Annotated in this window: 44 protein-coding genes and 1 pseudogene (1 of these 45 running past the window's edge); 24 read left to right on the top strand and 21 right to left on the bottom strand. The window is 34.7% G+C overall.

Annotation, left to right across the window (positions count from 1 at the left end; genetic code table 11):
- From ACEN2H_RS10825 to ACEN2H_RS10785, 9 genes are all read left to right on the top strand, one after another.
- On the top strand, window positions 1-261 hold the final stretch of the coding sequence (locus ACEN2H_RS10825; RefSeq protein ID WP_441732359.1) for a glycoside hydrolase family 31 protein. Its footprint begins 2,139 nt before the window's first position; only the last 261 of its 2,400 coding nucleotides appear in the window; its start codon lies beyond the left edge, outside the window; the stop codon is at window positions 259-261.
- Window positions 262-352: 91 nt separating this feature from the next.
- Window positions 353-1,171 carry a M48 family metallopeptidase gene (locus ACEN2H_RS10820; RefSeq protein WP_441732358.1) on the top strand — a complete coding sequence of 273 codons (819 nt, stop codon included), beginning with the start codon at window positions 353-355 and terminating at the stop codon, window positions 1,169-1,171.
- A 148-nt stretch (window positions 1,172-1,319) separates the two neighbouring features.
- Entirely contained in the window at window positions 1,320-2,624 is a 1,305-nt protein-coding gene (locus tag ACEN2H_RS10815; protein ID WP_441732356.1) for an MFS transporter, read from the top strand.
- Window positions 2,625-2,988: 364 nt separating this feature from the next.
- Window positions 2,989-5,439: an endopeptidase La gene (lon, locus tag ACEN2H_RS10810; protein ID WP_441732355.1), complete on the top strand. Its 2,451-nt coding sequence runs from the start codon at window positions 2,989-2,991 to the stop codon at window positions 5,437-5,439.
- A 171-nt stretch (window positions 5,440-5,610) separates the two neighbouring features.
- Window positions 5,611-6,630 (top strand): type IX secretion system protein PorQ, encoded by a 1,020-nt coding sequence (porQ, locus tag ACEN2H_RS10805; protein WP_441732354.1) that lies wholly within the window; start codon window positions 5,611-5,613, stop codon window positions 6,628-6,630.
- 216 nt (window positions 6,631-6,846) lie between these two features.
- Complete coding sequence (gene cmk, locus ACEN2H_RS10800; protein ID WP_441732353.1) at window positions 6,847-7,539, top strand: (d)CMP kinase; 693 nt, start codon at window positions 6,847-6,849, stop codon at window positions 7,537-7,539.
- Window positions 7,540-7,609: 70 nt separating this feature from the next.
- Entirely contained in the window at window positions 7,610-8,989 is a 1,380-nt protein-coding gene (locus ACEN2H_RS10795; protein ID WP_441732376.1) for a nucleoside permease, read from the top strand.
- Between the two features lie 401 nt (window positions 8,990-9,390).
- Window positions 9,391-11,166 (top strand): 30S ribosomal protein S1, encoded by a 1,776-nt coding sequence (rpsA, locus tag ACEN2H_RS10790; RefSeq protein ID WP_441732352.1) that lies wholly within the window; start codon window positions 9,391-9,393, stop codon window positions 11,164-11,166.
- 344 nt (window positions 11,167-11,510) lie between these two features.
- Window positions 11,511-12,065, top strand: a complete 555-nt coding sequence (locus ACEN2H_RS10785; protein WP_441732351.1) for a fasciclin domain-containing protein — start codon at window positions 11,511-11,513, stop codon at window positions 12,063-12,065.
- A gap of 121 nt (window positions 12,066-12,186) precedes the next feature.
- Here ACEN2H_RS10785 and pheT read toward each other — a convergent pair whose 3' ends face one another.
- Window positions 12,187-14,607 carry a phenylalanine--tRNA ligase subunit beta gene (pheT, locus tag ACEN2H_RS10780; protein WP_441732350.1) on the bottom strand — a complete coding sequence of 807 codons (2,421 nt, stop codon included), beginning with the start codon at window positions 14,605-14,607 and terminating at the stop codon, window positions 12,187-12,189.
- A gap of 265 nt (window positions 14,608-14,872) precedes the next feature.
- Between pheT and ACEN2H_RS10775 the strand changes: the two genes are divergently transcribed.
- Window positions 14,873-16,378: an aldehyde dehydrogenase family protein gene (locus tag ACEN2H_RS10775; RefSeq protein WP_441732349.1), complete on the top strand. Its 1,506-nt coding sequence runs from the start codon at window positions 14,873-14,875 to the stop codon at window positions 16,376-16,378.
- A 77-nt stretch (window positions 16,379-16,455) separates the two neighbouring features.
- On the top strand, window positions 16,456-16,830 hold the full coding sequence (locus ACEN2H_RS10770) for a DUF779 domain-containing protein (RefSeq protein ID WP_441732348.1): 375 nt from the start codon (window positions 16,456-16,458) through the stop codon (window positions 16,828-16,830).
- Between the two features lies 1 nt (window position 16,831).
- On the opposite strand, the gene ACEN2H_RS10765 is transcribed toward ACEN2H_RS10770, so the two are convergent.
- The 12 genes and pseudogenes from ACEN2H_RS10765 to recG all read right to left on the bottom strand — a co-directional run bounded on the left by ACEN2H_RS10765 (window position 16,832) and on the right by recG (window position 34,490).
- Window positions 16,832-17,749: an AraC family transcriptional regulator gene (locus tag ACEN2H_RS10765; RefSeq protein WP_441732347.1), complete on the bottom strand. Its 918-nt coding sequence runs from the start codon at window positions 17,747-17,749 to the stop codon at window positions 16,832-16,834.
- Between the two features lie 221 nt (window positions 17,750-17,970).
- Window positions 17,971-19,692 carry a glycosidase gene (locus ACEN2H_RS10760; RefSeq protein WP_441732346.1) on the bottom strand — a complete coding sequence of 574 codons (1,722 nt, stop codon included), beginning with the start codon at window positions 19,690-19,692 and terminating at the stop codon, window positions 17,971-17,973.
- Window positions 19,693-20,171: 479 nt separating this feature from the next.
- Complete coding sequence (locus ACEN2H_RS10755) at window positions 20,172-20,672, bottom strand: GreA/GreB family elongation factor (protein ID WP_441732345.1); 501 nt, start codon at window positions 20,670-20,672, stop codon at window positions 20,172-20,174.
- Window positions 20,673-20,908: 236 nt separating this feature from the next.
- Window positions 20,909-21,460: a ferritin gene (locus ACEN2H_RS10750; RefSeq protein ID WP_441732344.1), complete on the bottom strand. Its 552-nt coding sequence runs from the start codon at window positions 21,458-21,460 to the stop codon at window positions 20,909-20,911.
- A 26-nt stretch (window positions 21,461-21,486) separates the two neighbouring features.
- A complete protein-coding gene (locus ACEN2H_RS10745; RefSeq protein WP_441732343.1) occupies window positions 21,487-22,158 on the bottom strand; it encodes a flavodoxin reductase in 672 nt (223 codons plus the stop codon).
- Window positions 22,159-23,339: 1,181 nt separating this feature from the next.
- Entirely contained in the window at window positions 23,340-24,650 is a 1,311-nt protein-coding gene (locus tag ACEN2H_RS10740; protein ID WP_441732342.1) for a TolC family protein, read from the bottom strand.
- A 4-nt stretch (window positions 24,651-24,654) separates the two neighbouring features.
- Complete coding sequence (locus ACEN2H_RS10735) at window positions 24,655-27,750, bottom strand: efflux RND transporter permease subunit (protein ID WP_441732341.1); 3,096 nt, start codon at window positions 27,748-27,750, stop codon at window positions 24,655-24,657.
- Between the two features lie 67 nt (window positions 27,751-27,817).
- Window positions 27,818-28,876 carry an efflux RND transporter periplasmic adaptor subunit gene (locus tag ACEN2H_RS10730; protein ID WP_441732340.1) on the bottom strand — a complete coding sequence of 353 codons (1,059 nt, stop codon included), beginning with the start codon at window positions 28,874-28,876 and terminating at the stop codon, window positions 27,818-27,820.
- 219 nt (window positions 28,877-29,095) lie between these two features.
- Window positions 29,096-29,743 (bottom strand): annotated as a pseudogene (locus tag ACEN2H_RS10725) (helicase-related protein); the annotation flags it as partial.
- A gap of 77 nt (window positions 29,744-29,820) precedes the next feature.
- A complete protein-coding gene (locus ACEN2H_RS10720; RefSeq protein ID WP_441732339.1) occupies window positions 29,821-31,206 on the bottom strand; it encodes a membrane dipeptidase in 1,386 nt (461 codons plus the stop codon).
- Between the two features lie 5 nt (window positions 31,207-31,211).
- Window positions 31,212-32,225: a fatty acid desaturase family protein gene (locus ACEN2H_RS10715; RefSeq protein ID WP_441732338.1), complete on the bottom strand. Its 1,014-nt coding sequence runs from the start codon at window positions 32,223-32,225 to the stop codon at window positions 31,212-31,214.
- Window positions 32,226-32,381: 156 nt separating this feature from the next.
- Window positions 32,382-34,490 (bottom strand): ATP-dependent DNA helicase RecG, encoded by a 2,109-nt coding sequence (recG, locus tag ACEN2H_RS10710; protein WP_441732337.1) that lies wholly within the window; start codon window positions 34,488-34,490, stop codon window positions 32,382-32,384.
- Window positions 34,491-34,780: 290 nt separating this feature from the next.
- Between recG and ACEN2H_RS10705 the strand changes: the two genes are divergently transcribed.
- The 3 genes from ACEN2H_RS10705 to ACEN2H_RS10695 all read left to right on the top strand — a co-directional run bounded on the left by ACEN2H_RS10705 (window position 34,781) and on the right by ACEN2H_RS10695 (window position 36,952).
- Window positions 34,781-35,620, top strand: a complete 840-nt coding sequence (locus tag ACEN2H_RS10705) for an SDR family oxidoreductase (protein ID WP_441732336.1) — start codon at window positions 34,781-34,783, stop codon at window positions 35,618-35,620.
- Window positions 35,621-35,901: 281 nt separating this feature from the next.
- Entirely contained in the window at window positions 35,902-36,447 is a 546-nt protein-coding gene (locus tag ACEN2H_RS10700; protein ID WP_441732335.1) for a DUF1697 domain-containing protein, read from the top strand.
- A 76-nt stretch (window positions 36,448-36,523) separates the two neighbouring features.
- Window positions 36,524-36,952 (top strand): hypothetical protein, encoded by a 429-nt coding sequence (locus ACEN2H_RS10695; RefSeq protein ID WP_441732334.1) that lies wholly within the window; start codon window positions 36,524-36,526, stop codon window positions 36,950-36,952.
- An 85-nt stretch (window positions 36,953-37,037) separates the two neighbouring features.
- On the opposite strand, the gene ACEN2H_RS10690 is transcribed toward ACEN2H_RS10695, so the two are convergent.
- The gene (locus tag ACEN2H_RS10690; protein ID WP_441732333.1) at window positions 37,038-37,775 is read right to left on the bottom strand and encodes a diphthine--ammonia ligase; all 738 of its coding nucleotides are present in this window, start codon (window positions 37,773-37,775) and stop codon (window positions 37,038-37,040) included.
- A 95-nt stretch (window positions 37,776-37,870) separates the two neighbouring features.
- Here ACEN2H_RS10690 and ACEN2H_RS10685 point away from each other — a divergent pair, with 95 nt between their 5' ends.
- On the top strand, window positions 37,871-39,931 hold the full coding sequence (locus ACEN2H_RS10685) for a M1 family metallopeptidase (RefSeq protein WP_441732332.1): 2,061 nt from the start codon (window positions 37,871-37,873) through the stop codon (window positions 39,929-39,931).
- Between the two features lie 50 nt (window positions 39,932-39,981).
- Complete coding sequence (locus ACEN2H_RS10680) at window positions 39,982-40,881, top strand: patatin-like phospholipase family protein (protein ID WP_441732331.1); 900 nt, start codon at window positions 39,982-39,984, stop codon at window positions 40,879-40,881.
- Between the two features lie 3 nt (window positions 40,882-40,884).
- Here the strand turns inward: ACEN2H_RS10680 and ACEN2H_RS10675 are convergent, their stop codons facing one another.
- Window positions 40,885-41,406, bottom strand: coding sequence for a DUF7935 family protein (locus ACEN2H_RS10675; RefSeq protein ID WP_441732330.1), 522 nt, complete (start codon window positions 41,404-41,406; stop codon window positions 40,885-40,887).
- A gap of 157 nt (window positions 41,407-41,563) precedes the next feature.
- Between ACEN2H_RS10675 and ACEN2H_RS10670 the strand changes: the two genes are divergently transcribed.
- The 3 genes from ACEN2H_RS10670 to ACEN2H_RS10660 all read left to right on the top strand — a co-directional run bounded on the left by ACEN2H_RS10670 (window position 41,564) and on the right by ACEN2H_RS10660 (window position 44,170).
- Window positions 41,564-42,331: a sulfite exporter TauE/SafE family protein gene (locus tag ACEN2H_RS10670; RefSeq protein ID WP_441732329.1), complete on the top strand. Its 768-nt coding sequence runs from the start codon at window positions 41,564-41,566 to the stop codon at window positions 42,329-42,331.
- Between the two features lie 539 nt (window positions 42,332-42,870).
- Window positions 42,871-43,881 (top strand): LLM class flavin-dependent oxidoreductase, encoded by a 1,011-nt coding sequence (locus ACEN2H_RS10665; protein WP_441732328.1) that lies wholly within the window; start codon window positions 42,871-42,873, stop codon window positions 43,879-43,881.
- A gap of 160 nt (window positions 43,882-44,041) precedes the next feature.
- Window positions 44,042-44,170: a hypothetical protein gene (locus ACEN2H_RS10660; RefSeq protein ID WP_441732327.1), complete on the top strand. Its 129-nt coding sequence runs from the start codon at window positions 44,042-44,044 to the stop codon at window positions 44,168-44,170.
- A 47-nt stretch (window positions 44,171-44,217) separates the two neighbouring features.
- On the opposite strand, the gene ACEN2H_RS10655 is transcribed toward ACEN2H_RS10660, so the two are convergent.
- A complete protein-coding gene (locus ACEN2H_RS10655) occupies window positions 44,218-44,988 on the bottom strand; it encodes a S1/P1 nuclease (protein ID WP_441732326.1) in 771 nt (256 codons plus the stop codon).
- 879 nt (window positions 44,989-45,867) lie between these two features.
- Here ACEN2H_RS10655 and ACEN2H_RS10650 point away from each other — a divergent pair.
- Complete coding sequence (locus ACEN2H_RS10650) at window positions 45,868-48,195, top strand: ATP-dependent helicase (RefSeq protein ID WP_441732325.1); 2,328 nt, start codon at window positions 45,868-45,870, stop codon at window positions 48,193-48,195.
- Between the two features lie 82 nt (window positions 48,196-48,277).
- Window positions 48,278-48,898 (top strand): L-threonylcarbamoyladenylate synthase, encoded by a 621-nt coding sequence (locus tag ACEN2H_RS10645; RefSeq protein WP_441732324.1) that lies wholly within the window; start codon window positions 48,278-48,280, stop codon window positions 48,896-48,898.
- Between the two features lie 279 nt (window positions 48,899-49,177).
- Here ACEN2H_RS10645 and ACEN2H_RS10640 read toward each other — a convergent pair whose 3' ends face one another.
- From ACEN2H_RS10640 to ACEN2H_RS10630, 3 genes are all read right to left on the bottom strand, one after another.
- Window positions 49,178-50,011, bottom strand: a complete 834-nt coding sequence (locus tag ACEN2H_RS10640) for an OmpA/MotB family protein (protein WP_441732323.1) — start codon at window positions 50,009-50,011, stop codon at window positions 49,178-49,180.
- A 73-nt stretch (window positions 50,012-50,084) separates the two neighbouring features.
- On the bottom strand, window positions 50,085-51,071 hold the full coding sequence (locus ACEN2H_RS10635; RefSeq protein WP_441732322.1) for a glycosyltransferase family 2 protein: 987 nt from the start codon (window positions 51,069-51,071) through the stop codon (window positions 50,085-50,087).
- Between the two features lie 9 nt (window positions 51,072-51,080).
- Window positions 51,081-51,527, bottom strand: coding sequence for a type I restriction enzyme HsdR N-terminal domain-containing protein (locus ACEN2H_RS10630; protein WP_441732321.1), 447 nt, complete (start codon window positions 51,525-51,527; stop codon window positions 51,081-51,083).
- 90 nt (window positions 51,528-51,617) lie between these two features.
- On the opposite strand from ACEN2H_RS10630, the gene holA reads away from it, so the two are divergent.
- Genes holA through ettA form a run of 3 tightly spaced genes read left to right on the top strand, consistent with a single transcriptional unit; the run spans window position 51,618 to window position 54,587 of the window.
- Entirely contained in the window at window positions 51,618-52,622 is a 1,005-nt protein-coding gene (gene holA / locus ACEN2H_RS10625; RefSeq protein WP_441732320.1) for a DNA polymerase III subunit delta, read from the top strand.
- Window positions 52,623-52,668: 46 nt separating this feature from the next.
- Complete coding sequence (locus ACEN2H_RS10620) at window positions 52,669-52,851, top strand: CAL67264 family membrane protein (protein WP_441732319.1); 183 nt, start codon at window positions 52,669-52,671, stop codon at window positions 52,849-52,851.
- A 41-nt stretch (window positions 52,852-52,892) separates the two neighbouring features.
- Window positions 52,893-54,587 carry an energy-dependent translational throttle protein EttA gene (gene ettA / locus ACEN2H_RS10615; RefSeq protein ID WP_441732318.1) on the top strand — a complete coding sequence of 565 codons (1,695 nt, stop codon included), beginning with the start codon at window positions 52,893-52,895 and terminating at the stop codon, window positions 54,585-54,587.
- A gap of 219 nt (window positions 54,588-54,806) precedes the next feature.
- On the opposite strand, the gene ACEN2H_RS10610 is transcribed toward ettA, so the two are convergent.
- Both ACEN2H_RS10610 and ACEN2H_RS10605 read right to left on the bottom strand, forming a co-directional pair.
- Window positions 54,807-55,223 (bottom strand): thiol-disulfide oxidoreductase DCC family protein, encoded by a 417-nt coding sequence (locus ACEN2H_RS10610; protein WP_441732375.1) that lies wholly within the window; start codon window positions 55,221-55,223, stop codon window positions 54,807-54,809.
- A gap of 48 nt (window positions 55,224-55,271) precedes the next feature.
- Complete coding sequence (locus tag ACEN2H_RS10605) at window positions 55,272-57,443, bottom strand: endonuclease MutS2 (RefSeq protein WP_441732317.1); 2,172 nt, start codon at window positions 57,441-57,443, stop codon at window positions 55,272-55,274.
- Between the last annotated feature and the right edge of the window lie 228 nt (window positions 57,444-57,671).

Here is a 57,671-nt window from a genome sequence, read left to right as displayed (position 1 = left end):
GACTACAAAAAAGGGAGGTATAGTTTTCTATCCTTTCAAGTAACAGGAAAGGAAACGGAACTTAATATTCAATTGCACAAAGAAGGTAAATACGATACTCCATATTCTAAGTATAAAATCAACCTGATTGGACTACCTTTCAAGGTTACAAGTATCGAAATTGACAATGAAAAGGTAGCTATCGATGTTGAAGCTCTAGAGAGGAATAACTATCTCGTTGTAGAGAAGGAATTTAATGTTTTGCACATTACAGGAGAATAGTAAAACAAAAAAACAATAAACTTTTAGATTTAATTTTATAAATTTAACTTTGTAGTAATTGTAATTTTGCTAATCTTATAAATTTATAATAATGAAAAAACAGTCGATACTTATAGTAGTTTGCACGATAGGGTTATTACTTTCCTGTGCGACGAATCCAATTACCGGAAAAAAAACATTGAATTTTGTATCCAATAGCGAACTTTTTCCTTCGTCTTTTCAACAGTACGGTACCTTTTTAAAAGAAAACAAAGTTATTTCAGGTACTGCTTATGCCAATAGTGTTGAAAAAGTGGGGGAGAAAATTAAAGTGGCTGCTGAAAAATATTTAGCCTCTTTAGGTCAAACGGAATATTTAAAAGATTACCGTTGGGAATATAAATTAGTAGAAAGCAAAGATGTTAATGCTTGGTGCATGCCAGGAGGGAAAATTGTCGTTTATTCGGGTATTTTACCTATAACCAAAGACGAAGCTGGTTTGGCAACAGTTATTGGTCATGAAGTTTCTCATGCTTTAGCTAATCACGGTGCACAACGAATGAGTGCAGCCCAAGTTCAAAGTATCGGTGCTGTTGGTGTTTCTCTTGCTACTGGTGGTAAAAGCGAAGAAAAACAACAAATGTGGCAACAATATTACGGTTTAGGTTCACAGGTGGGAGTGATGTTACCATTTAGTAGAAGTCATGAAAGTGAAGCTGATAAAATCGGATTAACTTTAATGGCAATAGCGGGGTACAATCCAGAACAAGCAATAGACTTTTGGACCAGAATGGCTGCTAATTCTAGTGGTCAAGGACAGCCCGAATTCCTTAGCACCCATCCTTCTGATGCAACTAGGATAGCCAATTTGAAAGCAATGGTACCAGAAGCGAAAGCTACTGCGGCAAAATTTGGAATAGTCTATAAATAACAAATAATTATTAAACTTTCATAAAAAAGTAAAGCCAGTTCATTTGAATTGGCTTTACTTTTTTAAATTTTGTTTGAGCTTTCAATATTTCCAATATTTATTGTGTTTGTTTCATAAAAATAAATAAATTCGTAAAAAAATACTAGATATGACAGCGTTGCAAAAAGGAGATAAGAAATTAATAAATGCCTGGGCTTTTTATGATTGGGCTAACTCTGTTTATAGTTTAGTTATTGCGACAGCTGTCTTTCCCATTTATTATGAAACTGTGACAAGTGGTAATAATGATATTGTTCATTTTTTAGGGAGTGAGTTTAATAACTCCTCACTACTGTCGTATTCTTTGTCATTTTCTTTCTTGATTGTGGCTTTACTGTCGCCCATTTTATCTGGAATTGCCGATTACAGTGGTAACAAGAAGCGTTTTATGCAGTTTTTTTGTTATTTAGGATCGCTCTCGGTAATGAGCTTGTACTTTTTTACGGGTCAAGATACTTTGTGGATTGGAATTTTAGGCACTGTTCTAGCTAGTATCGGTTTTTGGGGGAGTATCGTTTTTTATAATTCGTATTTGCCTGAAATTGCCCATCCTGAACAGCATGATAGAGTGAGTGCAAAAGGCTTCATGTTTGGTTATACAGGCTCTCTAATATTATTGGTTTTCAATTTGACCATGGTCATGATGCCAGAATGGTTTGGAATAACAGATAGCTCTTTACCGGCTAGGATTTCATTCTTATCAGTTGGGATCTGGTGGATTGGTTTTGCGCAAGTTACTTTTTACTATTTACCTAATAATGTGTTTCATAAGAAAGCTGAAAAGGATTTTATTTTTAATGGCTTAAGAGAACTTAAAGTAGTTGTAAAAAGTATAAATAAACAAACGGACCTTAAGCAATTTCTAACCGCTTTCTTTCTTTACAGCATCGGTGTTCAAACAGTGATATTACTGGCTGGGATTTTTGGAAAAAAAGAGCTGGGAATAGGAACAAGTAAATTGATTATAATAATTTTATTAATAAACGTAGTCGCTATTTTTGGAGCTTTTTTGTTTTCCAGGATTTCAGAAAAGATCGGAAACATAAAAACACTCAAATTAACTATTGTAATTTGGTGTCTTATTTGTTTTGCTGCTTATCTATTAGACGCTAAAAACGAATACATTGACATCCATTTTTATGCTCTTGGAGGTACGATAGGAATGGTTTTAGGTGCTATACAATCTTTGTCGCGATCTACTTATTCAAAACTATTACCGGAGACAGAGGACCATGCAACTTATTTTAGTTTCTTTGATGTAACAGAGAAAATCGCGATAGTTGTTGGGACCTTTATTTTTGGTTTTGTTGCATCCATTACTAACTCTATGCGAGATTCGTTTTTCATCTTAGCCATATTCTTTTTATTAGGGTATATTGTTCTTAGTTTTATGAAGGAGAGCAAAAAAGTATAAATGGATTTTGATTTGGACTTACATAAAAAAAACTAGTCGTAATATAGATAGAAGCGCTTGCAGGGACTAATCTTGCAAATCAGATAATACATTAGTCAATTTGATAAAAAGCTCCAAAACAACTTTCATTTATTTTTATTGCTATTTAAATAATACTCTTTAGTTTCTTTTTTTTATTAAGGCTGTTTTTTCTATTTTTAGTGATATATTAATTAATAGATTTGTTTTGGCATAAAGATTGACTCTTTTATGGACTTAGTGAATAACTAGGGATATTATAATTATGTTGATACTAAAAGTGTCGAAACCCCGTGTTTATTCATAAATTTAAATTTTTTAATGACAAAAAGACTCATATATAATTATGTCAAATCATAAAATAGTTACAATAGACAATCTGTCACTTCAGGAATATGATACAGAAGCTGAATTAATACCATTATTGACTCCTGAGGATGAGGAAGAGATGATTAACGAGGAATTACCGGACTCACTGCCAATTTTGCCTTTACGCAACATGGTTTTGTTTCCAGGTGTCGTAATTCCCATTACGGCAGGCCGTGATAAATCGATTAAACTAATCAATGACGCAAATGCGGCAGGGAAAACGATAGGCGTGGTTACCCAAAAAAATGAACAAGATGAAGATCCGACTACGGACGACATTCATAAAATAGGTACCGTTGCCAGAATATTAAGGGTTTTAAAAATGCCTGATGGGAACACGACTGTTATTCTTCAAGGGAAAAAGCGTTTTGAAATTGAATCTGTAGTTTCAGAAGATCCTTATATTACCGCAAGCATCAAGGAGTTTGAAGAGAGCAGACCTGAAAGTAAAGACACTGAGTTTTTGGCTATTCTTGAGTCTGTAAAGGAATTAGCGATACAAATAATAAAAGAGAGTCCGAACATTCCGAGCGAGGCAACATTTGCTATTAAGAATATTGAAAGCCAATCTTTCTTGATTAATTTTGTTACTTCTAACATGAATTTGTCTGTTAAAGAAAAACAGGATCTGCTGGCAATTAGTGATTTAAAAAACAGAGCGTTAGAAACGCTACGTTACATGAATATCGAGTTACAGAAACTCGAATTAAAAAACGATATTCAATCTAAAGTTCGTTTTGACTTAGATCAACAACAAAGAGAATATTTTCTTCAACAACAAATGAAAACGATTCAAGAGGAATTGGGTGGTTCTTCACAAGAAGAAGAGATGGACGAAATGCTGCTTAAATCCAAGTCTAAGAAATGGGATGAAAAAACCAAAAAACATTTCGAAAAAGAATTGTCAAAAATGCGTCGGATGAATCCGCAAGCTCCGGATTTTGGAATTCAAAGGAATTACTTAGAGCTGTTTTTAGAATTGCCTTGGAATGAATATTCAAAAGACAATTTCGACTTAAAGCGCGCGCAAAAAATACTGGATCGAGATCATTTCGGATTAGAAGATGTTAAGAAGAGAATGATCGAGCATTTGGCAGTTTTGAAATTACGAAATGACATGAAATCGCCTATCATTTGTTTGACAGGGCCTCCGGGAGTAGGAAAAACTTCTATAGGAAAGTCTGTTGCTGAAGCGTTAGGAAGGGAGTATGTCCGCATTTCTCTTGGTGGTTTACGCGATGAGGCAGAAATAAGAGGGCATAGAAAAACCTATATTGGTGCGATGCCCGGAAGAATCATGCAAAGTTTAAAAAAAGCAGGTACATCAAATCCAGTTTTTGTATTGGATGAAATCGATAAATTATCGATAAGTAGTCAAGGTGATCCTTCCTCGGCGTTATTGGAAGTATTGGATCCAGAACAAAACAATTCATTTTACGATAATTTTCTAGAGATGGGATATGATTTGTCTAAAGTCATGTTTATAGCTACTTCCAACACAATGTCTTCTATTCAACCTGCATTGAGAGACCGTATGGAGGTTATAAAAATGTCAGGTTATACTATTGAAGAAAAAGTAGAGATTGCTCGTCAACATTTGTTACCCAGACAATTAAAAGAACACGGTTTAACAGCTAAGGATTTAACCATAGGTAAGAAACAACTTGAAAAAATTGTTGAAGGATATACTCGTGAATCTGGTGTTCGTGGTTTAGAAGCTAAAATTGCGCAAGTAATACGTAATGCAGCCAAGTCTGTCGCAATGGAAGAGGAGTACAATAAAAAAGTGACCGATGCAGATATAGTTAAGATACTTGGTGTGCCTAGATTGGAAAGAGATAAATATGAAAGCAATGATGTGGCAGGCGTTGTCACTGGATTAGCTTGGACTAGTGTAGGCGGGGATATTCTTTTTATAGAATCTTTAATCTCTCCTGGAAAAGGGAATATGACCATCACGGGTAACTTAGGGACCGTAATGAAAGAATCGGCTACAATAGCATTAGAATATATTAAAGCAAACACGCAACTACTGGGGTTGGATCCAGATATGATATCGAAATATAATATCCACTTGCACGTTCCTGAAGGAGCAACGCCAAAAGATGGGCCTAGTGCCGGTATAGCGATGTTGACTTCTCTGGTATCTGTATTCACCCAAAAAAGAGTGAAGAAAAACATGGCCATGACTGGTGAAATTACATTAAGAGGCAAGGTGTTGCCTGTAGGTGGAATAAAGGAAAAAATATTGGCCGCAAAACGTGCAAATATTAAAGAGATTATTCTCTGTCATGAAAATAAAAGCGATATCGACGAAATAAAACCTGAATATATAGAAGGTCTAACATTTCATTACGTTAAAGAAATGAATGACGTTTTGAAAATTGCTATTACCGATCAAAAAGTTAAAAATTCCAAAATATTGTAAGTAATCTTCGTGGTTTCTAAATGTAAATTCCAAAATCTAATCTTAAGATAATTAAGTGATGGTTTTGGAATTTTATTTATGTGGTATTTGAAGATATATAATGAGTATTTTTGGTATTATAATTTTATCTTCGCATTTGAGTTCTATTTTACGAAAACAGAGACAAAAAGCATGTCCAAAAAACTCTTACTATTCTTGTTGCTATTTATTTGTACTGTGTCTTACGGTCAAATAGGAGGAAAGTATACTTATCAGTTTTTGAATTTGGTTACCTCGCCCAGGCAGGCAGCTCTTGGGGGAAAAACTATAACTATTTATGATGATGATGTGAATCAAGTTAATTTTAATCCTGCAACCATAAATTTAGAAATGCACAACCATTTGGCGTTAAATTACGGAAATTATTTTAATGAGGTCACATACGGGACTGCTTCATATGCTTATACCTATGATCGTCATTTGCAAACGTTTCAGGCTGGGGTTAATTATGTAAATTATGGTAAGCTTGAAGGCTATGACGAAAACGGTCAGTTTACAAGTGATTTTTCCGGAAGTGAAATAGCGATTTCCGTAGGCTATGCTTACAACATCCCATATACAACAATTCATTTAGGAGTAAACGCCAAATTGATTTCTTCTGCACTTGAAAGTTACTCTTCATTTGGTGGCGCAATAGATCTTGGCGCCATTTTTATTGATGAAAGGAATGATGTTAATTGGGGCTTGGTAATACGAAATATTGGTACTCAATTTACCACCTATTCCGGAGAAAACGAAAAATTACCAATGGAAATTCTTTTCGGGGTTTCACAGGAATTAGAGCATGTCCCCATTCGGTGGCATCTTACTTTAGAAAATCTACAACAATGGAATATTGCTTTTTCTAATCCAGAAAGGGCTGAATCATCAATTGATGGAAATACAACTGAAGAAAAGGTTTCGCTTATAAATAATGCAGTGCGTCATGTTATTTTCGGAGTGGAGTTGTTTCCTAAAAAATCATTTAATATTCGGTTGGGATATAATTTTAGAAAAGCAGAGGAATTACGTATTCTAGAACAGCGTAATTTTTCGGGAGTTTCACTAGGGTTTGGGTTAAAAATGAATAAACTGAAATTTAATTATTCTTATTCACGTTATACTTTAGCAGGCAACACGAGTCTGTTTGGGTTAACAATCAATCTCCAATAGCGAGTCGTGAAGGAAAGACGGTCTTTTTTGGGCTGCTGATAGTTTGACTTTTAACGATTAATGAGCATTATTTTGAAAATAGCTAACCAAAGTATACGACACCTAGTAGAAGAGCATTTTGAGTATTTACTTCTGAAAACGGCATTAAGTAAAATAAGTTTGCTAAAAAAGAATTAGATATTATAGAATTAGTTTAGTAACATTAAAATTATAAAATTGAAAAAAATTACTATCGCCATTGATGGATTTTCATCGACAGGGAAAAGTACCTTGGCAAAACAACTCGCTAATCATTTAGGATATGTTTATGTTGATACAGGTGCCATGTATCGTGCCATTACATTATTTGCAATGCAGAAAGAATACATAGGAAGCGATTTTTTTGATAAAGAAAAATTAATAAGTAGCCTGTCATCGATACAATTGCAGTTTAAGTTCAATCCGGATTTGGGTTTTGCCGAAATGTTTCTGAACAATGTTAATGTAGAAAAGGAAATCAGAACTATTGAAGTATCCAGTTTCGTGAGCAAAGTGGCCGAAATATCTGAAGTGCGTACCAAATTAGTGGAGCAACAAAAAGAAATGGGAAAGAACAAAGGAATTGTTATGGATGGCAGAGATATTGGGACTGTTGTTTTTCCAGAAGCAGAATTAAAAATATTCATGACTGCAAGCGCAACTACTAGAGCAAAAAGGCGTTATGACGAACTCGTGCAAAAAGGAGATAATGTAAGCTTTGAGGAAGTTTTGAAAAACGTGGAAGAACGTGACTATATTGATACTCATAGAGATAACTCTCCGCTGATAAGAGCAGAGGATGCAATAGAAATTGATAATTCAGATCTTAGCCGAGAAGAGCAATTTAATATTGTTTTGGGATTAGCAAATAAGATTACAGATATAAACTAAATGTTTGCATATCTCAATTTAAGTACTAGATTTACGACTTGTTATTCTGTAAAAACAAATGATTTATAAGATGGGAATTAAAAATAGATTGACGATCATGAGTTTTCTTCAATTCTTTGTTTGGGGAGCGTGGTTGATTACAATTGCAAATTACTGGTTTGGTACGATGCAGTGGGACGGAACGCAGTTTGGCCTTGTTTTTGGGACGATGGGAATCGCTTCTTTATTTATGCCAACATTAACTGGGATTATTGCTGATAGATGGATTAATGCTGAAAAGCTATATGGAGCGTTACATATTTTATATGGAGTAGTTTTATTCTTTATCCCGCAAGTCGTAACACCTGAAACATTTATTTATGTAATGCTTTTGGCAATGTGTTTTTATATGCCAACGATTGCTTTGAGTAACTCGATTTCTTTTACCGCCCTCAAATTAAATAATAAAGATTTAATTAAAGATTTTCCACCAATACGAGTTTGGGGAACAATAGGTTTTATCGCTGCGATGTGGATTACTAACTTAACGGGCAATAAGGCAACAGCAAATCAATTTTATATCGCCGGTTTGTCTGCACTTCTTCTTGGACTTTATGCGTTTACTTTACCAAAATGTAAGCCAGAGCGATTGTCTAAAGAGAATGCCACATTAATGGAAACATTAGGATTAGAATCCTTTAAGTTCTTTGCAGACTATAAAATGGCTTTATTTTTTATTTTCTCTATGTTTTTGGGAGGTGCATTGCAATTGACGAACGCATACGGAGATGTATTCTTGGATGAATTTAAACATTTTCCAAAATATGCTGATTCCTTTGTGGTTGAATATTCAACTATTATAATGTCAATTTCTCAAATTTCAGAGACCTTATTTATTCTTGCTATTCCTTTTTTTCTAAAACGTTTTGGTATAAAGCAAGTAATGTTGATTAGTATGTTAGCGTGGGTACTGCGTTTTGGATTATTTGCTTATGGAAATCCAACAGATGGTTTATGGATGATCATTATGTCTTGTGTGGTTTATGGAATGGCATTTGATTTCTTTAATATTTCAGGATCTTTGTTTGTTGAAACCAATACAGAACCAAAAAACCGTTCGTCAGCACAAGGGTTATTCATGATGATGACTAATGGTTTTGGAGCAGTTTTAGGAAGCTTTACTTCAGGATGGGCTATTGATAAATATTTTACAAAGTCATTTAATAGTGCGAATGATTTGGCTGGTTTTCTTGAAACAGAAACAACGAACCCTAAGATGTTGGAGTTCATTAAAAATCAAGGGAGTTTAATTTCCACTGACGGCCTACTGAGTAAAGAAATTTTCATGAAGGACTGGCATACGATTTGGTTGGCCTTTGCGATTTACGCTTTGATAATCGCCATCGCTTTTGCTATTTTGTTCAAACATAAACACAATCCGGAGGTAGTTGCTGCTGCCGTAAGTCATTAACCTTGTGATAATGTAACTACAGACCTGATACCCATCAAAAAGTATCAGGTCTTTATATTTGTTTTGGCTATGAATTATGCCGAGAATCACGATTGAGGCCATCTAGCCCCGATTGACCAAATATCCTTGAAGTGCTATGGAGAGATAAAGGCGAAAGCGGGTGTGATGCTTGCAAAAATATATATAATTAGTCGATATTGACAATCAGCAACTTACGGTTTACGGGTCGTTTATTTTCAAACTAAAATAAACTTGAAAATTAGAGATAGATGTATTACCTTTGCAGTCCTTTAGGTGAATAAGAGTTTCCTCTAGGGTTAAATTAATTATACAAACAACTTCTGTTGTTTTCTATCACTTCATGAAACTCGAGAAAATACAGAATACAAATTTTTATCAGCATGTCTGAACAAGTAAAATCACAAGAAGAGTTTTTAGCAAATTTTAACTGGCACAACTTTGAAGAAGGTATCGATCCAGTTGATCAAAAAAACTTAAAAGAATTCGAAGAATTAGTTTCAAAAACATTTATTTCTACTGATCAAGAAGAAGTAGTAGACGGAACAGTTGTAAGAATTACAGATAGAGACGTTATCGTTGATATCAACGCAAAATCTGAAGGTGTTATTTCACTGAACGAATTCCGTTACAACCCAAATTTAAAAGTAGGTGATACTGTTGAAGTATTAATCGACATCCGTGAAGACAAAACTGGACAACTAGTTTTATCTCACAGAAAAGCACGTACTATCAAATCATGGGATAGAGTTATTTCGGCTAACGAAACAGGAGAAATCGTTAATGGTTTTGTAAAATGCAGAACTAAAGGTGGTATGATCGTAGATGTTTTCGGAATTGAAGCGTTTTTACCAGGATCTCAAATTGACGTTAAGCCAATTAGAGATTACGATATATACGTAAACAAAACAATGGAATTCAAAGTTGTGAAAATCAACCATGAATTTAAAAACGTTGTTGTATCTCACAAAGCGCTTATTGAAGCGGATATTGAAATACAGAAAAAAGAAATCATCGGTCAATTGCAAAAAGGACAAGTATTAGAAGGTGTTGTTAAAAACATTACTTCTTATGGTGTCTTTATTGACTTAGGTGGAGTTGATGGATTAATTCACATTACTGACCTTTCTTGGAGTCGTATTAACCACCCAAGTGAAGTTCTTGAATTAGACCAAAAACTAAACGTTGTAATCCTTGATTTCGATGATGAGAAAACAAGAATTCAATTAGGATTGAAACAATTAAACGCTCACCCTTGGGATGCTCTTGATGCTAAATTAGCAATTGGAGACAAAGTAAAAGGTAAAGTAGTTGTAATCGCCGATTACGGTGCTTTCATCGAAGTTGCTGAAGGTGTTGAAGGTTTAATCCACGTTTCTGAAATGTCATGGTCTACTCATTTACGTTCTGCTCAAGATTTCGTAAAAGTAGGTGATATTGTTGAAGCTCAAATTTTAACATTAGACAGAGATGACCGTAAAATGTCATTAGGTATCAAACAATTGTCTCAAGACCCTTGGACTGATATTACTTCTAAATATCCTGTAGGTTCTAAACATTCAGGTATCGTTAGAAACTTTACAAACTTTGGTATTTTCGTAGAACTTGAAGAAGGTATCGACGGATTGATTTATATCTCAGACCTTTCTTGGACTAAGAAAATCAAACACCCATCAGAATTTGTTAATGTTGGAGAGAAATTGGATGTAGTTGTATTAGAATTAGATGTTGAAGGACGTAAATTATCTTTAGGTCACAAACAAACTACTCCTAATCCTTGGGATAAATATGAGGAGTCTTTCGCTGTGGGAACTGTACACAACGGTGAGATTTCTGAAATAGTTGACAAAGGAGCTACTGTAGAATTCGGAGAAGATATCGTTGCTTTCATTCCTACTCGTCACCTTGAAAAAGAAGATGGTAAGAAATTGAAAAAAGGAGAATCTGCTGATTTCAAAGTAATCGAATTTAACAAAGAATTCAAAAGAGTTGTTGCCTCTCACACTGCTATCTTCCGTGAAGAAGAAGAGAAAAATGTGAAAGCTGCTACTTCTAATAATTCTTCTTCATCTGCAAACGCAGCTGCCTCTACTTTAGGGGATAGTAATGATATGCTTGCAGCATTGAAAGCTAAAATGGAAAAGGGAGAGAAAAAATAATTCTCAATCTTTCTTATAATAGTAAAGCCCCACAGTAATGTGGGGCTTTTTTTGTTTAGTATTAGATTACTTTTCCAATAAGACTTGAGATAAGCAAAATTTTTAGACCGTTCTTCGCTCCCGCGAGTAGGGTTCTTAAAATTCATTTTGCGTAATTTTTATGTCGTCCTACTGATTGTTCGGAATAGTTGTCAATAGATTGACTGGCCTTCAGTCAAAATTAGCGGTGCGTTTTGCTTTTAGAACATTGATAATTAATTTATTTTAAAAATAATTCTACTTTTTTAAATCCAGATCTGCTTTCTTAGCGTAAATGCTTTAATATAACTTAAATAAATAGATTTATGAAAACTAGAAAATTTTTATCGTTAGCATTATTCGCATTAGTATTTGGTGCAACATCATTCGCTCAAAAAACAGTTATGGTTGGTGGAGCTGCTATGTATCCCGCTAAAAATATTATTGAAAATGCGGTTAATTCTAAAGACCACACAACATTAGTGGCAGCGGTAAAAGCAGCTGATTTGGTTGAAACTCTTCAAGGAAATGGGCCATTCACTGTTTTTGCTCCAACAAATGCTGCATTTGAAAAATTACCAATGGGAACTGTAGAAACATTGTTAAAACCTGAGAATAAAAAAATGTTACAAACTATTCTTACTTACCATGTAATTGCAGGTAAAATGAACTCTAATGATATTGCAAAAGCAATAAAAATGGGGAATGGTAAGGCTATGCTGAAAACAGTAAGTGGGGGAACATTGACCGCTTCGATGAAAGGTAAAAAACTATATATCACGGATGAAAAAGGAGGCATGTCACAAGTAACTATTGCTGACGTTAATCAGTCAAACGGTGTAATTCATGTGATTGATTCGGTTTTATTGCCAAAATCATAATATTAATAAAAGGTTGATTTTGGTCAATTGAGAAGTCCTGTATTTATTACGGGACTTTTTTTATTAAAAAACCCCAATTCTAATTTTAGAATTGGGGTTTTCATTTTTTAGTATGCTGCAATTATCTTAAAATCGCTCCAAGTTCAGTTTCAAAACTCTTTTGTAATTTACCCATAATTTTGTCAATTTGGGTATCAGTCAATGTTTTAGAGGAATCCTGAATAATAAAACTTACGGCATACGATTTTTTACCTTCTGGAAGATTGTCGCCTTGATACACGTCAAATAGATTGACGCTTTTTAGCAGGCTTTTTTCTGTTTGTCTCGCAATTGTATAAATAGTATCATACGTTACATTTTGATCGATTAACAGAGCTAAATCTCTACGTACTTCAGGATATTTAGGAATGTCAGTAAATTTTATTTTGCCCGAGATCGCTTTTATGATAACGTCCCAGTTAAAATCGGCGTAAAATACTTCTTGTTTGATTCCAAAATGTTTTAATATTGATTTCTTAACCACGCCAAACTCTACCAATGCGTTATGACCGGTTCCTATTGCAATCCCCTCTGAAAACACGTCGGATGTTACAGGGCTATTTTGTGTTTTTTGTATGCCAAATCTAGCTAGAACGGCATCTACATAACCTTTAAACAGAAAGAAATCAGATGGTTTTTGACTCGTGGTCCAGCTTTCTTTGTTCCTATTTCCTGAAACTAATAAAGTCAAATGTTTGTGTTCTTCAAATCCAGAAAGAAACTTATGGTATGATTTTCCAAATTCGAATAATTTTAAATCAGCATTTTTTCGATTTATATTATAGGATATCGCTTCTAGTCCTGAAAACAGTAGAGATTGTCTCATAGTCGCTAAATCATTACTCAAAGGATTTAACATCGTAACGTTATGTTCTTCCTTTAGAGCGTCGGAGAGCTTTACATATGTTGCAGTTGTCAATGAGTTTGCCATCATTTCGTGAAAACCTTGTGAGTTCAATTGTGTGGCAACTATGTTTTGCAGTTTATAATCTTCGTTTCTGGGAGAATTTGAAATTGTAGCATTCAGTTTTTTTGAAAAGTTGATGTTGTTATAGCCGTAAACCCTTAAGATTTCTTCAATAACATCAATTTCTCTCTGCACGTCAACACGGTAGGAGGGAATAGTTAATCCCAGTCCATATTCTGAAACGCTATTTACTTTTATTTCTAATGAAACTAAAATCTGCTTAATGGTGTCTTTCGGAATTTCCTGACCGATAATTTTTGCAGCATTCGCAAAATTTAAAAACACTGAAAAATCTTCTATTTTCTTTTGGTAAATGTCGCTCACATCTGATGTGATTTCACCACCAGCAACTTCTTGAATTAATAGAGCAGCGCGTTTTAGCGCATATGCAGTTATTGTTGGGTCAATTCCTCTTTCAAAACGGAAAGAAGCATCTGTATTTAATTGGTGTCTTTTTGCTGTTTTTCTTATGCTGACAGGATTAAAATAAGCACTTTCTAAGAATATGGAAGTGGTATGTTCTGACACTCCTGAATTTTTACCTCCAAAAACTCCAGCGATACATAAGGGCCCTTTTTCATCGCAAATCATTAAGTCTTCTTCATGCAACGTGCGCTCAACATCATCCAAAGTAGTGAATTTTGTATCCGATTCTAATGTTTTTACAATGATTTTTCCGTTTATTTTTGAAGCGTCAAAAGCATGTAAAGGCTGTCCTAAATCATGTAAAACATAATTGGTAACATCAACAATATTATTCTTCGGATTCAAGCCAATTGCTTTTAATCGGTCTTGGAGCCATTTTGGTGACGGTTTAACGGTTATACCTGAAATGGTTACGCCACAATATCTGGGTGCCAATTGTGGCTCCGCTATAATGGTGTCAATTTTAAGTGTCCTCATGTCAATTCTAAAATTGCTCACTGAAGGAGTAATGAATTCTACATTGACGCCGTTTCTTATCAAACCTGCTCTCAAATCACGAGCTGTCCCTAAATGACTCATTGCATCGGCACGGTTTGGAGTTAACCCAATTTCGAATATCTCATCATTCTCAATTTTAAAAACTTCTGCAGCAGCTGTACCGGTAGTCAATGAAGCGTCAAGGACCATGATGCCATCATGACCGTCCCCAAGACCTAGTTCGTCTTCGGCACAAATCATTCCGTGACTTTCTTGTCCTCGGATTTTTCCTTTTTTAATGGTAAAAGCAACACCTTCTTTATCATATAGTACCGTTCCAATTGTAGCAACGGGTACTTTTTGCCCAGCATCAACATTGGTGGCACCACATACAATTTGTATAGTGGTTCCATTGCCTATGTCTACCGTCGTTAATTTCAGTCTATCGGCATCGGGATGAGGAATACAAGTAAGAACATGGCCCACTACGATACCCTCTAATCCACCTTTTACGGATTGGTATTTTTCGACTACCTCTACTTCTAAACCTAAATCTGTAAGTAAAGCTGCCGTTTTTTCTGAATCCCAGTCTATTTTAATGAATTGTTTTAACCAATTGTATGATATTTTCATCTGTAATTTTTAATAAGATTGCAAATATAAGGATTGCAGTTTGTAGTAAGAAACAATTTTTTTGGTTTTTTAGGACATTGTCTTGCAAGTTGATTAACTTAGTAAAGATAGTATTTGTTAAAAAATTTAAACAAAAATTTATGAATAACATAAAAATATCTTTTTAAATAAATTGATATGAAAAATTTATGCTATTAGTTGAACGAATAATGCTATAGCTATCGTTTTGTTAAGGCTATATTTGAGAAAATTAAAACTTGAGAAGATGAGCAACATAGCACAAAGACCTGAATTTAAGGCAACGTATGATAATTATATAGGCGGAAAATTTGTATCACCAATCGGGGGTCAATATTTTGATGTAGTTTCACCTATTGACGGAAAAGTATTCACTAGAGCGGCACATTCAACTAAAGCGGATTTGGATCTGGCTGTGGATAAGGCACATGAAGCATTTCAAAGTTGGGGAAAAACCTCTGTTACTGAACGTAGTAATCTATTAAATAAGATTGCACAGGTTATGGAAGATAATTTGGAGTATATTGCCGCGGTCGAAACTGTCGATAATGGTAAAGCAATCCGTGAAACCTTAGCTGCAGATATTCCTTTAGCAATAGATCATTTTAGATACTTTGCTGGGGTGATACGAGCTGAAGAAAGTTCGATTGCGGAATTGGATTCGCAAACGGTTTCGATAGCGCTAAGCGAACCTTTGGGAGTTATAGCACAAATTATACCTTGGAACTTTCCTATACTAATGGCAGTTTGGAAACTGGCACCCGCACTTGCGGCAGGAAACACAGTAGTTTTAAAACCTGCGGAAAGTACACCAATTTCAATTCTCGTTTTGATGGAATTGATAGGAGATATACTGCCTCCGGGAGTTATAAATATTGTTAATGGTTTTGGAGCTGAGCTTGGAAGAGCTTTGGTAACAAACAAAAAAGTGTCAAAAGCTGCTTTTACAGGTTCTACAACAACAGGACGTTTAGTAATGCAATATGCCACTGAAAATATCATCCCAGTTACTCTTGAATTAGGGGGTAAATCACCAAATATTTTCATGAAGTCCGTAGGAGACGCTGATGACGATTTCTTTGATAAAGCCATAGAGGGAGCGGTAATGTTTGCTTTAAATCAAGGTGAGATCTGTACCTGTCCTTCAAGACTTTTAGTTCATGAGGATATTTATGATAAATTTATTGCAAGAGTAATTGAAAGAACGGGAGCAATAAAGATGGGACATCCGTTAGACAAAACTACTATGATGGGGGCGCAGGCCTCATTGGTACAAAAAGAAAAAATATTATCTTATATAAAACTAGGTAAGGAAGAAGGTGCCGAGTTATTAATAGGTGGTGATGTAAAAAAACTTGGAGGTGAACTAGATGGTGGATATTACATTCAACCAACACTTTTTAAAGGGAATAATAAAATGAGAATTTTTCAGGAAGAAATTTTTGGACCAGTTTTAGCAGTTACTACTTTCAAAACTACCGAGGAAGCCATTGCTATTGCAAATGACACTATGTATGGACTGGGTGCAGGGCTTTGGACACGTGACGCACATGAAATTTATCAGGTTCCAAGAGCGATTCAGGCAGGTCGTGTATGGATTAATCAATACCATTCTTATCCTGCAGGTGCTCCTTTTGGTGGTTATAAACAATCAGGGATAGGACGTGAAAACCATAAAATGATGCTTGGACATTATCGTCAAACGAAAAATATGCTAATTTCGTACGACAAAAAGAAATTAGGTTTCTTTTAGTAGAAAATTGATTATTGATTAATAGTAGACCTGACAGATTGTATAATTTGTCAGGTTTTATTTTAAATTAAAAAAAAATGACAAAAAGAATTGATGCTACAGAAAAAGCAACAGAATTGATTAAAATATTGCAGGAAAAACATGGAGATTTAATGTTCTATCAGGCAGGAGGATGTTGTGAGGGGTCGCAGCCCCAGTGCTTTGAAAAAGGAGGGTTTTATCAGAGGATGGGAGATGTTTGCATTGGATCGATTGAAGAAACCGAATTCTGGGTCGACAAAGATTTGTTTGAGTACTGGAAGCATGCCCATTTTACTTTGAAAGTGATTGACGCATTTGGAGTAGGCGGATTTTCACTGGAAACACCTTTGAAGAAAACTTTCCAAATTGAATACCGGATTTTTACCCCAGAGGAAGAACGCAATCTAGAGGCCGTAAAATACATTGAATAAACTAGTTTACGTACAATAACTGGTACTGCTTTGGTGTTATTCCTTCGTGCTTTTTAAACAAGCGGATGAAGTAATTGCTGTCTTCGAAACCAGATAAGTGGCATACTTCGTTAATTTGTATGCTTGGGTTTTTTAGTAGTTTTTTGGCACAACGTATCTTTTCTTTGATGACAAATTCAATCGGACTCATTCCTAATTCTCTTTTAAAAAAGCGATAAAAAGAGGTGGTACTCATACAGCTTATGTCACTTAAATTTTTGAGACTTATGTTTTCTCTTAAATTTAAGCGGATGTAATCAAGTACCTGCGTTATTGGTGAATTGGGATCAGCATGTAAACCATCATCAATAGATTTTGCTGTTTGTGTCTGAACAATCCGAATCAACAACTCCTGCAAAGTCAAATCAGCTAGGACATCCTTAGTAACGGATGTACTCATACATTCTTTGATTAGCTTATTGATAGTGTTAGCCAGTTCGATATTATTGTAGAAATAGTAATTCTGATAATTCAAATGCCAAAATTGCTTGTTACCCTCTTTCGGGTATCGTTCATTTAGGAAATCTAAAGTATGTGTTATTTTTTGCTGGTCAATTGCAAGGGCCAGACATTGCGTCGGGTTATTTTTTGTGGCTTCGGGAAAGTCGATTTTCATTTCTACATTTGAAGGAATGACAACTGTTTCTCCAGGTAAATATTCAAAGCCTGGCTCATCAAAAAGATGCATTACCTTTTTACCTCTCAGCATACTGGTCACTACTAAATCGTTAAATTTCAAAGGAACCAGCTCGGAAGCTTTATAGGTTTCAAATAGATTCAGCTCACAATGGTTTAAATTGTAAACGGTTCTGTTTTCGACTAAAGTTTTCAGCGATTTTTCATTCGATAAACGTGGTGGATCTATGTAGTTGCGATTCATAATTGTAGTTTATAAAAAGGAAAGATAAACTTAATGAAAATAAACATATTAATAACCTGCATTTTTGTTAAAAACAATATAATCTAGTTTGTTAGCATTAGTTTTATAAAACTTCAATCCGCATTTTGCTTTACGAGGAAATTAGCAACTATTAGTTCTATCCAGTTTTCAAAATAAGCTGAGCTTCTTTTTGTAAGTTAGGAGTTTTGTCTTTTAAAGATTTAGAATTGGAAACTTTTTTCTTCTCCTGATTCTGAATATTTAATCGAAAATTCAAGTGTTTTAAGATTGGCTACTAAGTGTGCATATTCTTTTTCATTTGACCAAAGGATATTAATTTCCTCTTCAATAGTTTCGTCAAAAGCAACAGTTCCAAGAAATGCATTTGAGGTATTTCTTAACCTGATGATGTCTAATTGTTTCGTAACTACTTCTTTTTTCAGCCCTTCTTCAATATTTTTTAAGCTTAAGGTGGTTCTGTTAATTTCTTTGTGTCCATCTTTTCCTGCTTTAAGAACGGCATCATAATCATTTGCTCCAGCAAAAATATCTAAATACCAAATTTGAGGAATACCTGGCATAAACATTTGGATGGCTCTGGCCAATAGTAGTTTCTGCTCGTTTTCTCCTAATGCACTAAAATAAGTGGCATTCACTTGATAATAGGATATTTTTTTACCGTCTGCCCCATAAAGGTTTTTTACTTGACCGCCACGTTCAATGATAAGATCCATCATTTCTAAAATTTCCTCATCTTGCAATAGCCCTTTTTGGTAAACTCCATTTACCTCTTTGCCTTTTAGGTCCAAAATGGGTATGCCATCGTGACAACCGAGCATATTAACCGTTTTGAATCCTTTGGCAATAATTTCTTTTGCCCAAGTCATCAGTGCTTTATTCGTCGCTTTTTCGATAGCATGAATGGTTAAACCCGGTAGGAAAAAATCATAAATCGAATAGCCTTCATTAGCAACTTCATCATGCAAGTGCAATCCAAATTCTGCGTGAATTTCAGGAAGCAACACTAAATTATTTTTTTTAGCAATCTGATTAATTTTTTCTAAATAATCCCAAGTGCCTGGCTTGTTGAAAAAGTTCGTTTCGCCTACTTCTTTATGTAAATAGGCAAAGGCATCTAATCTCAAAATTTGGCCACCATAACTAGCAACTTTAGCCAAGACTTCTTCGTAGAATTCCCATACTAGTGGTGATTTTGCATTTACATCCATTTGACCTAAATAGGTTCGATTACTATTGACGATCTTTAGAATTTCCTCTTTAAATTCAGATTGATTTCCAAAATCCAATGTTTGTAAATCTTGATTTTCATCAATAGCGGTGTTTACTTTTCCACAAATCAGTAAAGTATTCTCTGGACTCAAATTTTGGATTGATTGTAAATCAATTATTGAGATTTTGTGGTAGGTGATTTTTTGGTAAAATGTATTCCAATACGGTCTTTCTGTGCCATCAGGAAATAGTACTTTTAAAATAGGAAGTCCTGATTTTCGCATAAAAAGCTTATCCAAAAATTCCTTTTTAGGAACAATTATACCCTCCTCATTCAGATTTCCATTTCCTTTCCAGAATTCATTCCAATTGATAAAAAAATCTTTGAATTTTGATTGTTCCCCGTTTTTAATTATGTCTTTAAATTGGGGTGAAGCAACAGATAAATGATTTAAGACTATGTCAAATTTCAACATAATATTCAATTCTTTTAAAGCTACTAAATCTTCTTTTGAAACTAACTCTTCGTTAATGGCATAATTTATAATCGAAAAACCTCTGTCCAAGTCGCTATTAAAAAAGGTGGGTAAAACATAAAATTGGGAAAATGTATTTTCGAACTGAGGCATTTTTAGCATGCTTACAATATCACTCAAATTAGTCCCAATACTATCCGGATAGGCATTTAACATGACTCCGTTACTACTATTCATTGTCTTTTTTTTACTATGATTTACTGTGGTCATTTCTTTTTATTAATAATTATTGAATTGGAATAGTATAATAATTTTTTTTCTGTTCGATCAGTAGTTTATCAATCTGTTGAGCAGGCTAATAATAAAATAACGTTTTAAATTATTTATAACGTTGTCAAATATACTAAAGAATTTAAAAATAATTCAAAGCAGAACTAATGTAAATCACATAAAAATTGTTTTTTTTTGTGCACTACGAATTATCTTACTGTCTTCAATAGTCTTGGTTAGTGAAATTTTCAGGAAGAATTTTTGTCTTTGTAAACCGATCTATTTCGTTTTGAATGTCACTCGGGAGTGCTTTTTTATTTGTAATATATCAAGTAAAAATATAGCTAGTAAGATGTTTTTGACGATGCTGCACTTTGTGGTCTGAGGATTGACATTAAGTTGCTCGTAAATTTGATGCATGCTAGTCCTTTTGTTTTTTTTAATTGTCAATATGTGATTTCCATAATTTCAAAAATTCTATCTTCATTTGCTAATTTTAATACTGCTTTGTCTCCCACTTTCTTGTTTGTCAATATTCTAGCGATAGGGGAAATAAAGGATATTTTTCCTTTGGCAATGTTAGCTTCATCAACACCTACAATTTGATAGCATTGCAGTTTTGTGTCTTCACCAATTTTAAGAGTTATTAATGTTCCAAACCGAACTTCATTTTGCGGTTGCTTACTTAAATCAATTATTTGTGCAGTAACAATTCGTTCGTTCAACAATTGCAATTTTGCGCTTATATAATTTGATGCGATTCTACTTTCCTTTTCATTGGTGCTATCTAGATGCTCTCTTTCATCAATAAGCTGCTGTTTTTCGTCCAGAAGTTCATCCATTCCGACTTGTGTAACGTAATTAGTTACATTTGCGGGTAAGTCGGCTCTGGGTGCGACAATAGGAATTTCTTCCTGATCTTCTTCTCTAACAAATCCTCTACTCATAGTTTGTCTCATTTTAATGACAAATTTCCCTCTTATTCATTCTTTTTTAATCACTTTTAAAAATCTGTAAAAACTTTCTGTTTATGTGCTTTTTGTTTCTTTGATACAACAGAGGCTTTCCGGTTGTTGTTTCTAGCGGAAATTGTCATAACCCTTACCCCAGCTTTATGACGACTCGGGTTACAACCAAAAACAAATTTTATTTTTCGTTGAATTCTTAGCTATTTATCAACAATTTAGGGGTTTATTGTTGTTACATCCCTAGCGGCTGTTACATCACCAGATATTTTTTCCATATCTCTGTCAAATGAATATAAAATATCACTGCTTATTTTTTCACCACCTGCAATTTTTATTTTATCTAATAAATTCATTACTAGTGTTTCTTCTTCTATTTGTTCTTTAACAAACCATTGCATAAAATTCCATGTTGCCCAGTCTTCTTCATCACTGCTCATCTTTACCACTTTGTAAACACCTTTTGTATTTTCGACTTCATGCTCAAAGATTTTTTCGAAACAGTTGTTCAAACTTGAGGGATTCTCTGGAGGGGCAGGAATAGCCGTAACCTCTACCTGTCCACCTCTTTTTAAAATATACTCTAATATTTTCATCATGTGGTTTCGTTCTTCTTGTGCATGCTTGAAAAGAAAATTAGCTATACCTCCGAACCCCTCTCGGTCAGCCCAAGCTGCATAAGACAAATATGTTTGTGAAGCATGTGCTTCTTTTGTCATTTGTGCGTTCAGTGCCGCCGTGATATTTTCTGAAAGTCTGTTTGTATTCATTTTATTTTTTATTTAGTAATGTTGTTTTAAAAGGCTTCTTTGATAATTGATTTTTTATCTACATGTAAATCGACTAATTGTTTTTCGATTGCTTCCATCATTGACGGAGGCCCGCAGAGGTAAAATAATTTATTCAATCCGCCACTGTTTGCTTGAATGAAATCTTTGGTAATTCGCCCGTTTTCATAACCTTGCAACTCTTCATCAGATAATATGTTGATGAAATTATCGCCTAGTAATTTTTTAAATTCATCTTCGAGTATGATGTCCTCCTTTTTTTTATTTGCAAAGAGAAGTTTGTTATTTCCTATTTCTTTTCTCGACTCAAGAGATCTAAAAATAGAGATAAATGGAGTAACTCCAGCGCCTCCTGCTATAAATACGCCTTCGCCTTTATAGCTGATTGCGCCAAATACGTCATGTAAAATTAATTCATCGTTTATTTTTAAATTGAGTAATTCGTCTGTCATACCATTATGCGATGGATACGTTTTAATGGTAAATTCAAGATAGTTGTCCTCAGGCAGAGAACAGAAAGTGTAAGGATTTTTCTTATCCTCCCAGCCATTTTTGTTTATGGAAATGTCTGTGGCTTGGCCCGGATTGAAGGCGTAATTTTCAGGTTTTTCAGTGACAATTTTTAATACATCATGAGTTACCTTGTCTATTGATTGTATTTTTACGATATGTTGTTGCATCTTATTTTAATTTTTAGGTTAAATCAATTGTAACATTTTTTTCTATTGTTCTCCTATGCTTTTAATTTCTCCTGAAGCAAGTCGGTTTTGTAACAAATCATGAAGTGCATCTTTCTGCATTTGTTTACGAGGGAAAATTATAATACAGTTCTAATATTAAAAAAAGAAATATTAAATAAATAAACACCCGTATCTGAAGCATTCTTCTTAATAATAACCATCAGGGAAATTAGATAGTTTTTAAATTTGTGTTATGAATTACGTCTCATAGCATTACGAAGGTAGGATGTTTTTGTAAAAAAAAATGTTACATTATTGTTAATGTTTATTACAATATCCACATATTTAACATAGATTTTTGCCCAGAGGACCGTGATTATGCTGTCATGTTATTTTAACAATCTCTATAGTTGCAGTCGCTTTGACAGGATGAGACTCGGCTAAAATTTAACTGCAGGGTAAATGTTTTTACTGAAAGCACAAAATTACCTTTGTATTAAGTCGAATACTAAAGTTTAGCAAATCCATTGTTAAGCCTCCGTGATTACTCAATGCTGAATTAATTTGCTATAGATTTCTCAACTAAATGCATGAACTCGACCAACCGACTATCATCTCTCTGTCCTGCAACTGCGACTACAATATCAATCCAGCAATATCTATAAACGATTTCTTATCCATGGCAACGGCAATTAGAAGAAGCGCCTTGGTGTCCATGATTTTTTCTTTAAGTATTAAATCTAATGGTTTTCTCCAAACATGAAGTGAAGAATAGGCGAGTAGGTTATCTTATACACCGTCATATTCAAAATACTTCTGCTGGTTCATTAAGTTTCCAGTTTTTCTACTCTTAATTATTTCCTTTTCAAGGCGGTTAAGTCTGTATTCGGAGATAGTTTAGGCATTTATTCCCGATCGTATTTTGACAAACTCCCTCTTAATTGTTTGTATTATGTTAAGGATATTTTTTCTTCATGTAGGTATGTATTACAATCTTTGGAAGCTATTATTTATTCCAAAACGAGTAATAAGTGCTGAAAAAAACATATTTTGCTAATTACAATGTAAATCTTCCTGAAATAGCGTTTTCGGATAAAGTTTAATATTCTACTTCACAAAATTCAATTTAGTACCTAAGATAAAAAAAAGAGTTTTTAGGTAAATATTTGGATAAAGTTAATTTAATATTTGAGAGTTCCTGCCAATTCTTTGAGCGCAATTTCAGATAATTTAGCCTGAAATTGTGCATTACTATAACGTACTTTTGCATTTACATAGTTCAATTGAGCTGTTCTAAACTCTAAAGTAGTGATAGTTCCAATACGATATTTATCCAATGTTATTTCCAGATTCTGCTTGGCAATAGCTTCGTTTGTCTCTTCTAGGCCGATTAATTCTAAATTGGTTAAATACGTTTGGTAAGAAGTTGCTAACAATGAATTTAATGAAATGTTTTGCTGCTCTATTGCTAATTCTGCATTCTCTATTTGAATTTTTGCGATTTTCTCATTTCTATTTTGTGAAAGACCATCAAACAAGTTTAAGGAAGCGCTAAAACCATAATTTAAACCTTTTGAATTTGATTGTGTCACAAAGCCAAGACTCGATTGCGTTTCCCTTATATTGTAGGCGGTATTAACACTGATCACTGGATATCTCGCAGCTTTAATTTGCTTTAACTCCAATTCGGACACTCTTTTACCTATTATCTGCGACTCTAATTGTGGGTTTTGCTTTGCTGCCAAGCTGCTTAACTCAGATAGAATGAGCTGTTCATCTATAGTAAGTTCAGCCATAACGTTAAACTCTGTTTTAGTATCACGCGCTAAGATTTGATTCAACAAAATTTTAGTGTTTGCATATAGTTCCTTTTGTCTTAAAAGAGCAACTTTATCAGTGTTTAAATCTACTTGGGCATTCAAAACTTCTAACTTTGAAGCCTTTCCAATCGTGAAACGATTTTGTGCTAATGCTAATCTTTGATTAGATATTACAAGAGTTGTGTCTAAAGCGGCCAGTTGCTGTTTTTGCTGAACTAAATAAAAATAGGTTGAATTTACGTCGCTGACTTTTGTAATCACAGTCAGTTTTAGTTGGGCTTCCCCTAATTTTTCTAGTTCTTTTAACTGATCTAGTTTTGCAAACATCATAAAACCATCAAAAATGGTCCAGTTCAACCCAATTCCGTAGGTCAAGCTATTGTTTTTTGCATTATCTAATTGGTTTGAACCACCAGAAAGAAGTGTTTGCGAACTGTTTTGAACGCTTTTATTATCGATTACACTTGCGGTTACTGTAGGAAGCATCCCTACATTTCCAACAGCAACATTAGTTTTATCTATTGTTAAATTATTTGTGGCAATTTTAATTTCAAAATTGTTTTCCAAAGCAATTTTTATAGCATCTTGTGGAGTTAAAATTTCTTGAGCATCAACTTTTAAGATACAAAAGAAAAATAAAACCAAACTTTTTATTATGATTTTTAATGTCATTATATTATTTAAATTCATTTTCATATTCTTCAATGTGATCAAATTCAGGATAATGTTTTCTTGCTTTGGACCACATTAAATACATGGCTGGAATTACAAATAAAGTTAAAATTAGGGAGAAAATTGTTCCGCCAACAATTACAACTCCCATTCCAATTCTACTTGTAGAAGCTTCTCCCAAAGATAAGGCTATAGGTAAAGCTCCTAATGAAATAGCTAAACTTGTCATTAAAATAGGTCGTAGTCTTGATTCAGAAGCTTCTAAAATAGCATCTAATTTTGGTTTTCCTTCTTCTCGTAATTTATTGGCAAACTCGACTATCAAAATTCCATTTTTAGTTACTAATCCAATCAGCATTACGGTTCCAATTTGGCTAAAAATATTCCAAGTTTGATCAAACAACCAAAGCGAAAATAAAGCCCCTGCAACGGCCATTGGAACGGTTAGAATAATAATTAAGGGATCAATAAAACTCTCAAATTGTGCGGCCAATATTAAAAAAATCAATACTATAGCTAATCCAAAAGCGAAAGAAGTATTAGAACTACTCTCAACAAAATCTCTTGACTCTCCTCCTAAATCCGTGGTAAAAGTATCGTTTAGCACTTTTGCTTTGATTTCATTCATGGCATCAATTCCATCACTAATACTTTTCCCAGGAGCTAATCCTGCCGTTACTGTAGCCGACATGTATCTGTTATTGTGATATAATTGAGGTGGATTGCTTTGCTCTTCTGTACTAACAACATTATCCATTTGAATTAATTCACCACTACTATTTTTAACATACATAGAAGTTAAATCCAAAGGCTTTGAGCGGTCTTCTTGTTCAAATTGTCCAATGACTTGATATTGTTTTCCATTACGCATAAAGTAGCCAAAACGTTGCCCACTTAAAGAGAGTTGCAGTGTTTCTGCAATATCCATAACTGATATTCCTAAACTTTTTGCTTTTTCACGATCGATAGTAACATTAATTTCAGGTTTGTTAAATTTCAAGTTTACATCAGTTACTGAGAACGTAGGGTTTTTGGCAGCCTCTTCCATAAATAAAGGAATTTTTTCTTCTAATTGTTCAAAGTTGGGAGCCTGAATAATATATTCAATCGGCAAACCACCACGTCTATTTACTGCTATAGTAGGTTCTTCAATAACTGAGGTTTTAATTTCCGGGTATTTCTTTGTCAATCTGCTCAATTTCTCAGCAATTTCTTTTTGAGATTTTTCTCGTTCTCCAGTTTCTGTTAATGCCATTCGAATCATTCCACTATTTACAGATGCGGATCCCCAACCGGGAGATGTAATTACCAAAGCAACTTTTTTTTGTGGAATAGAATCATCTACTAATTGTGATAATTCTTGCATAAATCGATCCGTATATTCATAAGTCGAACCTTCAGGGGTTGTCATTCTCATTACAATAGAACTTCGGTCATCGTAAGGGGCGGTTTCTTTTTGCAATAAATTATAAAACATATAAATTAATCCAAAACAGGCAATAAGAATCGGGAAACTAATCCATTTTTTTTTCATAAACGTGCTTAATGCACTAGCGTAACCGCTATTTAATCTCTGGTAAAATGGTTCTGAATAAATATAAAATTTTGATTTTTTTTGTTCTCCACCCTTCATCAAATAGGCATTTAACATAGGAGTTAAAGTTAGAGAGACAAAAGCCGAAATTAATACTGCGGCCCCTATGACGACGCCAAATTCACGAAATAGCCTCCCGACGAATCCTTCCAGAAAAATCACAGGTAAAAATACCGCTGCCAAAGTAATCGAAATAGATATTACAGCAAAAAAGATTTCATTTGAGCCTTTTATGGCTGCTTCAATTGGTGACATGCCTTCTTCTACCTTCTTGAAAATATTTTCCGTGACGACTATTCCATCATCGACGACTAAACCTGTAGCAAGAACAATAGCTAATAAAGTCAAAACATTTATGGAAAAACCAAAGAGATACATGATAAAGAAAGTTGCAATGAGCGAAACAGGAATATCTATTAATGGTCTTATTGCTATGGCCCAATCTCTAAAGAATAAATAAATGATTAGAATTACCAAGATGATAGAAATCAGTAAGGTTTCAGCTACTTCAATAACTGATTTTTTTACAAAGATAGTGCTGTCAATAACAATATCTAATTTGATATCTTTAGGTAAATCCTTCTGTAATTTGGCATATTCCTTGTAAAATTCTTTTGATATATCTAAATAATTAGCGCCAGGAAGCGGAACAATTGCTACACCTACCAGCGGTAAACCTGATTGGGTCATCTTTGTTTCCAAATTTTCAGGTCCTAAAACGGCTGTACCTACATCGCTAAAAAGAACTGTTTTTCCTCCATCGGAGCGAATGATAATATTATTGAATTCTTCGGCTGTAGACAGATTCCCAACTGTTTTTACTGTTAACTCAGTATTGTCTCCCGTTAATTTGCCAGCAGGTAATTCAACGTTTTGTTGGTTTAGGGCATCCCTAACTTCTGCGACTGAACAGCCATAAGAAGCTAATTTAACAGGGTCGATCCACAAACGCATGGCGTATCTTTGTTGTCCCCATATTTGAACGCCACTGACTCCTGGTATTGTTTCTAATCTTTGGGCAATAACGTTTTCAGCATAGTCGCTTAATTCAAGTGAGTTTCTGGAGTCGCTTTGAACGGTCATGGAAATAATGGCACGACTGTCAGCATCCGCTTTAGAAACTACAGGAGGGGAGTCGATATCTTCAGGCAGATTTCGTACTGCTTGAGATACTTTATCCCGAACATCATTGGCTGCAGTTTCAAGATTTTTATCTAAATTAAATTCAACGGTGATACTACTGCTTCCTTGTGTACTCGTAGAAGTAATATTTCGAATTCCTTCAATAGAATTGATTGATTTTTCTATTGGCTCAGTAATTTGTGACTCAATAATATCGGCATTTGCTCCGGCATAATTTGTCCGAATCGAAATTTGAGCAGGGTCAATAGAGGGGAATTCTCTTACTCCCAGAAAACTATAGCCAATTATTCCAAATAGCACAATGGAAAGATTCATTACAATAGTAAATACTGGTCTCTTTATACTTAAAGTTGATAAACTCATTATTTTAATTTATTTTTTAACCCCAATAAATAAAGGGATTGAATTTAAGAGTGAAATTTCTCAACTATTAATTTTTAACTACAGTCACTGTTACAGGAATATCATTTTTTAAAGACATTACACCGCTTGTTAAAAGAGTATCGCCAGCTTTGAGTCCTGAAAGTACTAGGATCGAAGCATCTGTTCGGGTGGCCGTTTCGACCATCACTTGCTTTGCTTTTCCTCCACTGGAAATAAAAACTTTTTTACCATCTTGAATTGGGATAATTGCTTCTGTTGGCACCAAGATGGCATCTTTGATGATATCTAAAGGCAATTCTACATCGGCAAATAGTCCGGGTAATAAGTTGCCGTCTTTGTTTTCTGTTAATGCACGTACTTGAATAGTCCTAGTAGATATCGAAACACCAGGTTCTATAGCGTAAATCGTGGCACTGTAATTTTTATTAGATCCCGCCACTTTAAAACTAATAGTGCTGTTTTCTCTTACTTGCGTAGCATATTTTTCGGGTATTGAGAAGGTGATTTTTAACTTGCTGGTGTTGACTAGATTCGCAATGAGCATGGAAGGGGTTATATAAATTCCTGGAGAGATAGATCGAAGACCGATTTTTCCTGAAAATGGTGCCCTTACCGCTGTTTTTTCAATTTGTGCACGAATTAACTGAACCTGTGCTTGCGCTAATTTATAATCAGCTCTGGTAACATCGAATTCTTCCTGACTAATTGCCTCCTTTTGAAGTAAAAGTTGCGCTCTTCGTTCATTTTCAGATGCTAACGACTCAGTTGTGGTGGCTTTTCGAAGTTGTGCTCTTAATTCTATATCATTTACCTTAAAAAGTATTTGTCCTTTGGTAACTTTACTTCCTTCTTTAAAATAAATGTCTTCTACTATTCCTGAAACTTCACTTCTAATTTCTACTTGCTCATTGGCTTCAATAGATCCTGAAATAGAAAGGTTGTTATCGAAAGTTTGCAGTTGTACAACTATTCCGCTGACAGCCATAGCTGGAATTTTTTCGTCTTTATCTTTAGTATTGCTGCTAGTATTTTCTAAAATCCTGTAGGTAATAAATGCGCCTAAACCGATAATTAATAAGGTGTAAACTAGGTATTTTATTTTCATGCTTTGAGTATAATGTAGGATTAAGAATCAATAATTTTTGTTAAAAAACAAACATAGGCTTTACAAACGGCAATAGGGATAGTGTTAATTTTTATTTAACATTTGTGTATACAAACATTAATATTAAACAACAATTATCCTTTCATTAGACCTTGAAAAAATCAAATGGTTTAATTACGACAACAAAATAATACTATTTAATTCAAAAAAGATAAATACTTAACTAATATAATTCCAGATATTTTTCTTTTTGGTCAACTCTATGTATACTGCTCTTAGGCTAGCATGCTCCGGTTTTTGCAAAGGTGAATCCTCCTTAAGTATTTTTGAGGTATAGTTTCTGGCTAGGGCCAAAACTTCTCTGTCACGCACAATATCTGCAATCTGAAGATTCAGAACGCCGCTTTGCTGGGTTCCCATAAGGTTTCCAGAGCCTCGAAGTTTGAGGTCGACTTCAGCAATTTCAAAACCATCATTCGTGCTTACCATCGTTTCCATACGTGTTTTACTATCCGAACTCAATTTGTGGCTTGTTATTAATACGCAATAACTCTGATCAGCACCACGACCCACACGACCACGCAATTGGTGCAGTTGTGAAAGTCCAAAACGTTCGGCACTTTCAATAATCATCACTGAAGCATTGGGTACGTTTACACCTACTTCAATTACGGTGGTTGCCACCATGATATTAGTTTTTCCTTCGCTAAAGCGTTTCATCTCCGCATCTTTATCCGTGGGTTTCATTTTTCCGTATAAAATAGAAATAGAATATTGAGGGAGTGGAAAATCACGAGATATGCTCTCGTTGCCGTCCATTAAATCTTTAAAATCCATTTTAGCCGATTCCTGTATCAACGGATATAATTCTGGTCATAAATCTGTTTTGCCAAGTGTATGCATTTTGCCACCAAAGAAGCATTTATTAATCTTTGACTAGTAGATTAGATTCTATTGCAGTAAAAATGATATAAGTTTTCATAGCAAAATTGTTCAACTATTTTTTCTGGAGTAGTTTCTTTATTGAATTCATTTTTAAAATTGTAATCTGATAAAAATGCGGAGGATAAATGGATTAAATTAATTGCTAGCCTTGGAAAATCTGCAGCACTATAAATTCCTGGCAGTGGTTGAATGGATCCATCAAAGTCACTACCAATACATGCTATATTCCATGAGTTTAAATCATGATTATCAAGTACTATTGCAATATGTTTTATATGATTCCATATTACATGGGCAGATGAGAACGCCATATTTTTTGTAGAATGAAGTTCTTTGATAATACTTTTTTTCGCCAAACGTCTGCCATCCATTTGGATTGCAAAAAGGCCATTGCTTCTGGAAACATGGATCAATTCTTCATCATAAAAATTAATGTCTGAATCGCTAAAAACTGAATCAAGATTTACTGTTTCGGAATTTTTCCATGAAGTTCCGGTTACTGCTCCATGACTAATTAAAATCGGAATCCTTTCTTCTTTAAAAAATTCATCTAAATGTTGATAATATTCCTTTCGAGATTGTACACTCATATGTTTCAAATCAGGATAAATAATCTTCCCGTTTTTATTATCCAATAACGCGTTTACGGCTTTAAACCCTAACTCTGTAAATCCATAGTTTAGCATTTCATTTTGATTGACTAATTTACCTAACGGATCCAAACTTCTTGCATGCCCGCAAAAATCATTACTAAAGTTATGGGCAAAAGTAATCGTGGCTGGCGCAATTTCCCAGTTTTTTACTTTATAAATATTTTCAATAACTTCTTTTTCATTTGTTTCTCTTCCATAATTTGTTAAGCCAGAATTAAAGGAATGTGCTCCTTCGATAGAGAATATAATTGCCGTTTTATTACTGTTCTTAATTAATTTAAAGTCCTCTGGTTTTCTTGGAAAATACAATTCAACTTCATTATTTAGATTTACAGCATCTAAGAAAAAATTATATTCATTTTCAAGATCTTCAAAATAATTAAGATGTTGCTGAATGTTTCTGACCCTATAATAACTTACTCCGATGATAACATTAGCTAAGAATGCTGAAAGACGGCCCCTTCCGCGAAGATTAATGAAAAATCCTTTCTCAAATGGGTATAATGATGCAGTTACTAATTTAACATTCCCTTCCTTTAATGACAATAAATCTGATTGTGAAAATTTAACCACACTAAAGTTTCTACAAACCAGTTTTCTTAAGTAACTGTTTTTCTGCTGAAACCAAATATTTCTTCTTTTAATGCCATATCGAGTGTTTTCAAATGAATGCCCATAAGTTTTAAGCGTTGGATGGCAATGAAAATCGGCAATTTTGAATATTTTTTCCATATTTACTACATTGTTTCTTCAAAATAATTTTGCGTTTTTATTGCATTTTTTTTGATTAGTTGATAATGGAGTTTAAATGCTTTTTTTAAAGAATAACTTTTGTAAGGGAAATGATGCTCAGTCGCAAATTCCTTTATTACCCTTGTGATTTTTGGCAGGTGTACTGAGCTTATATTTGGAAACAAATGATGTGCTAAATGATAATTAAAATTATTCATCAGGTGTTTTGAGAATAAATTTTCACTATTAATATCGTTTGTTGTCATAAACTGGTGTCTTATCCAAGATGTTTGAAGTTTACAATTCTCATCAGGAATCGGGAATTCATTGCCAACGTTAACGTGTGGTGTAAGTAAAATAACCATTCCTAATAAGCTTCCGCAAATCATTAGTGTTAAAAATCCTAATATGGCTTGACCAATTCCAACATTGAAAACAAAGACTGGTACAATAATTATATAGCTAAAAAACAACAATTTAAAAAACAACAATTTATAATATTCTTTGAGAGGAATTTTAATAAACTTTCTGATGTATCTGTTACAAGAATAAAAATCTCTAAAATCTCTTATTAATAACCAATTCAATAGAAATAATGGATAAATTAAAAACACCCAATAATGTTGATATTTCTGTAAGTTTGAAAAGTTTTCTGTAGGAAATAGTTTTAGTAGACTTCCTTGTTCAATATCACTATCCCAACCCATTGTATTGGTGTAGTTATGATGCATTCTGCTGTGTCTCTGACACCAAATGAAGCTGTTTGCCCCTAAAAAGTCAAAAAGATAGAGAGATACTTTGTTTTTCCATTTCTTTTTGAATAAAGTGCAATGACAAGCCTCGTGAATACCGTTAACAAAAATTAAGGAGATAAGGATTCCCATTAATCCATAAAAAGGAATATAGATAAAAGGGCTTCCTTCAAACTTCATTGCTAATACCCAAAGCAGAAGATAGAAAAAAGGTAATAAAAACGCTTTTATTTGGTTTTCATAATTGATTTTTTCTAAACAAATCATTTTTTTTATGTTCTGTTTAAGAAGAACGAAATTATGATCGTCTTGTTTGCTTTTTGCAAAAATTGGTTTGGTAAACATTTAATGTTTGATTGAAAGTTAGCTTAATAAAGCTACAAATTATTTTGATAAATAGTTTATTTTAAATAATTCAACTGTTTAACTAATATAATTCCAAATATTTTTCTTCTTAGTCAACTCGATATACACCGCTCTCAAGGTTGCGTGTTCTGGCTTTTGCAGAGGAGCATCCTCTTTAAGTATTTTTAAGGCGTGATTTCTGGCTAGCGCCAAAATGTCTCTGTCGCGCACGATATCGGCAATTTGAAGATTCAGGACGCCGCTTTGCTGAGTTCCCATCAGGTTTCCTGGTCCACGTAGTTTAAGGTCCACTTCAGCTATTTCAAAACCATCATTTGTGCCTACCATAGTCTCCATTCTGGTCTTACTGTCGGAACTCAATTTGTGGCTGGTCATCAGGATGCAGTAACTTTGGTCAGCACCACGTCCTACGCGACCACGCAATTGGTGCAGTTGTGAAAGGCCAAAACGTTCCGCACTCTCAATAATCATCACCGAAGCATTAGGAACATTAACACCAACTTCAATTACGGTGGTTGCCACCATGATATTAGTTTTCCCTTCGCTAAAGCGTTTCATCTCCGCATCTTTATCCGCGGCTTTCATCTTTCCGTGTAAAATAGAAATAGAATATTGAGGGAGTGGAAAATCACGAGATATGCTCTCGTAGCCGTCCATTAAATCTTTAAAATCCATTTTAGCCGATTCCTGTATCAACGGATATACAATATAAATTTGGCGTCCCAGAGCAATTTCATCGCGTATGAATTTCCAAACTTTCAGCCGGTTGGAATCAAATCGATGCACCGTTTGAATGGGCTTTCTCCCAGGGGGTAATTCGTCTATTACGGAAATATCAAGATCGCCGTACAAACTCATCGCCAAAGTTCTAGGAATAGGCGTTGCCGTCATTACCAAAACGTGAGGTGGAATCTCATTTTTCTTCCATAATTTAGAACGCTGTTCTACACCAAAACGGTGCTGCTCGTCAATCACAGCGAGTCCTAAATTTTTGAATTTCACCTTGTCTTCTAGCAAGGCATGTGTCCCAATAAGGATTTGTAAAGTTCCGTTTTCGAGTTCTTCGTGTATGATTCGTCTAGCTGCAGTTTTACTTGAGCCTGTAAGTATTTTTATGTTTATATTTAGTTCATTAGCTAGTTCTGATAGTCCGATAAAATGCTGATTTGCTAGGATTTCAGTAGGTGCCATCAAGCAGGCCTGAAAGCCATTGTCTAGTGCCAGCAACATACTCATAAAAGCCACGATTGTTTTTCCAGAACCTACATCCCCTTGCAACAAACGATTCATTTGGGCATTGGTACCCATGTCTGTTCTTATTTCTTTTATCACTCTTTTCTGTGCTCCGGTAAGTTGAAAAGGCAGGTGATTTTGATAAAAATCATTGAAATTTTCTCCCACCTTTGTAAACGGATGCCCTTTTATTTTGTGTTTCTGAACTAAGTTTTTAGTAATTAACTGTAACTGAATAAAAAATAATTCCTCAAATACCAAGCGGAATTTGGCTTTCGCCAAAGCTTCTGCACTTTTAGGAAAATGGATGTTGATTAAAGCGTCCTTTTTTGAGATCAGTTTTAGTTTAGAAATCAAATAATCAGGTAGCGTTTCGGTAAACAATGTATGCGTTTCCAGAAAAAGCTGTTGCATTACTTTGTTAATCATCCTATTAGAAACTCCACGATTGGTCAAGGTCTCTGTCGAGGGATACACAGGCTGCATGGCAGAGCGCAAACTCTGTTCATGTTCGCTGAGCAACTCGATTTCAGGATGTGACATGTTGTATGTTCCATTAAATGAACTGCACTTCCCGAAAATCACGCTGACTTCATTTATTTTTAAGGATTCCCGAACCCATTTGTGTCCTTGAAACCAAACCAGTTCCATTTGTCCTGTATCATCTACAAAGGTTGCTACAAGGCGTTTTCTTCCTTTACCAAATTCTACCGTTTTGACATTGATAATCTTACCAATAATCTGCACCTCGGCAACATTATTTTGCAACTCATTGATCTTGTAATAACGAGTTCGGTCAATGTAGCGGTTGGGGTAAAAATTGATTAAATCCTTGTACTTATGAATCCCCAGTTCCTTGCGTAGCAATTCGCCCCGACTGGGACCAACGCCTTTCAAGTATTCAATAGAAGTAAGTAGGAGGTTATTGGACATTTTAAATTATTTGGAAAATAGATAAAAAAGCGGAAATAGACAATAGAACAAAGAATATACATGTATTGAGTCTTTCTTCTTTGTTCTATTTTCTTTGCTCTTTTTTCAAAGCGAAGATAGTTTTTTGTTAGGGAATTTGGAAATGTGATTGTTTGAAATTAATATAAGAAAAATGAGTATGTTTGTTTTTGTAATGTCAAGTTTCTATTCATAAATAATTCATCTTATAAATAATTCTGAATGTTAACTATTGAAGCAGCACAATTTATCATTTAGCTAAAAATACTGTTATGAAAGAGAAGACCGTAAAAGTCATTGTAGTGATCGGTGCAGGCTCCATAGGCCAGACTATTGCTAGGCGAGTGGGCACAGGGAAACATATTCTACTTGCTGATATTCGAAATGAAAACAATGATGCGGCTGCCAAAACTCTTAGTGAGGCCGGTTTCGAAGTGAGTACAACAATTGTTGATGTTTCCTCAAGAGAATCGGTTCGTTCGCTTGTCGATACGGCAACCGTACTTGGAAGTATTACAGGGCTGATTCACTCTGCTGGTGTTTCTCCCTCCCAGGCATCGCCAAATACGATACTTAAAGTAGATCTTTATGGCACTGCACTCGTGCTGGAAGAGTTTGGAAAAGTAATTGCTGATGGTGGATCTGGTATTGTGATCGCTTCACAGTCCGGCCATCGACTGGACTCACTTACGGCGGAGCAAAATAAAGCGTTAGCAACAATAGCCGCCGATCAGTTGCTTGACCTCCCAATGCTCCAGTTAGAATTAATAGCGGATTCGCTCCATGCGTACCAAATAGCAAAGCGCGCTAATTCATTACGAGTAATGGCAGAAGCGGTAAACTGGGGTAAACGAGGCGCACGGATTAACACCATTAGCCCCGGTATTATTATTACACCTCTTGCTAAAGATGAGTTGAATGGTCCTCGTGGTGATGGATATCGCCGCATGATTGAGCTGTCAGCAGCAGGTCGAGCAGGTACTCCAGATGAAGTGGCTTCCGTGGCAGCTCTACTTATGGGGCCAGATGGTTCATTTATCACCGGAAGTGATTTTCTGATGGATGGCGGTGTCACTGCTGCATTTTGGTATGGTGATCTCGCTCCGAAATGATACTGGGATAACTTTATGTTTTCTGTTTCTCCAAAAGGATATCCAGAGGAGGGATAACTGTAATTTTACGAATGTCAGATTAAAGCAATTTCTAAGACTTGAAAGATAGTTTGGGTTTGCTAGTTTAGTATTTGTTCGATAGTTTTAGTAAAATTATAAGGTTCTCGATAGTCTCCTTACTTTCTATCTTTTAATGAAACGGAAATCAAAGCATGCATCTTTAATAAAATTGTGAATTCTGCCTTAAACGCAATACCTTTGGATTATAAAACACATAAAAAATGACAACGCATCTTGCACTTCTTCGTGGTATCAATGTTTCTGGACACAATATGATGAAAATGGATTTATTGAAAACGACTTTGGAGAAAATTGGTTTCAACAATGTAGAAACCTATATTCAGTCCGGTAACGTTTTTGTAGATACTGAGGAAGAGAATGCTGCCAAAGTAGGTTTTATCATTAAACAAGAGATTTTTAAAGCCTTTGGTCATGAGGTGCCAACAATTGTCATTGGAATTGAAGATTTAAAAAAATGCTTTTCAAATAATCCTTTTTTGAAGGGGAAAGATTTGGACATCAAAAAGATATATGTGGCTTTTGTTTCGAAAGAATTACGGTCAGAAAACATTAATGATTTAAAAATTAGTCAATTCAAACCAGATGAAGCTCAAATAGACGGCAACAGGATTTTTATAAAATATGCTGTAGGGGCCGGAAAGACAAGATTAGACCAGAAGTACATAGAGAAAAAACTGAATCTCACCGCAAGCATCAGGAACTGGAATACGGTGACGCAGTTATTAAAAATGTATGAGGAGAGATAAATAAATCAAAAAACGGCGATTTGAAGCATCTTTGCTACAATACAGCATCCGTTAGTTAACCTAAACGGAGAAAAAAATGAAGAAATCAATTATTTTTTGTGCTTTTTTAGCGATTTTTTGTTCTTGTTCAAATGACAATATAAAAGTAATTACGACCGATTATCAAGGGAAATGGGAATTGTATAAAATGTCAGGAAGGCTTACAAACTCTGAAACTACAGGAACGGCAATGGAATGGCAAGAGTATTACTCCTTGAATACCGATGGCAGTTTTATTAAATCAAGAACTAGGAATGGCGTTAAAACGGAAATATCAGGTAGCTATATTATTTCGGAGCTGCAGGAAGAGTCTTTTCTTGAATTGACCTATAAACAAGATAGTGAAATTATAGGAAGTTGCTATGGTAACAATAAAGAAGAGCTTACTATTCTTCCGAATTCAAGATTATCAAGTACGTGGAAAAACTGCGACGGTCCTACATTGGAATATGAGAAAACAAATTAAATTCTAAGAAGCAGAAAAACTATCCTGTTTGCGGTATTAGAAAAAAGCTCCGAAACCTTATGGATTCGGAGGTTTTTTTCGAAATCTACTTTTCAATCAGATCACAATACCAAAAGCCGTAATCAAATGCATCGGAGGCACTGGTGTCGCAAGCAGTATCAGAGGAGTCTTCTTTTTCGGGTCTTTCATACTTTCTATAAACTACCTCGCCAATTTTAAAAGCAATGGGCTCGGAGAAAATGGGGCCATCAAAAGTAAAAGTGTGAAATTCTCCATTTTCTCCACACACATCCACATTTTCGGGCAAGTCATTGATGAAATCTTGGTCGATTTCTCTGCCTACAAAACTTTTGTCGAGATAGCGTTCGTTTACACAGACTACAATCGTTTTAAATCCGAGACTGATAAATTCTTGAATCAAATCTTTCGTTGGCACTTTCCATAACGGAAAAACGCCAAGAAAGCCTATTTGGGCTAATTTGTCTTCCCGATACTTGCGCAAATCTTCCAAGAATATATCCCCGAATATGGAATGCGTCACGCCTTTTTCTTTCAATTTGCCCATTGTTTTATTCATGGCTTCCTCATAGACTTCCATCGTGGGCATTTCTGGAATTTCCATTATCTCCAGTGGCAGCCCAATGCTTTTTGCTTGCTGCTGCAACAATTCGACCCGAACGCCGTGCATCGAAATGCGTTGAAACTGTTGGTTGACACTCGTCAGCAAACAGCAAATTTCGAACTCGGTATCCTGTAAAGTTTTATATAGCGCTAAGGCGGAATCTTTTCCGGTGCTCCAGTTAAATAAGGCTTTCTTTTTCAATCTGTTTGTGTTGGAATTTCTGGAAGTAAACTTACAAAATATGTTCTGTTTGTTTATGAAACCTTTGTAACTTTGACTTCTTATTATATCCAATAATGAAATACCTATTACTGTTTATTAGCTCAATAACGTTCGCTCAACAGATCCAATCAGTAGATTTCAAATCGGTTCATGGCCAAATAACAATCAATCCTGACGAAAAATCGGTTTCAGGTTCTGTCAGTTATTGGTTTGAGGTATTGAAGCCCATTGATACCATCAAAATTGACGCGCAAAACATGGAGTTCTCTGAAGTCGAGTTAAACGATAAAACTTTGGAATTTAGTAATGATGGCAAGCAAATTTTATTGATTTATCCTTTCAAAAATGGGAATAACAATATCAGTTTTAACTATGTGGCCAAACCAAAACAAGCAATGTACTTCGTGGGCTCAGAGAAAAAAGACAATTTACAAATTTGGACACAGGGACAAGGGAAATACACCAGTAATTGGTTTCCGAGTTTTGATGATGTGAACGAAAAGCTAGTTTTTAACTTGACTATTGCTTTTGATGCTAATTATCAAGTAGTTTCAAATGGCGTTTTGAAAGAAAACCTAGTGAATGGTCAAGTTGCCCTCTGGGATTATGTTATGCAAAATCCGATGAGTTCCTATTTGCTCATGGTTGCCATTGGGAAATTTGACAAGCACAGCCAAATTTCAAAATACGAAACCCCATTGGAATTGTATTTGGAAAACAAAGACAGCGCTAAATTTGAACCGACTTACCGCTATTCGTCTCAGATGTTTGATTTTCTGGAAGATGAAATAGGAGTGAAGTACCCTTGGGAAGTGTACAAACAAATTCCGGTTCGGGATTTCTTGTATGCAGGAATGGAAAATACATCGGCAACACTATTTGCTAGTAGGTATATCGTTGACTCTGTGGGTTTTGAAGATCGAAATTACACCAACGTAAATGCACACGAATTAGCACACCAATGGTTTGGGAATATAATCACGGCAGAGAGCGGAAAGCACCATTGGCTGCAGGAAGGTTTTGCGACCTATTATGCGCTGCTGGCAGAACGCGATATATATGGTGACGATTATTTCTATTCCAAAATGTACCAATCGGCACAACAAATAAAGTATGCTTCAAGAACGGATTCGATTCCGGTCTTGAATGCTAAAGCCAGTTCGTTGAGCTTTTATCAAAAAGGGGCTTGGGCGCTTTTTGTATTGCACGATGCTATAGGAGATGCGGCGTTTAAAAAAGCAATAGTAAGTTACTTAAATAAGTATGCCTATAAAAACGTCATAACAGAAAATTTCTTCGATGAAATTAAAAAAGTTTCAGCTTATGACGTGGATAGTTTTAGTAAAAAATGGCTTGAGTCATCAGAGTTTGATAATAAGACAGCCAATATGTTACTAAATAAAAATAAAATGATGCAGTTGTTGTTTGAAGTGGAGAAATTGAAGAGAAAACCGCTTACTGAAAAAGAAATTTTCCTCGAAAAAACAATGCAGTCAGACACGTATTTTGTGGTTAAAGAAGCCATTGTCAATCAATTAAAAAACGAAGATTTTACAGCAAAAAAGTATTTACTACAATTGGCTTTAGAAACAAATAACATACAAGTTCGTCAAGCAGTGGCTAGCGCATTACCAAAGATTCCCGAAGAATTCAGAGTTCAATATGAGTCTCTATTAAATGATAAATCATATCAAACTCAGGAAATTGCTTTGTATTATTTATGGAATAGTTTCCCTAAATATAGAGTAAAATATTTAGAGGAATCCAAAGATTGGATTGGGTACAATGATTATAATTTAAGGACACTATGGTTGTCATTAGCTTTATCTACTCCGGATTATTCAACAGATAAAAATGCATTAATAACGGAATTAATCAATTACTCGTCAATAAATTATGAGGCTATCACCAGACAAAATGCCTTAACAAAATTGATCGCTTTCCAGTTGATAAACTATGCAGTTTTAAAAAATCTAGTAAATGCCACAACGCATCATATGTGGCAGTTTTCTAAATTTGGAAGAGACAACATTCGAACCCTAATAAAAAATCCAGAAATGAGAGCTTCATTTGAGCGTATTTTATCCGATTTAAATGAAAAAGAGCAATTTCAATTGAGAAGATTGATTTTTTAATTAATTTAATGGTCTTATAATTGCCATTTATCATTTCAATAAAAAAACAGATGAAAGCATTAGTGATTTCTGGGGGTGGAAGTAAAGGGGCATTTGCAGGAGGTGTTGCTCAATTTCTTTTAGAAAAAGAAGCTGACAAATATGATATTTTCATAGGTACTTCAACGGGTAGTTTGCTTATTTCACATTTAGCTTTAAATAAAATCCATAAAATAAAAGAGATATTTACCTCTGTAAATCAGTCTAGTATTTTTAATAGGCGTCCTTTTTTTATTAAAAATAAAAATGGAGTATTTACTGTTTCGATTAATCACTTTAATGTTCTAATTAATTTAATTAGGGGTAGTAAGACTTTTGGAGAAAGCTACAATTTGAGAAAGTTAATTAGAAAATCACTCACACAAAAGGAGTTTAATGATTTAAAAGCAGGGAGCAAAGATGTGATTATCACAGTGTCTAATTTGAGTACAAATGAAGCGGAGTATAAATCTATTAAAGATTTTGAATATGCTGAGTTTTGCGATTGGATTTGGATTTCGTGCAACTACCTTCCTTTCATGAGTCTGGTTAACAAAAACGGTTTTGATTATGGGGATGGAGGCTTCACTAATTTAGTACCAATTAGAGAGGCAATTAAGCGCGGAGCAACCGAAATCGATGTTATTGTATTACATACAGAAACTGCAATTACTAAAAAAATAAACAGCAGAAACCCATTTTCGCTATTGATAAACTTATTCGGAACTGTTCTAGAACAGGTTAAAAAAAACGATATTGCTATTGGAGTATTAGCAGCAAAGAACAAAGACGTGACAATAAACGTATTTTATACACCAACATTTCTTACTGATAATGCGCTGCATTTTAATAAAATAGAGATGAAGAAATGGTGGCGAGAAGGTTACGAATACGCTTTTATCAAAAGTGAAATCATTGGCAAATTAAAATAATTATTACCACAATTGACTCACTTCATTTTTGATAAAGGCTAAAGCTGATCTACTAGGAGATGGTTTTTCTAACAAATCACTTATAATAATTGAACGCAGACTATCTGCGTCGGTCACTTTTTCGTTTTTTCCGGCTAATCGTACCATTTGGATTGTAGCATTTTTGGCAGTAACAATAATGGACCAGCATTCATCTGATATGTATATTTGTTGTGTCATATTGTGCTCGAATTCCTGCTCGATTTGGGCAATTACGAAATTTTGGTATTCGTTTTTATCTTCAGAAAGAGGTGTTATTCTAACTAATAATTGCGATGGATTGATTCGTTCCATGAACAGTGTCATCCGCTCGTATGCTTGTAAACGTAAGGGTAATGTTGCTGTTTTATTGTCCTTTTGAAGGAGCCATCGTCTTGTGTTTTGTTGGTCTTTAAAATGGGAATCGAATAAAAAGTAAGCAACTGCTCCTGTGATTATCGACGGAAGAGTATAGGCGACTATTTCTGTTATCGTAGTTGAATCCATTATGATTTAAGTTTTGATTAGCAAAAATATACTTTTTGATGACAATTCTGGGTCAATTGTATTGTAATAAATAAGGGGAATAGTATTTTTGCAACTAACACTCCAGAATCTAGCGCGTTTCTGAGGATCTCATTTTAATTTTTATTTCAAACAGCTAATGGAGTCGTATATCATTATTTTGCTTTGTGTGGCTGCTTTTGTTGCAGGATTTATTGACGCTATTGTAGGCGGTGGTGGACTAATCCAAACGCCGGCGGGCTTGATTTTATTGCCTAATTTACCCGTTGCAACGGTTATTGGTACTTTAAAAATTCCTGCTTTTAGTGGAACATCCTTTGCAGCTGTCCAGTATCTCAAAAAGGTGACTATGAACTGGAAATTATTATTTATAATGATGGCATTGGCTCTGCCTTCAGCCTTTTTAGGTTCTACTTTGTTAACTTATATGAGCAATGATTTTATGAAACCATTGTTGCTTTTTATCCTTTCTCTTTTGGCTATTTATACCTACGCTAAGAAAAATTTTGGACAACAAGTAGAAAGGAATATTTCTGACAGAACCCAAATTGTGAATGCTATTGGAATCAGTTTTATAGTTGGTTTTTATGATGGATTTATTGGTCCTGGAACCGGCAGTTTCTTTGTAGTGGCTTTCATAGCTTTGATGGGGTTTGATTTTCTGCATGCTTCCGCAAATGCAAAAATGGTGAACCTAGCAACTAATTTTGGTTCGATATGTCTGTTTGTTTTAAAAGGAAAGATAATTTGGGCAATCGCTTTACCCATGGCTGTTAGTAATGCATTGGGTGGATGGTTAGGCGCTAAATTAGCGATTAATAAAGGCAATGGTTTTATTCGAATTTTCTTTTTGGTGATTGTAATGGGGACCTTAATTCGGTTTGCTTACGATGTGTTTTGTAAATAGATTACAAGGGCAATTGCCACAAATATTTAAATTACAATAACTTAAAAATAGCTAAAATTGTACTAGAAAGTAGTAAGTGACTTTGTAATAGGCGAGTGGTAGGTCGTTTAATTGGAGAACGACTTCCAAGAATTTGTTAGAATAAACCCAATTTTCAACTGGATAAAAAGGATGCAGCAATTGAATTTGGATTAGAGATCTAGAGCAAAATGAGCCGGTTATTATGTTTTATTAGAAGTCGGAGATGCCATTTAAAAAAAAAGATACAGTTGCATTTAATAAAAGTTTCAAGACCTTGGTCATCAATTGTAATAGTTGGCAGATCAAAGAAGAAATTCCATTTGTACATTTAAAAATACCTGTAAACCGACTTTCCTCCATTAGATAATTAATTATTCAAATGTCCTGTTTCTCGTGAATCTTAGAACTAATCTATTTGGGCATGAAGTACTTTGTTTAGAGACATTATAAATAATTTAACGCTGCAGAATTTTTGGACGAGCTTTAAATGATTATTTTTACTAAAATCAAAAATTAAAATGTCAAATACCATACCCATATCCTTATTAGAATTAGCCTTAATTAACCAAGATAGTAACGCAAAAGAAACAATAGAAAAGACAAAAGAGCTCGCTCAACACGCTGATAACTTGGGCTACAAGCGATTTTGGTTGGCAGAACATCATAATATGGCGCACATAGCAAGTTCCGCAACCGTAGTTTTAATTGGATATATTGCGGGTCAAACAAAAAATATCCGCGTTGGATCTGGAGGCATTATGCTACCTAATCACTCTCCATTGGTCGTTGCAGAACAATTTGGAACTTTAGAAACCTTATATCCCAATAGGATTGATTTGGGTTTAGGAAGAGCACCAGGAACAGATGGCCAAACAGCTCAAGCCATTCGTAAAGATTTTATCGAACAATCCCAGCGATTTCCTCAAAATGTAGCGGCCTTACAGGACTATTTTTCGATAGATAATGCAAAAGCAAGTGTACGTGCTTTCCCTGCCGAAGGAACAAATGTTCCCCTTTGGATTTTAGGGTCGAGTATGGATAGTGCGGGTTTAGCTGCAGCCAAAGGACTACCATATGCTTTTGCCGGCCATTTTGCACCCAGACAAATGATTCAGGCATTCGAATTTTATAGGGAAAACTTTATACCTTCTGCGTTTTTAAAGCAACCTAAAACTATTGCCTGCGTTAACGCCATCGCTGCTGATACCGATAAAGAAGCAGAAATATTGTCGACTAGTTTGTACCAAATGTTTAAGAACTTGATCACAAATAATCGAGTACCACTGCAATCGCCAGTTGACTCCTTAACTGATTTTATGAATGATATGAGCGAAGAAGCTCGATTTCATGTCAATCAAATGACGGCTTGCTCCTTTGTAGGTAGTAAAGAAAAATTAGCGATTGATTTAAAGGAATTTATTGAGTACTCCAAAGCGGATGAAATCATGATTAGTAGTGCTATTTATGATCATCAGGATAAATTAAAAAGTTTAAGCCTTTTAAAAGAAGTGATGGATTCTCTTAATTAATACAATCATATTTATAGTAGACATTCAAAAGCCCAATCGTGAGATTGGGCTTTTTCTTTGATTTTTTGGGGTAATAACCACAGCAAAAACAAGTGTTACTAATTATGAATAAGGATAATTTGGTTATAGCCCAATTTTCATCAGTTTCGAAATTAATACTATGACTTTAAGTGATAGATTAAAAGCAGATAAAAGCAAACGAGTAGGTATAAACCCATCCATAAATTATGATGCCATAATTAATGTCGACATCATTAAAGGTCTAATTTATAAAATAGGCGTGAATTAAGTATAATTTACGCCTTAAGTATTTCTGGTGATTTTGAATAGAAAACTCTAATTTTTAAAAGCCTGTTGCAATACCGCTGCCAAGCGAATTCCCGCTTTATGGATTTGAAATTCTATAAGTTTAGCATTTTTAGTAGCATATTCATCGCTGATAGTATCTCCTACAGTATTGTATATATGATCTAGAAGGTTTCTGGATTCTTTTGACCAACGAATGACATTTATCTTTTTCATTTTTTGCAATCCTTTTTTAGAGAAAGCATTTGAATTCAGACAATCTTGAAGTGAAACTCCCTTTGATTCTATTATTCTAGAATCCCACAAAGAATGTAGATTTGTTTTTTTATCATTGTAATTCACGTCCATATCATTTCCTCCTTTGTCAAAGCCATAGCCCACGTGTAAAGGTTGATGTAAGTCTCCGATGAGATGAAAAAGAACGGCTATTTTAGTTTTCATTTCCGCATCCGAAAACTTAGAATGATTTTTTAACTGTTTGATCGTGAGCTCTAATTGGTACATAATATTCGCACCATTTACAGCTACAACAGGAGCTCCTTTTTCAAAATTTACATAATGATAAGGTTTCATATAATCATAGGAATGATCACTTTTTATATTGTCCATCCAGTTGGCTGCCTCTTGAATGCTCATTCCGTCCAAATAGTGTAAAACTGTTTTTTTAGTATTTTCGTCCAAATAATTAAAAGCTACTTCGGCCACTAAAGCATGCCCTTTTTTGCCCCAAGCCCATGTTTTGTGAGGTAGAAAAATCAATAGTGTCAATAAAAAAGCGAAGAAAAAGGATGATCTGTTCATGAATTTTAATTTTGGTCAAATATAGAGCTAGTCGCTGCAACCTGCGTTAATTTTATATTAATTATTTGTTCTAGCCTGAAATAGCGATACACAGCAAGCATCCTAATGGAAAAATAGGAAAAACGTGCTATGCAAAACGAACTCAAAAAGTTTACTCAATGATGTGGAAATAATGGCAGATGCACTTAGTGTTCCATTTAATAATTCACTTATGAGCAAGGATAAAAGGATTAAAATAATGAAGTCTAATTTATGGATAAGTGTGTGTGGTTTATCTGTATATAGAAGGAAATAATAATAAAATTATATCTGGAATCAGTTTTATATCTGTTTTTATAATGGATTCATTGGGCCTGAAAGGAAAAGTTTTTTTATTGTTGCTTCTATAGCTTTGATGGTTTTTGATTTTCTTCATGCTTCTGCAAATGCTAAGATGGTTAATCACGACTAATTTTAGTGCAATATATCCTTTGTTATAAAACGGAAAGTTATTTTGGCAATCGCTTCCCCTATGATTCCCAGTAAAGCAATACGAGAATGGCTTGGTGCTAAACTAGCCATTAATAATGGGAATGACTTTATTTCAATTTTCTTTTTGCTAATTGTAGTGGGGAATTTTAAATCAGATTGTTGATGATCTTTTGATTGGAAAAATTAACTTGTAATCCAAAGTTTTTATTCTGAATTCGATAGTGTGAAAAATACTTGCAAACTAAATAGTAAAGAGTATTTCGAACCTATTACTTTTATTGGCTTGAGAAGTAAAATGCCAGATACTGATATCCAATGTTTATTCTACTGTTTTATCCCTTTAAAAATTTGTGACTAGCAACCTTATTAACTCTTAAATTCTTATTTTTGCCTAAATAGAAAATTTACATGCAAAAATACATTGCCCAACTTAACGAAGCACAGCGCGAACCCGTATTACAGAAAGACGGTCCAATGATTATTATAGCTGGTGCTGGTTCTGGAAAAACACGTGTGTTGACCATACGGATTGCTTATTTAATGAACTTGGGAGTCGATGCGTTTAACATTTTGTCGCTTACTTTTACCAATAAGGCAGCGCGTGAAATGAAAAAGCGTATTTCGGATATTGTAGGGTCTAGTGAAGCTAAAAACCTCTGGATGGGAACCTTCCATTCTGTTTTTGCTAGAATTTTGCGTTCCGAAGCTTCTCTATTGGGGTATCCGTCTAATTTTACTATTTATGATTCACAGGATTCCTTGCGAGCTATTTCTGGAATTATCAAAGAAATGCAATTGGATAGAGATGTCTACAAGCCAAAACAGGTATTAAGCAGAATTTCGAATTTTAAAAACAGTTTGATTACCGTAAAAGCGTATTTTAATGATCGTGATCTACAGGAGGCGGATGCTATGTCTAAAAAGCCTCGTATGGGCGAACTGTATCAGAATTATGTAGAGAAATGTTTCAAGTCAGGCGCCATGGATTTTGATGATTTATTATTAAAAACTAACGAATTGTTGACCCGTTTCCCTGAAGTGTTGGCGAAGTACCAAAACCGTTTTCGTTATATTTTGGTGGATGAGTACCAAGATACGAATCACTCACAATATTTGATTGTTCGAGCTTTATCGGATAAGTTTCAGAATATATGTGTGGTAGGTGATGATGCGCAAAGTATCTATGCCTTTCGGGGTGCAAATATCAATAACATTTTGAATTTCCAAAAAGATTACGAAGGTGTGAAAACTTTTAGACTCGAACAAAATTACCGATCGACAAAAAATATCGTGGAAGCGGCCAATACCATTATTGATAAAAATAAAACCAAACTAGATAAAATTGTTTGGACAGCTAATGATTTCGGTCCAAAGATAAAAGTACATCGCAGCATGACCGACTCTGAAGAAGGTCGTTTTGTTGCCAGTACTATTTTCGAACAAAAGATGCAAAACCAAATGAATAATGGTCAATTTGCAATTTTGTACCGTACTAACGCGCAATCCCGTTCGATGGAAGATGCGCTGCGAAAGCGAGACATTCCGTATCGAATTTATGGAGGTTTGTCTTTTTACCAAAGAAAAGAAATAAAAGATGTTTTGTGTTATTTGCGATTGGTAATCAATCCCAAAGACGAGGAAGCATTAATGCGGGTAATTAATTATCCTGCTCGAGGTATTGGTAATACGACCATCGAAAAATTGATGGTGGCTGCAAATCATTATAAGCGCTCCATCTTTGAAGTAATGCAAAATATCGATAAAATTGACTTGAAATTGAATTCTGGAACCAAACAAAAACTACTTGATTTTGTGACCATGATTCAAAGTTTTCAAGTAATAAATGAAAATCAAGATGCCTTCTATATAACGGATCATGTTGCTAAAAAAACGGGATTAGTTCAAGAACTTAAGAAAGATGCCACTCCTGAGGGAATGGCAAAAGTTCAAAATATTGAAGAGCTACTAAACGGAATCAAGGATTTTACTGAAGGTCAAAAGGAAATTGACGGAGCGCGAGGAGCCTTATCTGAATTTATGGAAGATGTTGCATTGGCAACGGACTTGGATAAGGACACAAGTGACGAAGATCGCGTGGCTTTGATGACGATCCACTTGGCCAAAGGGCTCGAATTTCCTCACGTTTTTGTGGTGGGTATGGAGGAAGATTTGTTTCCTAGTGCCATGAGTATGAGTACAAGAAGTGAATTAGAAGAAGAGCGCCGTTTATTTTATGTGGCTTTGACTCGGGCAGAGCATCAGGCCTATTTGACGTATGCACAATCCCGTTATCGCTGGGGTAAATTGACAGATAGTGAACCTTCCCGTTTTATAGAGGAAATTGACGCGCAGTATTTAGAATATCTTACGCCCGCAGAAAATAATTACCGTTACAAACCAATGATCGATAGCGACATTTTTGGTGATGTTGATAAATCAAAATTGCGTTTGGCCAAACCAGCTAATGGAACAGCGCCCACTGCGAACAGTGAAGCTAAATCAGTTGGTAGCGTTCGGAAATTAAAACCTTTGTTAGATAAAGGGGCATCAGGAAGTGCTAATTTATTTGATAATAAATTAGTCGCTGGAAATCTAGTAATGCACGAGCGTTTTGGAAGAGGACAAGTTATAAACTTGGAAGGCGTAGGTGCTGACAAAAAAGCAGAAATCAAATTTGAAGTTGGCGGAATCAAAAAATTACTATTGCGTTTTGCCAAACTGGATATCATCGGATAAAAATTTGTTTCTAGTTTAAGGCTTGAAGTCCTTTTTAAAAGCACTTTACGCTTTAAATATTTAATTTAAACTAAAAAAAGTTATGGCTCAATTTATAAAAATATATCCAGATAAACCCAACGAGGCTGCTATTGCAAAGGTCGTAAAGGTTTTGAAAGATGGTGGTTTAATTATTTACCCTACAGATACTGTTTACGGATTAGGATGTGACATTACAAACACTAAAGCTTTGGAGCGTATTGCAAGGATAAAAGGAATAAAGCTGGATAAAGCCAACTTTTCTTTCGTTTGTTACGACTTAAGCAATTTGTCCGATTATGTTAAGCAGATTGACACAGCCACTTTTAAAATCCTTAAAAGAGCCTTGCCGGGGCCTTACACTTTTATTTTACCAGGAAACAACAGTTTGCCTAAAGAATTCAAGAAAAAGACGACCGTCGGGATACGTATTCCTGATAACTCGATTGCCTTGGAGATAGTACGCCAACTAGGAAATCCAATAGTATCCACTTCGATACATGATGAGGATGACGTAATAGAGTATACAACAGATCCCGAGCTCATTTTTGAGAAATGGCAGAATCTTGTTGATTTGGTTATAGATGGTGGTTACGGTGATAATGTAGGTTCTACTATAATAGATTTGTCTGGAGATGAACCAGAAGTTATAAGGGAAGGCAAAGGAAGTCTCGATATATTGTAATATATTGGCTTAATTATTGCACTTATAGAAATAATGGTTATTTTTGTTCGATAAATTAAAAAAAATACAAATTAATTTAAGGTCATACAGCATGCCATTCTTAATATATATTTAATTGGTTATTAGAAAAAGATTAAGGATGCATAAAAGCAGGTCGAAAGACCTGTTTTTTCTTTTTTGTATGATTTGATAGATTCACAATTCAATAGAAAATATTTTACATAAAAAAACGTCTCGATATTCGAGACGTTTTTATTTATATCAAAATGAAATTGAAAACTATTGCTTTTGTTTTTTCATTTCTTTTTCTATCATATCGTAGAATTGATCAATTTTTGGTAATACAACAATACGAGTTCTTCTATTACGAGCTCTGTTTTCAGCAGAATCGTTATCAACTAATGGTACATAAGAACTTCTACCTGCAGCAATCAATTGCGCTGGATTAACGTTCAATTCGTTTGTCAATACTCTGATGATAGAAGTAGAACGTTTCACACTTAAATCCCAGTTGTCTAATAACACTCCATTTCCAGTTAATGGAACATTGTCAGTATGTCCTTCAACCATACATTCAAAATCAGGTTTGTCATTAACTACTTTTGCTACTTTAGCTAAAACTTCTTTTGCTCTTTCAGACACAACGTAGCTTCCAGTTTTAAATAATAATTTATCAGCAATTGAAATAAATACAACCCCTTTTTCAACATTTATTTGAATATCTGGATCGTTTATTCCAACTGATCTTTTCAAGGTAGTAACTAGAGCAAGTGTAACACTATCTTTCTTAGTTAATGCATCTTGCATTCTAGTAATTTTTAAATCTTTCTCTTTCATCGATTCTAATGCTTTCTCTATATTATCTGCTCCTTTTGAAGTCAATATAGTCATGTCTTTAGAAGTGCTGATAAGAGTCTGGTTATATTCTTTTAAACCAGAAACAGTAGCCGTAAGCCCTGCTTTTTCTTCTAAACAAGAGTTTAGTTTTACTGTACAAGAATTTAGTAAATCTTGAGTTTCCTTGTTTCTGGCTTCTAAATCAGTATATTTCTTTTTAGAAACACAAGAGGTCATAAGGACTAAGACCGACAATGCAATTGCAATTTTTTTCATAGATTTTTTTTGTTAGGTTCAAATGCGAAGTTAGTTTTTAATGATTAAATATTTGATATAATTTATTATAAAATTATTTTACAAATAGCTTATCATTATTAATGTAGTACTTCATAACGATACTTTTGGTACTATAGTATTTTTTTAACTGAATAAGTTCTCTTTTTTTGTAAGTATTTGAAAACAAACGATAAAACGAAGCATGAGCTTTTAGAATAGCAATAAAATGAAAAAAACTCCCTTTAAAAAGGAATTGAATTCCTGCGATTCCGTCAAGTATCATGCGGCAAACTAAGACAAAATATAACTTTTTCTTTGGTAAATTTTTAGTTAACATTAACAATGAGTTTCTGAAATTCAAGAAAGTTTTCCTTGGATTGCCTTTTTGCAAGGTCGCACCTCCCACGTGATAAACCACCGATTTATGATTGTATTTTATTTTGTGTCCTTTATTGAATGCGCGCCAGCACAAATCGATTTCTTCCTGATGGGCAAAGAAATCATCGTCGAAACCTTTCAATTCCCTGTAAATAGAACTCCTTATAAAAAAGCAAGCGCCAGATGCCCAAAAAATCTCACAATCATTATCATATTGGCCTTTGTCTTTTTCTAAACTGTCAAAAATGCGTCCACGACAATATGGATATCCATACTTATCAATGAAGCCCCCAGCAGCTCCAGCATATTCAAAATACTGCTTGTTTTTAAAATCTAGAATTTTTGGCTGTATTATAGCTGTCTGCGGCTCTTTTTCGAAAGTTTGCATTATCGGCAGCAGCCAGTTTTCAGTCACTTCAATGTCTGAATTGACCAAAGCATATATTTCGGCTTCTACATGTTCGAGGGCCTCGTTATATCCCTTTGCAAAGCCTAAATTACCGTCGTTTTTTACAATATGTACCATGGGGAAGTTATCCGTGACAAACGCAATGGAATCGTCTGTTGAAGCATTGTCGGCAACATATACGGTTGCATCAGCTGAAAACCGCAGTATTGAGGGTAAAAATTGTTCCAATAAGCTAACTCCATTCCAATTGAGGATAACGACTGCTATTTTCATTCTGTTTGTTTAGAGGGTATAATTTGGAAGCTCAGCAAGAAACTGATATTTTTCATTTTCAAAATCCATTTTGCAAAAATAATGATTTAAGCCATTGGTTACCATCAAAAACTGGGCATTCATGGTCATGTTATAACGTGCGATCTGATCAAATGTGGCTTGTGCAATTTTTATGGCGGGTGCTTTGCATTCGATTAAGATATAAATGGAGCCGTCTGGGTTATAAACTACTATGTCATATCTCTTGCGTAATCCGTTGACTTTTAAGACTTTTTCTACATTTATATGAGATATAGGGTACTTTTTTTCTTCCAATAAAAACTGTACGACATGCTGGCGAACCCATTCCTCTGGTGTTAGAATGATAAATTTTTTCCTGATTTTATCAAAAATAGACACTTTATTTTCGCTATTTTTGAATCGAAAAGAATAGGAATAGAAATTCAGTTTTTGCATAAAGCAAAAATAGTTATTTAGTTTAAATTTTAAACTGTAAAGTCTCACAAGTTGGGACAAACTTTAAACTATACATTTTAAACCAAAAATATGGAGGAGGTTATAAAAATTTTAAATGACATAAAAGGCGGAAACATCAAACCTATTTATTTTTTGATGGGAGAAGAAGCTTTTTATATCGATATTATATCTGATTATATTGAAAAAAATGTGTTGTCTGAAGAAGAAAAAGGATTCAATCAAACTGTCTTATATGGTCGAGACGTGTCAATTGAAGATATAGTTTCAACAGCCAAACGATATCCGATGATGGCAGAGCGTCAGGTTTTAATTGTCAAAGAAGCACAAGATCTTATCCGTACTATTGATAAACTTGAAAGCTATGCTGAAAATCCGATGCAGACTACTGTTTTGGTCATTTGTTATAAATACAAAACTCTAGACAAACGTAAAAAAACAACTAAGTTGTTAGCAAAGGCAGGTGTTGTTTACGAAAGTAAAAAGCTTTATGAAAATCAAGTTGGGGATTGGATAAAACGCATATTGGCTAGTAAAAAATATACGATTGAGCCTAAAGCCAACGCTATGTTGGTGGAGTTTTTAGGAAATAATTTGGGAAAAATAAATAACGAACTCGAAAAATTGCAAATTGTATTGCCAAAAGGAAGTATTATTACTCCAAAAGATATAGAGGAAAATATAGGGTTCAGCAAGGATTTTAATGTGTTTGAGTTAAGAAAAGCGATCGGAGAACGGAACCAACTTAAAGCATATACTATTGCTCAGAATTTTGCGAATAACCCAAAAGAAAATCCAATGGTGGTTACTACAAGTTTGGTTTTTGGATTTTTCATTCAATTGCTTAAATACCACGGTCTAAAAGAGAGGAACCCGAAGAATGTTGCCGCGGTTTTAGGTATTAATCCTTTTTTTATGAAAGAATATGACGTGGCACTAAAGAATTACCCTATGAAAAAGGTAAGCCAGGTCGTGGCTTCCTTAAGGGATATCGATGTTAAAAGCAAAGGAGTCGGGGCAAATGCGATGTCTAATTCTGATTTGTTACGAGAAATGCTTTATAATATTTTCAATTAGCGCTTAAAATTTACGATATTTGCATTTCAAAAAACAGCGCATAATCATGGGAATGAATAAGAATACCGTCTTGGGATGGGCTACTTTAATAATGATTTTAATGGGATTACTCCTAATAGGACTTGGCGCTTTCAGGTATAGTGAGGTCTCCGGATGGGGATTTGCTGCTGTCGGGGTTGGATTTTTGGCTAATGCTTGGGTTTTTAGCTCCCTTAAGGGTAGGCTTTAAGCTGTACTTTAAATGTTGAATGATAATAAAAAATAAATAAAATGGCAGACGATAAGAAAGTAATATTCTCCATGTCTAAATTGAGTAAAACTTACTCAAGTAGTGACAAACAAGTGTTAAAAAACATTTATTTAAGTTTCTTCTACGGGGCTAAAATTGGTATTTTGGGTCTTAACGGATCAGGAAAATCATCTTTATTAAAAATTATTGCTGGAGTCGATAAGAATTATCAAGGAGACGTGGTTTTTGCGCCAGGCTATACGGTTGGCTACTTAGAACAAGAACCAATTATTGACGACAGTAAAACAGTTATCGAAATTGTTCGCGAAGGTGTTGCGGAAACTATGGCGGTATTAGAAGAGTTCAATCAAATCAATGATAGTTTTGGTCTTCCCGAAGTTTATGAAGATGCCGAAAAGATGGATAAATTGATGGATCGTCAAGCACTTTTGCAAGATAAAATCGATGCATTAGGAGCTTGGGAAATTGATACCAAATTAGAAATAGCCATGGATGCTTTACGTACTCCTGATGCAGATACTCCAATTAAGAACTTATCTGGTGGTGAGCGTCGTCGTGTTGCTTTATGTCGCTTGTTATTGCAACAACCGGACGTGTTGCTTTTGGATGAACCTACCAATCACTTGGATGCAGAAAGCGTACTTTGGTTGGAACAACATTTGGCACAATACTCGGGGACAGTTATCGCTGTAACTCACGACAGATACTTCTTGGATAATGTGGCAGGTTGGATTTTAGAGTTGGATAGAGGAGAAGGTATTCCTTGGAAAGGAAATTATTCTTCTTGGCTAGAACAAAAATCGGGACGTATGGCATTGGAAGAGAAAACAGCTTCCAAACGTAGAAAAAACTTGGAGCGTGAGTTGGACTGGGTTCGTCAAGGAGCCAAAGGACGTCAAACGAAACAGAAAGCGCGTTTACAGAACTACGATAAATTGTTGAATGAAGATCAGAAAGCATTAGATGAAAATCTAGAAATCTATATCCCGAACGGTCCTCGTTTAGGTACAAATGTTATTGAAGCTAAAGGTGTTGCTAAAGCATATGGTGATAAGTTACTTTACGACAACTTGAATTTTACTTTGCCACAAGCGGGAATTGTAGGAATCATTGGACCCAATGGAGCTGGTAAATCAACTATTTTCAGAATGATAATGGGAGAAGAAAAACCAGATGCGGGAGAATTTGTTATTGGAGAGACTGTAAAGATCGCATACGTAGATCAAGCACATTCCGATATCGACCCTAATAAATCAATCTGGGAAAACTTCTGTGATGGTCAAGAATTGATCATGATGGGCGGACGCCAAGTGAATTCACGTGCTTATTTAAGCCGTTTCAATTTTGGAGGAAGTGATCAGAACAAAAAGGTTTCTACTCTTTCGGGAGGTGAACGTAACCGTTTGCACCTTGCAATGACATTAAAAGAAGAAGGAAATGTGTTGTTACTTGATGAACCTACAAATGATTTGGATATTAATACGCTACGTGCTTTGGAAGAAGGTTTAGAGAGCTTTGCAGGTTGTGCGGTAGTAATTTCGCACGATAGATGGTTCTTGGATAGAATTTGTACTCACATTCTAGCTTTTGAAGGAAACTCAGAAGTGTACTATTTTGAAGGTGGTTTCTCTGAATATGAAGAAAATAAAAAGAAACGTTTAGGTGGTGACTTAACTCCTAAACGATTGAAATATAGAAAATTAATCAGAAGCTAATTCTAAACTTAATGATCTAATAAAAAAGGGATGTCTTATTTAGACATCCCTTTTTTTTGTTCTTCTTGTCGTTGTTAAATATACTAAAAATACTACGGTTGATACATCCACTGCTGTAAAACCAATATACTCGATGTCTCAGCTAATTAGTACGATAGTCTTTTTTTATTAAAATAGTTTTTGTGTTTGGTCTATCATGATAAAAATCAGAAAAAGATTTTATTCTAAAAATTTTGATTTCAATTCAGGGGTCGGAATCATACAATGTTCCTTTTTGCCAAACCATTTGTACCGGTTTTTGGCAACGTAATCGTATATACTATTTGATAATGAGCTTGGCAGAACCTTAAAAACGCTTAGCAACGCTAGTCCACCGCTAAGATGCTTTGCTATTTCTAAAGCCGCTTCAGACTTCACGTAATAGGCAACTCCTGGCTCATAAAGAATAATACTGTCTATATTTTGAGTATTAATACCAATGTGTTTAATAATACTTGGAGCTAAATCAGATTGTAAGGCTACAAATCTAAAAAGGTCTTTTTTATCGTGTTTAATTACAAATTGTACTGCTGTATTGCACAAATTACACACTCCATCAAACAGAATAATTTTTTTGTTTTTGGGTAGATTTTGCATTTTGGTTTTCATTTATCATTTTTTGTCTCAATAAGTACTCAATTCTGACTACTTTTTCTTCTTAACCGACTCTACTAGTTCTAAGGAATCCAAATTGACCTTGGAGGTGAATACGCCGTAATTTACTGTAGCTTTGTTCTTTTCGATAGCATCAACTGTTCCCACCGCTTTTCCGTCTAGCATCCGAACACGATCTCCTAATCGTATAATTGCCTTAGGTATCTCAATAACCGGTTTTATTTTCTTTTCTTTCTTCTCTTTTCTGATCTCTTCCACATGAACGGTGACTTCTTCAATCACTTCTTTTTTCTTTGCTACAATGGCTTTAGCTTCTTTAGGTGTAGCTTTAATACGCTTTGAATTTTCAATTTCGATAATTTTTAAAAAGTCTTCGATAAGGTCTTTTTTGCTTTTATTATTGAAATATCTTTCAGCTATATCTTCAATTTTATGTCCTATGTAAATCGTCTTTTGATTGCTGTCGTACAATTCCTGATAGCTCTCCAGTTTCTGCTTTATCTTGACATTAATGGTTTCCATTTTCTTTCCTTCTTCGCGCGCTTTGGTTTCCTCTTCTTTTAATGTTTGGGAAGTTTTTTCCATTTTAGAACGCTCTTTCTGAAGTGTTGCAATGGTCTTGTCGAAACGAACTTTTCCAACTTCAATTTTCTTTTTGGCTCGATTAATTAAGCTATAAGGGATTCCATTTTTCAATGCAACCTCAAAGGTAAAAGAACTTCCTGCTTGACCCAAGGCCAATTTGTACATGGGCTCCAATGTCTTTTCGTCAAACATCATGTTGGCGTTGGTTGCGAATGGCAATTCGTTCGCTAGTATTTTCAAATTTGAATAATGAGTGGTAATAATTCCAAAGGCTTCTCTGTGATAGAATTCTTCAAGAAAAATTTCGGCTAATGCACCTCCTAATTCAGGATCAGAACCTGTACCAAATTCGTCAATCAGGAACATCGTTCTACGATTACACTTCTTGAGAAAATAGTTCATGTTTTTAAGTCGGTAACTGTATGTACTAAGATGATTTTCAATGGATTGATTGTCTCCTATGTCTGTAAGTATCCTGTCGAATAAAAATGTTTCAGAACGTTCATGAACTGGAATCAACATTCCCGATTGTAGCATCAATTGTAGTAAACCAACCGTTTTTAAGGATATCGTTTTCCCTCCAGCATTAGGTCCTGAAATTACAATAATTCGGTTCTCCTGTTCTAATTCAATGGTCTGCGGATGCGTAATTTCATTTTTCTGTTTGTTATTCAGATATAGAATAGGATGGTAGGCGTCTCTAAAGTAGAGTCGGCGATTCTCTGTAATATGTGGCAGAATACCGTTAATACGGTTTGCATATTTAGCTTTGGCTGCAATGACATCAATATCACTCAGAAAATGCTGATATTGTTTAAGCAAGGGAAGAAAAGGGCGGATATCATTTGATAGTTGCTTCAAAATACGCATAATTTCTTCTGATTCTTCGTATTCTAAATTGCTAAGCTCCCGAGAATATTGTAAAGTAGCCTCTGGTTCGATATAGGCGATGCTTCCGGTTTTCGAGCTTCCCATTATAGATCCTTTTACTTTACGGCGGTACATCGCCAAAACGGCTAATACGCGACGATTTTGAACAAAACTTTCCTTGATGTCATCAAGATATCCGAGACTGTTGTATTGTGTCAATGCCGTTCCAAAGCTTTGATTTACTTTGCCTCGAACTGAATTCATACTTCTTCGAACATCCAATAGCACTGGCGAAGCGTTGTCTTTGATTTCACCATATTTATCAACTATCTGGTCGACGGCTGTAATTATTTCTTTGGTTAGTTCAACTTCGTTAGCCCTAGTATTTAAATTCGGGTAATAGTCATCGAATTTTTTCAAATAATTCAACATAAAATTAACCGTTGACGAAAGGGTTGCAATTTTTCTAAAACTACCCACCTCAAGAAAACTGTCCTCTATAGCTAGAAACTTTATTTCATGGGTAATGGCATCAAACCCATGATTGGGGATAGCATTATTATTTTGAAAAGAGGAAACATATTCAGATGTCTGCATTAGCGCTTGCATCAAAGTTTCTTTATCTTTAAAAGGAGTTATTTCTAAGGCTTTCTGTTTTCCAATGTCCGTATTACATATTGTCGAAATGGTTTCGAGTACGGTAGGAAATTGTAAATCTTGTAATGTTTTTTCGGTGATGGATATCATTCTTTATCGTAAATTGTAAGACAACAAAGTTACGAAGAATCCGTGTTAAAACAGGGATAATATAGTGTCTTTTAGGACGTGTTCTATTTCGTTTCAATTCATAAAAAAATGTCTTCATAATGCCATTTTTTTTATAGTTTGTTTAATGCTGGCTGAATTCAAGTTACTAATGCAACTTTTTGGTTAAACATATAATTTGGTGTTTCAAAATTAAATCTTTTTCTCGGA

It is taken from the genome of Flavobacterium sp. W22_SRS_FP1, assembly GCF_052113685.1.
GTDB lineage: Bacteria > Bacteroidota > Bacteroidia > Flavobacteriales > Flavobacteriaceae > Flavobacterium.
The sequence above is the reverse complement of the archived record's forward strand: the minus strand, read 5'-3'. Positions and strand labels throughout refer to the sequence as shown.

Bases quoted from the DNA above. Each gene is read 5' to 3' on its own strand.
- ACEN2H_RS10655 (WP_441732326.1), bottom strand. From the start codon at position 44,988: ATGAACAGATCATCCTTTTTCTTCGCTTTTTTATTGACACTATTGATT.
- ACEN2H_RS10720 (WP_441732339.1), bottom strand. From the start codon at position 31,206: ATGGAAAAAATATTCAAAATTGCCGATTTTCATTGCCATCCAACGCTT.
- ACEN2H_RS10730 (WP_441732340.1), bottom strand. From the start codon at position 28,876: ATGAAAATAAAATACCTAGTTTACACCTTATTAATTATCGGTTTAGGC.
- pheT (WP_441732350.1), bottom strand. From the start codon at position 14,607: ATGAAAATATCATACAATTGGTTAAAACAATTCATTAAAATAGACTGG.
- porQ (WP_441732354.1), top strand. From the start codon at position 5,611: ATGTCCAAAAAACTCTTACTATTCTTGTTGCTATTTATTTGTACTGTG.
- ACEN2H_RS10605 (WP_441732317.1), bottom strand. From the start codon at position 57,443: ATGATATCCATCACCGAAAAAACATTACAAGATTTACAATTTCCTACC.
- ACEN2H_RS10755 (WP_441732345.1), bottom strand. From the start codon at position 20,672: ATGAGTAGAGGATTTGTTAGAGAAGAAGATCAGGAAGAAATTCCTATT.
- ACEN2H_RS10610 (WP_441732375.1), bottom strand. From the start codon at position 55,223: ATGCAAAATCTACCCAAAAACAAAAAAATTATTCTGTTTGATGGAGTG.
- ACEN2H_RS10735 (WP_441732341.1), bottom strand. From the start codon at position 27,750: ATGAGTTTATCAACTTTAAGTATAAAGAGACCAGTATTTACTATTGTA.
- ACEN2H_RS10670 (WP_441732329.1), top strand. From the start codon at position 41,564: ATGGAGTCGTATATCATTATTTTGCTTTGTGTGGCTGCTTTTGTTGCA.
- ACEN2H_RS10640 (WP_441732323.1), bottom strand. From the start codon at position 50,011: ATGAAAAAAATTGCAATTGCATTGTCGGTCTTAGTCCTTATGACCTCT.
- ACEN2H_RS10675 (WP_441732330.1), bottom strand. From the start codon at position 41,406: ATGGATTCAACTACGATAACAGAAATAGTCGCCTATACTCTTCCGTCG.
- rpsA (WP_441732352.1), top strand. From the start codon at position 9,391: ATGTCTGAACAAGTAAAATCACAAGAAGAGTTTTTAGCAAATTTTAAC.
- ACEN2H_RS10765 (WP_441732347.1), bottom strand. From the start codon at position 17,749: ATGAATCGCAACTACATAGATCCACCACGTTTATCGAATGAAAAATCG.
- ACEN2H_RS10795 (WP_441732376.1), top strand. From the start codon at position 7,610: ATGGGAATTAAAAATAGATTGACGATCATGAGTTTTCTTCAATTCTTT.
- holA (WP_441732320.1), top strand. From the start codon at position 51,618: ATGGAGGAGGTTATAAAAATTTTAAATGACATAAAAGGCGGAAACATC.
- lon (WP_441732355.1), top strand. From the start codon at position 2,989: ATGTCAAATCATAAAATAGTTACAATAGACAATCTGTCACTTCAGGAA.
- ACEN2H_RS10775 (WP_441732349.1), top strand. From the start codon at position 14,873: ATGAGCAACATAGCACAAAGACCTGAATTTAAGGCAACGTATGATAAT.
- ACEN2H_RS10645 (WP_441732324.1), top strand. From the start codon at position 48,278: ATGGCTCAATTTATAAAAATATATCCAGATAAACCCAACGAGGCTGCT.
- ACEN2H_RS10700 (WP_441732335.1), top strand. From the start codon at position 35,902: ATGACAACGCATCTTGCACTTCTTCGTGGTATCAATGTTTCTGGACAC.
- ACEN2H_RS10750 (WP_441732344.1), bottom strand. From the start codon at position 21,460: ATGAATACAAACAGACTTTCAGAAAATATCACGGCGGCACTGAACGCA.
- ACEN2H_RS10665 (WP_441732328.1), top strand. From the start codon at position 42,871: ATGTCAAATACCATACCCATATCCTTATTAGAATTAGCCTTAATTAAC.
- ACEN2H_RS10635 (WP_441732322.1), bottom strand. From the start codon at position 51,071: ATGAAAATAGCAGTCGTTATCCTCAATTGGAATGGAGTTAGCTTATTG.
- ACEN2H_RS10630 (WP_441732321.1), bottom strand. From the start codon at position 51,527: ATGCAAAAACTGAATTTCTATTCCTATTCTTTTCGATTCAAAAATAGC.
- ACEN2H_RS10760 (WP_441732346.1), bottom strand. From the start codon at position 19,692: ATGAATAGTAGTAACGGAGTCATGTTAAATGCCTATCCGGATAGTATT.
- ACEN2H_RS10660 (WP_441732327.1), top strand. From the start codon at position 44,042: ATGACTTTAAGTGATAGATTAAAAGCAGATAAAAGCAAACGAGTAGGT.
- ACEN2H_RS10685 (WP_441732332.1), top strand. From the start codon at position 37,871: ATGAAATACCTATTACTGTTTATTAGCTCAATAACGTTCGCTCAACAG.
- ACEN2H_RS10650 (WP_441732325.1), top strand. From the start codon at position 45,868: ATGCAAAAATACATTGCCCAACTTAACGAAGCACAGCGCGAACCCGTA.
- ACEN2H_RS10815 (WP_441732356.1), top strand. From the start codon at position 1,320: ATGACAGCGTTGCAAAAAGGAGATAAGAAATTAATAAATGCCTGGGCT.
- ACEN2H_RS10705 (WP_441732336.1), top strand. From the start codon at position 34,781: ATGAAAGAGAAGACCGTAAAAGTCATTGTAGTGATCGGTGCAGGCTCC.
- ACEN2H_RS10745 (WP_441732343.1), bottom strand. From the start codon at position 22,158: ATGCAACAACATATCGTAAAAATACAATCAATAGACAAGGTAACTCAT.
- ACEN2H_RS10680 (WP_441732331.1), top strand. From the start codon at position 39,982: ATGAAAGCATTAGTGATTTCTGGGGGTGGAAGTAAAGGGGCATTTGCA.
- ACEN2H_RS10715 (WP_441732338.1), bottom strand. From the start codon at position 32,225: ATGATTTGTTTAGAAAAAATCAATTATGAAAACCAAATAAAAGCGTTT.
- recG (WP_441732337.1), bottom strand. From the start codon at position 34,490: ATGTCCAATAACCTCCTACTTACTTCTATTGAATACTTGAAAGGCGTT.
- ACEN2H_RS10620 (WP_441732319.1), top strand. From the start codon at position 52,669: ATGGGAATGAATAAGAATACCGTCTTGGGATGGGCTACTTTAATAATG.
- ACEN2H_RS10740 (WP_441732342.1), bottom strand. From the start codon at position 24,650: ATGACATTAAAAATCATAATAAAAAGTTTGGTTTTATTTTTCTTTTGT.
- ACEN2H_RS10820 (WP_441732358.1), top strand. From the start codon at position 353: ATGAAAAAACAGTCGATACTTATAGTAGTTTGCACGATAGGGTTATTA.
- ACEN2H_RS10785 (WP_441732351.1), top strand. From the start codon at position 11,511: ATGAAAACTAGAAAATTTTTATCGTTAGCATTATTCGCATTAGTATTT.
- ACEN2H_RS10770 (WP_441732348.1), top strand. From the start codon at position 16,456: ATGACAAAAAGAATTGATGCTACAGAAAAAGCAACAGAATTGATTAAA.
- ACEN2H_RS10695 (WP_441732334.1), top strand. From the start codon at position 36,524: ATGAAGAAATCAATTATTTTTTGTGCTTTTTTAGCGATTTTTTGTTCT.
- ettA (WP_441732318.1), top strand. From the start codon at position 52,893: ATGGCAGACGATAAGAAAGTAATATTCTCCATGTCTAAATTGAGTAAA.